Genomic DNA, 57671 nt, shown 5'->3' with positions numbered 1-57671 from the left:
ATCACCGCCTGGCCCAGCGAGCCGAAGGCAGAGATCACGCCCTTCAACTGGCTGTAGGCCCAGTTGGCGATCTTGTCGAAGATGCCCGCGTTGTTGAGCGCGTCTGTCACCAGCGTCGCACCCGGGATGAACTCGACGATCGCGCGAAACACGTTGCCCGGCGAGGCATCGACCGCCGCGTCGTTGATCGGGTTCTTGCCGAGCACGATGGTCAGCATGCGAAAGCCCGGCAGGCCGTTGGCCTTCTCGGCAAAGTAGTTCTTCGCCGTGTCGAAACCCAGGCGCTGCACCTGCAACGGCGCACTTGCCGTCACAGAAGGCGCAGCCTCGCGCTGGACCTCTTCACGTTGAACAGCAGCGCGCTGCTGGATGGTGTGGGTCAGCTCGTGCGCGATCAGCTCGCGCCCGCCGGCACTTTCGGGGCTGTAAGCGCCCTTGGCAAAGAAGATGTCGCGCCCATAGGTGAACGCCGTCGCCGAGAGGCGTGCCGCGAGCCCTGCCGCCCGGTCATCGTTGTGAATGCGCACGCGGCCGAAGTCGGCCTTGAAGCGTGGCTCCATGAAGTCGCGCACCGCTTGCGGCAGCGGCTGCCCACCGCCGAGGCTGGCCTGGATCTCGGTGGCCACCTCTTGCGTGGCGGCGGGGGCGCCCTTGCCTTCGCGCTGCACACCCGCCGCCGGCAGCAGCGCGGAGTGCATGCGCGATGCTCCGCCTGTGCTGCGCAGTGGCGCTTTCGATCTGGCCGGAGGGGCAGATGCAGCCGCAGGCGGCGCCGCCATTCGGGCCACGGCACTGCCCACCGCAACCGCTTCGCGTTCGGCTGGATCGGTGGGCGACGACACACGCATCGCTGTCTGCACCTTCTGCGGCAAGAGCGTGCTCGACTCGCGCGTGAACGAGTCCTGCTTCTTGACGACGCTGATCGCCCGGTTGCGCGTGCTGCTTGCCTTGACCGCCGTCTGCCGCGACTTGGCCTCGGCAGAGGCGCGCAGCGCAGCGGCGGGGGAGACCATGGCTCAGGCCGGTGTCGGTACGCTGCGCCGCGCCACGTCGGCCGGGCGCAGCGGGCAGGTGCCGCCGGTCTTGCGGTACTCGCGCTGCAAGGCGGCGTAGAGGTGCTCGGTGCGCATGCCGCCACCCGCTTGCAGTGCGAGCAAGCGCGCATGCGAGACCACGTTGCGCAGCTGGCCGCCGGTCAGTGCGCAGCGGCAGGCCATCTGCTGCAACCAGTCGTCGTCGATCTCATCCGGCGTTTGCCCCGGCAGGGCTTCGCTGCCCAGGTGCAGCTTCAAGATGTCGTAGCGCCGCCATTCGTCGGGCGGGCGGAAGTTGATCACCACGTCCATGCGGCGCGAGAAGGCTTTGTCGATGCGCTCGGCGGCATTGGTGGTCACCAGCAAAATGCCATCGAAGCACTCGATGCGTTGCAGCAGGAAGTTGGTTTCCAGGTTGGCGTACCGGTCGTTGGAGGAACCCACGTCGGTGCGGCTGGCCATCAGCGCATCACCTTCGTCGAGCAACAGCACGGCGTCCAACTCTTCAGCGGCCGAGAAAGCGTGGTGCAGGTTCTTCTCGGTCTCGCCCAAGTACTTGTTGACGGTGGCCGACAGGTCGACGCGGTAAAGGTCTTTGCCGAGGGTGGATGCGAGCAGGCGCGCCGCCAGCGTCTTGCCGGTGCCGCTGCTGCCGGCCAACAGCGCGCGCACGCCGACGTTGCCCTGCGCCATGCCCGGGCTGCGTGCGGCCAGCTGTTCGCGAAAGCGGCAGCGCGCTGCCAGCGCCTCCAGCTCGTCGCGCGTGGGCGTGTCAACCGCCAGTTCGTGCAGCCCGCCGCGCCCGGGCAGGCGCGTGGCCAGCGTTTCCAGGCGTGCCGACTGCAGCACGCGGCACGCCTGCTGCACATCGGCTGCGCTCAGCGCGTCACGACGAGCCAACGCGGCCAGCCCGGCCGAGGTCTTGGCCACTCGCCGCACGTTGCCGCTGGTCAGCCGCGCCGCAGCGGCCAGTGTCAGCAGCGCTTGCTCGCCCTGCTCGGGCAACACCGACCGCCAGTGCTGCACACGCTGCGCCGGGTCGGGCAAGGGCAACTCAATGGTGAGCATGGCCCGCGCCTCAGCGCTGGACCACGCGCCGTGGCGGCCGGTGGCCACGCACAGCGGAGCGCCGGCAAACGGCAGCGGTGCGAGTTTGCGGGTCTCGCCCGGCGTGAGATCGCAATCGACCACCGGCACGGCATTCAAGAGCACGGCCAGCAACCCCAGCAGCCGCCAGTTCGACTCGTCTTCAAACACCAGCGCTTCGGCCACCAACACCGATTTGCCCAGCGCGTGGGCCACGCCACCGATGAGCGTCTTGCGGCCGTTGTGCAGCGGGCCGCGCACCAGCAGCACATGGTCGGCGTGGGCGCCCAACAAGACCGGCAGCGCGGCGCAGTTTTGTTGCACCTCGGCACTGGCAACATACGCCTCCAACGGGCACAAGGATGCATGCGGGTGGTGCTTCAACCAGCGCAGGGCCGGCGCGTCGCCCCGCAGGCCGTCCCACAGCGAATGCGGCACCGACAGCAGCCACTCGGGGCGAGGCGCGTCCGGGTTCAGCACCTGCAGCAGCCCGGTGCGCAGCAGCTCGAGCAGGCTGTGGCGCACGGCTTCGGCCCGGTCGATGCCATCGTCGCCCAGTCTCCACCACGCGAGCAGCAGACCGAAGCTAGGGCGCCGATGCTCGCGCGCCGAGGGCTCGAAGATCTGGCCGAAGCGCGGGTCTTCTTCGATCAGACCGGCGGCGAGCAGCAGCTCGAGTTCGAGCGGGCCGAGGCCCGCCTTGCGCAGCGCCCGCAGGGGCAGGTGTGCCTCACTGCCATGCTCCCATTGCGCGACCTTGGCTTCCCACTGTTGCCACGGTGGCGCATCACCCTCCAGGTGCGGCGCAATCTCGGCCTGGTAGTCGCCCAGGAACGGGTGGGCCGACAAGGCAGCCGGCGTGCCGCCCGGCGTGCATTGCGCAGTGATGCGCGCGATCACGCCGAAGAGCACCAGGCGGAAGTGCTGGGCTGGCGTGTGCGCCATGTCGGTGAAGTTGCAGCTGCTCATGTGAAGCGGAACATCAAGGAGCGCCCGGCGGCGGGGATCCAGCCTGGGTCACGGTCCAGGCCGGCGAAACGAATGGGCAGCGGCAAGGTGGCCAGCGCCAGGTGCACGTCGACCGCAGCGGTACCGACCTCCACCACCGCGTCATGGCAGCACAGCAACGCCGGCGCTTCGCTCACGCCCGCGCCCAGCGTGTGGTGCAGGCGCGCGTTCAGGTAAGCCAGCCAGTGGTGCAACCAGCGCGCCGCTTCGGCCCGCGGCACACGTGCCATCGGCGCGCGAGCGCGAACGAGAGCGGCCGAGCGCAACAACCCGTGCTGACCACACAGCGCACGCGCTTGTTGCAGCGGGCGCAACACGCGGTCGCGCGGCACGTCGAACACCGCGAAACCCTGCGGATGCAACACGCGCAAACGCTGCGCGCTGGCATGCACCTGCAGGCGATCCACGTGGCCCCAGGGAGCGAGCCAGCTTAAGTCAAGTTCCCAACCCGTGGGAGCGATGAAGCCGCGACCCGGCGGCGTGCGGGGTTGGCGCCCCGACAGCGAGGCCAACAAGGCCCACACCGGGTCTTGCGCAAAGTCATCGCCAAACCAGGCGCGGCCGGTCCAGGCCAGCAGGTCCCAGGGCGACAAGGCCAGGCCGGGTGTGCGCGGCATCGTGAAGTCGCCATACACCCGCAACGCGAGCGCCGCATTGAGCAGGTAGAACACACCACCGTAGCGGGTGCGCAGGGTGCGAGACGACACATTCGAACGAGGCGTGCCGGCAGATGGGCGGCTGCGTGTGGGGGTCGCTGAGCGCGCGGGCATGGTCACGGATGCCGTCGCCGGCAACCCGGCGGATTGCGGCTCGGGTTCGGGCAGGAAGTCTTGTGCTGCCTCGACCGGCGGCGCGTTGGGAGGAGCCGTTGGGTCGTCTTCAAAGGCCGGCGCCGCGCGCAGTGCGGGTGCCTGCGGGGTGGCATCTTCGGCAGCCCGCCGATGCCGCCCGCGCTCTGGCATGGCGAGCGTGCCATCAGCCACGTTCATCGCGACAGGCTCGATCGCTTGGGGTGCCGCTGCAGCGGCGCGTTGTTGCTCCACGAGAGGCGGCGCGGCGGGTGGCGCTTGCACCCCGGCCTCGACACCTGCCGCCGGCAATGCAGCGTGCAGCGCCGTCATCCACTCCGGCGTGCGGGCCCAGGCGGGCGCACGCACCAGCGCCAAGGCCAACGCGAGCAAACGGCGCTGCGCCGGCCGCAGCAGCGGCGAGTTGAGCTCCGGCACCAGCGAGAGCAATCGCCTCGCTGCAAACGCTGGGGCAGCTGAGGGCTCGGCGTGCGCGGTCGACTCAGGCGTTGGTGCCACCACACCTTCGGGCACCGCCCCCATGGGCCCAGCGGGGCCGGCCCACTCGCTCACACCATAAGCACGCTGCACGGAGCGCAGCGCTTGCGCCGCATCAGTGTCTTCGAGCTTGGCCACGCAGGCCACCACCTCACCGCGCTCGGCCAACAGGGCAAACGCGGGCACCAGCCGCTCGCCATGCGCCAGCACCTGCACACGCAGCCAGCGTGTCACTTCAAGGCGACCGATCACGCCGTGCCACCACCAGCGCTGCGCTACAGCGCCTTGCACCCAGTCACGCAACAGGCAGGCCACCAGCTCGGCCTCGTCGGCAAAGCACACCGCCTCGGCCTCGGCCGCATCCTCATGCAGCCAGGGCCGGCGCGCTGAGCGTGCGCGCTCGCGCAGTGCAGCCGACACGCCATGCCCGAAAGAGCCGCCCTCACTGGCGGGTCGCACGCCCCACCGCGCATCGGCCACCAGCCGGCGCACGAACAGCAGCGCCTGCGGAGCGAGGCCGGGTGGCGACCAATCGACATCGGCCAGCGCACGCTCCAGGCGCTGGCGCGCGCGCAGCGGGTCGCCACCGGCGCTGTGCAGCCGCACGCTGCGCAGCGCGGCGCCGTGGCTGTGCAAGAGCGGCATGTGTGCTCTGCTCAGAAGGCGTAGCGTGCCGCGAACAGCAGCGTCGAGTGCATGCTGAGCGGCGAGTTGTTGCTCACCGCGTGAAGCCCGTAGCGGCCTTCCAGCGACCACTGCGGCGTCAGCTGAAACTGCGCACCCACGCCGGCCGACACCCCGAGCCGGGTCGAGCCCGGGTTGAAGGCATACGCGCCCAGGCCTGCGGTCGCGAAGAACCGCGTCGGCTGTGGCGTGAAGTACCACTTGCCGTTGAGGCCCAGCACCGTGGCGTCGATGTCGGGCGCAGCGCCTTTGCCGCGGAAGCGGTGTGTGCCCAAGGTGGCTTCGACCGACAGGCTGCTGGTGATTTCTCGCTCCACGCCGAGGGTGAACGCAGGGCCTTTGTCGTAGGTGTTGGAGAAGCTGCCGTGGGGGATGGCGATGCCCAGGCCGCCCCAGATGGCGTAGCGGCCGCCGCCGCCGGCCACATCGGCCTTGACGGTGTTCACGGGCGTCAGGTCCGCTGGCTGAGCCTGAAAGCTGTCGGGACGGGATATCGGTTGATCCAGGAAGTGGAGCGACACCTGGGGCGGCGTGCTGCCGCTGAACGGGATGCGCGCGGTGTAGCTGCCATCCAGGTTGTCCACCGGCTTGACGGCTGGCCGGCCGGGTGTTGCGAACCAAAAATAGTTGGCCCAGCCCGGCCCCATCTTGCCGCCGCGCAGGTTGCGCGGCGTCGCGATGACCTGCAAGGCCCGCGCGTCGAGTGTGCCGATCACACTGGTGGCGTACTGCGTGGTGCCTCCAGCCGGCATGGAGCGCACGTGCACGGTCCGGATCGCCTGCCTGATGAAGCCGCCGCCCGATTCGGCCCGGCCCTGCACTAGAAACACGAAGTTGTAGTGCCCCTCGAAGTCGGCCGGCACCAGCGCGCTGTAGACCCCGTCGTTGGCTGAGCTGTCGCCGCTGGCGGCGCTGCCGTCGTCGCGCAGCGTGACGATGTCGCTGGCCTTGATCAACGCATTCGGATTGGCCGCCAGGATGGCGGCCAGCTTGCGCTGTGCCTCGTTGCCGGAGTCGGTACCGGCTGGCGCAGGTGCTGCCGCTGTATCGGACAACACATCACCGAGGTTGCTGCCGGGACGCACCACGAACACCTGGACCTGGGCACCCGACTGGCCGTTTAGCCCGAGCAGCTTCTGGTCAAGGTCGTTGATCTGCGCCGTCAGCTTGATCGAGCCACCCACGACCGGTTGTGTGGGTGCAGTGGCGAGAGCCGAGTTGACAGTGGTGTCATCGCCCAGCAACGAGAAGTCGAACGCAACCTCGCCCGCGTCACTGCTCAGGGGCGTGATCGTCACCGTCCACAGGCCGGCGCTCGCGGTCACGCCCTGGCGCGGGAAGGCGAGGTTGCCAACCAGCATGCCGGGCCGGGTGGCGGTCGTGGGCGAAAAGTCGATGGGCGTTCCAGCCGGTGGGGTCAAGCGCACGCGAAGCGGCCCCCGCCGGCCGTTCCAGTTGAGGTTGAACGCAAGGCTGTGCATGCCGCTCCCGACCGGCACTTGCGTGGTGAACGGCGCCGTCGAACGGGTCACGCCCTTGACAACACGTAGCGTTTCCACGGAACTGAACTTGACCGCGTTCTGCAGCACCTGCACGAACAGGTTGGGCAGGATGGAGGCGTCGTCCTCGGTATTGAGGTAGAAGCCGTTGCTTGCGGCAGAGACCTGCTGGTTGATGGTCGGATCGACGGCAACGCCGGCGCCCACCGTCACGCCGTAGATCTGGGTCGGTGGCTGGTTGGGCAGGGACGCCGCAGGCCCGCCGCTTGTGGTCTGGACTTGCGGCCCGGTCACCTGCACCAGCGGGGCGGTGTTCTGGTAGCCGTCGGTCATCAGCAGCACCACCTTTCGGTTGGGTTCCGAGGGCAACGGTGCCAGCGATGGTGCAGCCAGCAGCAGGCCACCCCCGATCGAGGTCGATCCGTTGGGTCCAACGGCCTTGATCTCGGTCTTCTCGTTGGCGAGGTTCAGCGTGCTGAAGTCCTTCAATCCGTCGATCGCCGAAGCGGGCCGCAAGGTCTTGAGCCAGCTGAAGTTGTCATCGAAAAACACGACGCCCAGCCGGTCGACAGGCGCCTGGATGCCGGGCAACGGGCCCTGCGCAGGGCAGTTCACCGCGAAGTTGGTGCATTCGTTCGCACGCAGCGCGGCCCACATGTCGATGAAGGTGTCCGTGGCTTCGCCGAGGCGGGCCATCTTGGTCGGCGCGCCCGGCGCACTGCTCACCGCGCTCGACATGCTGCCGGAGCGGTCGAGCACCATCACCGCATCGACGCCGACGCGGCCGCCCGCCAGGATCTGCGGTTGACCGACGACAGTGGCATGCGGGCCATCGTTGAGCGGGATCGGCCTGAATGAGGTGCCACAAGCCGGGTTCCCCGCGCCGGTGGTGTTCTTGTCCAGGCTTTGCACCGACACGCCAGTGATGCGCGCGGCACCCCCTACCACGCTGACGGTCCAGCTTTCGGGCGCATTCATCGTGGACAGGCATCCGCCCGCTTCGTCGATGTTGGAGCGCAGCCGCAGCAGCAGCACCACCTTGTTGTTGGCCGACGAGGCCGGGTCGGCGCCGGTGTGATTTGGCTTGATCACCGTGACGCGGTCTGCCTGCGCTGCACCGGCCGGCGTGTTGGGCAGGTTGGAGAAACAGACGCTGCCGGCAAAGCAATCGTTGTTGGCATTGGTCAGCACCATCGATTGGGTGGCCAACGTGCCACTCGTCGCCTCGCTGATCTGCAATGCGATGTTGGCCGAGTTGTCGAGCTGAAGCGTGATCTTGAGCGCCGAGATCTGCAGTTGCGGGTTGGTTCGCTGTGGCACGTTGATCTGGAAGCTGGGCACCGGCACGGCGTTCGCGGCGGCGCAGGCCATCACCGCGGCCAGCCCGCAAAGCAGGCGGCACATTACCGTCCGCATCGGATGAAGTCTCTTGTATTGCATGGTTCTCTCCTTGGGATTCTTAAGCCGTGCGCTCGACCGAGACACCGCGGGTTGCTGGCAGATTCGCGCCGGTCACGGTCACCGTGATGGTCGCGGGTCCGGAATCGCCGACAGCGACGCCGTCCGAGTCCTGCATTGCAGGGATGTCGACGACAAGAGTGCACTGCAGCGGCGAAGGCTGGATCAGAGATCCGGCCTTGGCGGTGAGGTTGAAGACCCGCTGGCTCGGCCCCGGATTCAGCGTGAGCACGACCTCATTGCTGGCTGCCGGCGCGACGAAGTTGAGCCCGGTGATGCGAGCCTCACGTTCCGAGCGCAAGGTCGTGAGGTTGGTATTGGTGTCGCGCGCATCGTTGATCGACGGGCTGGGGAGTCCGGGCACTTCCGGCAGCAGCGTGAAGGCGCGCTGGTCAGTGCCCTTGCTGTTGACGATGCGGACTTGCACCGGCCTCGTGGTCGCCGGCGGCACCGAGATCGTGGTGGGCACGGTGACGATCAGCTGCAGGTTGTTGCTGCCGGCCAGGAAAGCGGCTGGAGAGATCGGCACGCTGTCGATCGACAGCGCATTCGTCGCCAGGGGGAAGTCGAAGTTGCCGAAGATCGTGAGGTTGCGCCCCACGTTCTGCTGCAGCTGCGGAGAGAAGCCGGTGATCAGTGTCACGGAGGGCGAACCGCCCCCCCCGCCCGACAGCAACGCATCGTGCTCGTTGAGCAGACCGATGATGCGGTTGAGAAGATCCGACGAGATCACATCGCCGGGCCGAACCGTATCCAAAATTGTTGCCATGTTGGCCTCCTGCTACGAACCGCCGCAGCAGCTCGCGAAGTTGCTGAAATCGAAACGCGCCATGTCGAATCGCGCCTGCGCCATGTCGGGCAGCAGGCCGCCTGCGAACGCCAGCATCGGTTGCACCGATTCACCTTCGCTGGCCGCCCGTACGTTCTGCCAGGGTCGGTACACCCAGATGAACTCACTGCGGGTGAGGTCGACCGGCGCGTGGCCCAACGCCTCCTGTTGCAAGGCGCCGAGCAGGCGCGTATCAATGAAGGGGATGTCCTGGCCCAGACCCGGTGCGGGCCGGTGCACGATGCCTGAAAGAAACCCCGGAGCGTGGAAGCCGCGCAGCGGTGACGCCTGAAGCGGCACGATGCCGAACGGCGGGAGGTAGCGGAAATGCGTCGCCGCCATCACCGCGGTCGGCGATGCGGTCTGGACGAGCAGGTCGCCCAAGTGCTGTTGGAACTGCGCACACATCGCGTGCGCCTCGACCAGCCGCCGAGCGCGCGCCTGGAAGGCAAAGGACGACAGATCGTTGGCATTCAGCTGTGGGCGCTGGAACGCGTAGCCCGACAAGGCATCGGGTGCGAGCAGCATGCGTCGCGCGGCCCACGTGTCCACGAACTGCAGGCCTCCGGCCGTCCAATAGACCAGCGCCAGGGGCACGTCGCAATCTGAGAGGCCAAGGTCACGCAACTCGTCGATGAGCCCATAACGCGGCGGGTCGTTGGTCCACGGGTCGATCGTCGCGGCCTCGCGCGCCACGATGCCAAAACACCGGTACGCAAGCCGGTTGCGAAACTGCGGCGACCCCAAGTCGAGATCGACATAACGCAGCGGGTTGATCGACAGCAGGCGGAACTGCAAACCATCGACCGTCACGTCGGTGTTGCAGCGCACGTTGCCCGGGTCGAGCCCGTTGGTCGGTGCGCGCCCTTCGCCGAGCTGCGCCGGTGCGATGGTCAGCAGGTAGACGCCGGCGCCGGCCACGTAGGTGCCGTCGCCCAGCGGGTTGCAGTTGGCGAACACGCAGTCGCAGGCCGAGCCGCTTGTACCGTCAAAGCGCCGCGTCAGCGCCACGCTGGTGTCCACACTCAGCCGCAGCGTCTGGCCGGCGCGGTTGAGCGCGAGGCCGGCCTTGATGCGCAGCACCGGGGCGGCCGCGGTGTCAAGGTCGGCGTCGCGCGCCGCTTCGAGCCCGAAGGCCACACCCTCGCCGATGGCCTGGCCCAAGCGCGCGTCCCACTCGTGCCGAGCTTGCTGTTCGCGCGACAGGTCTTTGCTGGTCAGCAGCCGGCCATTGAAAAAGTTGACGCTGCGCACGCCGCCTTCCTTCAGCGGCTCCTGCAGTTGTAAAGCCTCTCCACTCATGACGGCCTCCGCGTACCGGTACTGCCACTGCCGTCGCCAACTTCGTACCAGTGGCCAGCGCCATCGGCGATCACGGTGGCCGCGCGCCCTTTGCGCACGTTGATCGCCGCCAGCTCGTCCAGCGTGTCGCCCACCGTCGTGTCGGGCTGAACGCTGAGGGTGGCCACGTTGATGTTCTTGACCACGTAGACGCGGCCTTCGTTGGCCGGCACCGATGGCGGCAAGGTGATGGTCAGTGTGTTGGCATCGCGAGCCAACACGTAGTAGTGGGCGTCGTCCAGCGTCAAGCTGCTGTTGGTGGTGGCGAGCGGCAAACGCATCGGCCCGCGCGCCAGCATCATGGGCATGGGCATGGGCTGGGGCGGAGCGGCAGGCGCCGGCGGCGGCACGGGAGGGCTCGCAACCGCAGCAGCCACCGCGTCGGAGGCGCAATCACAGCCGCACAACATCCACTCCTGCAGCAGCCGCAGGTGGGCCAGCACTGGGCGCGTGCTTTCGTCGACCTCAATGTCCGGCGGGCTGCCAGCGATCTGCCACGCACCGGTGGGCGAGCCCCCGATCCACTGCACCTCGAAGCCGACCCGTGCCAGCAGCACGCAGTCGATGTCGGCTTGTTGCGCGCTGTGGCAACGCATCGCCATCCACAGCGGGCGCAGGCGGGTGACCCAGAAACGGGTGGCCACGCGCAGGAAATCGCAGACGCTGCCTCGGCCGACCTGCAACGGTGCGGCCAAGTCAAACAGGTAGTCGCCCAGGGTGGTAAACGAGGCCGGGGGCGACAGCGGCGGCGAGGCCACCTGCGCATCCAGCCAGGGCTGGGCACCCTCGACCAGCCCGGCCACCCAATCGGCCTCGCTGGTAGGCGGCGGGCTGACGTCAACGATGTCGAGGTTGGCGCGCAGCCAGCGCACGAAATCGCGCACCGCGTCTTCTTCGGTCTGCACCGGGGCGAACTCGCGCAGCTGCAGGCGGAAGTCGTCTGCAATGCGTGAAGGCGCCATCAGCTCGTCTTCGGAGCGGCAGGGTTCGCCGGGGATGGGCACCGGGCGCGTGCGGCAGTCGGCGTAGCACAGCGTGAGGTAGAGCGAGATCGCACCCTGGGTCACGGCCGGCGGCGAGATCGGTGGCGACACAGGCGGTGAGACCGGCGGCGACACCGGGTTGAGCAACCGGTTGACGATGGCGGCGTTCTCGGGCTTGGCCAGCCAGAGGTTGATCACGGCGCATTGATCGGCCGGCACACAAACGTGTTTGCCGCCGGGCACCAGCGCCGAGCCGGCGGTGACGTGCAGGCGTGGGCCCTCGGTGCCGTCGTTCTCGGCAAAGACTCGCAGCCCAGCCACGGTGCCGTAGCCGATGGCGTCGCGCGCCAGCCACTGGTCGCGCTCGGCCAGGTAAGTGAACTCCTGGGTGAAGTCGTCCACACCCAGCACCATGCCGCGCGCGTAGTTGACGTGCTGTGAGGGGTCGGGCGCGGTGCCCGACAGCGTGCTTACCGGTTCATTGCAGCAGCCCATGGCGTGCTCCTCGGTTTGTCGTGAAGGTCATGTCGTACTCGTGTGGCTCTTGTTTGGTTCAGCAGGCGAGCAATCGCCGGTCTGACGCGTTCGGTCGCGGCGGCCCGGCGACAAAACTCGCGCCGATGTAAGCCCGGCCCACCACCGCGTCGGGGATCAATTCGGGGGCGCGGCTGCCCGCGCCTATTTGTGTGTCCATGCCGAGCCGGGCTTCGCCGACGCGGTTGAAGGCCCAATAGAAGCGCACGTCGAACACCGTGTGTGCGGGTTTTTCGAGCTCGACGATTCGGCGCGCCAAACCCAGCCGTTCTTCAAGCTCGTAGGGGTCGGCCGAAACACTGTCGACCGGCAGCAGCACCGAGAAGCGGTGCGCGCTCGTGTGCATGGCCAGCAACTGGCCCTCGAACTGCCACCAGTCGGTTTGTGCGGCCTGCGAGATCGGCAGCGCATCTGGCAGGGCGACCTGATCGAAGCTCGCCCAGGCCGTGCCATGCGCCGCCTTGAGGCGCTCGATGCGGCGGTAGCGGCGGGCCAGAAAGTCTTGCCATCGCGCGCGCGCCCACGCGCCATCGCTGCGTTCGCAGAAGGCGAGCCAGTCGGCGGCCGCCGCTGCGTTGGCGGGCATGTCGGCTGGCAAGGGCACCGCCGCAATGCCGGCATAGGCACTGCCGTGCGCGGCGTTGAGTTGCTCGGTGCTGCCGTGGCGCGCCCAGAGAAAACCTTGCCATCGGCTGCGCTCTTGTGCGCCCGCCGCGGGCACGAATCCGAGCGCGGCCTCGCTGAACGCGGCCCAGGTCTTTTGAGCTTCGGCATCCGATGGCGGCACCAGCGAAAACGGCGTGAGCTGCTCGGTCGGCGTGGCACTGCGGCCCAGCCAGGCCGCATAACGATCGGCCAGCCCGGCGTTGCCTTCGGCGGGCGTCCACCTCGCCTGCGTCACGATGACGCGCGGCCCTTGGCTGGCGGCCAGACCGGGGTCGCCTGCGGCCAGGGCGCCGATCAAACGCGTTTGGTAGGTCTCGACGATGCGGATGCGGCGCGGGCCGCTGTCTTGTACACGCGGGCCGTCGAACATCAGTTCGTCAAAGCACGGGTTGAAGGCCAGCTCGAGCGCCATGCGCAGGCCGTGCACGGTGCCGCGCCAGCGGAAAAAATCCATCGCGTGGCGCACGAACAAGCGGTGCCGGCGTTCGTCCCAGGCCGGGTCGAGCGCCAGGTCGAACCACTCGGCCAACCAGGCGAGCGCTTCGCTGGGCACGCTGCGCGCGTCGAACAGCTGCTGCACGTGAACCACCTTGTCTTCGACCTCGGTCAACGTGCTCTCGAAATTGGCGAGCCAGCGCTCCAGGAAGTTGCCGCCGGCCTCGCCGCTTGTGTCGTCTTCGCGGTAGACCGCGGGCAGAAAGCGCTGCGGGTACGAAAAACGCGGCGACCACACGCGCAGCGCGCGCAGGCGCGGTGTACCGCTGCCGTTGTGGCTGATGAGCTTCAGCTTGAGTTGCAGGAAGCGACCCTGCGCTTGTTGCAGCAGCAGCTCCCAGGTGCCGACGCCGGCCTCGCGCCGTGTGGCGCGCATCGCCTCGTGGCGCAGCCAGGGCAGCTCGGGGCCATTCAAGCGCAGCTGCAAGGCCGGCTCGGCATTCCAGCCGCCCACCAGTTGTGACACCTCGCTCGCGGGCGACGAGAAGCCGTCGTCGCGTTCGTCGCTGGCGCGGCTCCACACCTGCACCTCGGTGCCGGCAGGGAGGGCGGCGTCGAGCAGCAGCTTGTCCCAGGTGGTGCCCAGGTCACCGCTGTCGAACACTTCGGTCACCAGCTCGCCCGTGGGCTCGAAGCGAGTGCGCGGCTGATGCACAAACCGTGTCCACACCGGTTGTGTGAAGCCGCTGTCGTAGCAGCCATCACCTCGCACCGCGATCAGCGCGCGGCCGGCATAACGGCGCAGCGGGTAGAGCTGGGGCACTGCGTGCAGCTCGAAGACGATTGCTTCGTCGATGACATCGAAGGCATGCACCTGGTTGCCGACCTCGGTTGCGACGAAAAGCTGCCGCGCCGGCGCCTCGTCGGCCTGTGGCCAGCGCGGCGCGGCGGCGTGCACGAAGTCGTGCGCCAAAGCGGGCAGCGTGTCGAGCCAGGCCGAGGGGTCGTGGCGCCAGGTGTCGCCGTCGCGGCGCAGGCGCAGCACACGCGAGCGTTGGTTGGGTGCATCTCGGTCGAGCAGCCACACGCTGCCGTCCACACCCGGCTCCACCGCGATCGGGTCGATGACCCACCCGGGGCTGGCCCCGAGGTCCAGGCCGCCGGGGAAGCTGACCGCCGCGTGCACACGCTGCGGGCCCGCATCGGGCTGGAAGTCGTCGAGCACCTCGGGCTGCAGCTCTTGCGAGGGCTGGCCGCTGAGCACCACCGACAGCGTGCAGTCGAGCTCCCACAGGCGCAGGTTGTTGCGGTCCAGCACCCAGACGCCACCCCCCTCGCGGGCAGCCATGTCGAATGGTGCGAACACGATGGCGGCCGGCCACAGGGTTTCCAGCGGCTGGCCACCGGCGATCAGGTCGAAGCTGAGCAGGCCGCGATCGTCACCGCGCTGGAAGGCCACCACCAGGTAGTCGTCGTGTGTCACGGCCATGGCCAGGTAGCCAACTGGCAGCACCACCACCGGCCGAGCGTGAAGCTCGAAGGCCAAACGCTCCTGCGTTCGCTTAAGCGTGCAGTCCGACGGTTCAGCCGGCCAGAAGCTGGTCTCGACACCACTGCCCACCGAGGTGACGCGCAGTGACAGCTTGTCATCGGCAATGCGGTAGACGTTGCCGTGGCGATCGGCCGCGGCGCCGCGGCGCGCCTCCAGCGTGAGCGGCACCTCCGTGGCGGTGGCGGGCAGCTCAATGGCGCGCGGGCGCAGCGTCAGCTCCTTGCGCTGAGCGTCCCACGCCGGCAACCTGGGCGGCAACGGCAGCTGCGGGCTGCCCTGCGGGGCCCACCATGCGGCGAGCGTCAGTGCACCCGCCTCGTCGCTCTCGACGCTGCGGCCCCAGTCTGCTTCGCCGAGCAGCAGGTGGTAGCGGGAGCCGTTGACGTTTTTCATCAGCAGGTCTCCGGCACGATGGGCACCGGCAGCAGGGTCGGTGCGGGTGAGGTACCACCCGTGCTGCCACCGCCGCGCAAGGCGTCGAGCGGCAGCGCTTCACCGGCCACCACCGAGATGCCCAGCACCTGCGGCAGCTCCAACCCGGTCATCTCGATCACGTCGGCGGCGGCGCGCAGCCCTTCGGCCATCAGCACGTCAGACACCGAGGTGACACCGGGCACACGCGCCACCTCGGCCAGCAGCACCCGGCTCGCCACCCCCGTGCGCAAGGGCCAGCCGCGTGCCGGGTCGGTGCGGCGTGGCGTGAAGAGAGGCGTGTCGCGCGGCACATTGCCCTGCGGCCCGACCGGGGCCAGCACCGCGCGCAAGCGGGCTTTCACCGCTTCCACCACCTCGGCGATGGCAAAGCCGGCGGCCGCTTCGATGCCCACTGAAATCCAGATGCCCTTGTAGCTGGCGCCACGCACCACCAGCTCGGTGGTGACGAGGCGGCGCGGGTCGAGATGGCGGCACAGCGCGTTGAGGAACAAGCGGTCGGCACGCGGCGCGTCGGGTTGCCCCGGGTCGAACTGCGGGATCGCCATCAGGGTGACAACACCCGGAGCCGCGCCGGGCTCGTTGGGTACCAGGTCGGGGTGAAAAGCGGGCAGCACTTCGATGCGTCCGATCTGCACCCCCGGTGTGCGCGCTGCGATCGACTCGAAATCGTCGACGCTGACCAGCCGGTCGCGGTGTTGCAAATAGCGGCGCACTTGTTTCTCGCCGGTGGCCACGCTCTCCGCATCGGCGCCGCCCCAGGTCTGCACCGGGTTGAAAACCGCAAAGCCCGAGGGCAACTGCGGCGCGCTGGTGATCGCGCCTTCGGCCACATTGCCTTGTGCGCCCTGGCTGAACTCGTACGACGCGAACACACGCGCGCCCAACGGCAGGCGGCGACCGCGCAAGCCGTCACCGAAGCGCAACTCGCCGGCCTCGGCATCGAGCTCGAAGACCTCGGTCAGGCCGGCGCTGGGGGCCTGCTGCTCCCGCGCGGTGGAGCGCGGGTTGCCCACCGGCACCTCAGGCGCGGCGGCGCCGAGGTCATCGATCTGTTGCCAGCGTTGCACCGTCTCGCTGCCCACGCGCGTGCTGACCACCACGGTGCCGGGCAACACGGGTGCACGCGCCAGGCGCCGCGCCTGGTCGGGTGTGCCATCGCCGTCGGTCAGCGGCTCGGCTTCAATGCGCTCGATCTGGCGCACCGGGGTGGCGTTGATGCCGGCCCAACGGATGCGCGCCTGCGCGGCCCCATCGGCACGCACGCGCAACCAGGTGACGACGCGAGCGCCGAGCGCCGGGTCGTCGAGTGTGGGCGGCATGTCGCCCACACCACCTTCCAGCGGATCGACGTCTTTCCACATCTGCAATTGCGCCGCCCCTGGCAGCGCCAGCTGCACGACGCCGGGCACTGACAGCAGATCGACATCGGTGCGTGGCTCGAGCTGGCGGTAGCTGGGCGCCGGGCGGTCACTCGCATCGCGCGCCACGCGGCCATCGGCCAGCACGTTGGGCAGCTCGAAGCGCAGCAGCTGTCGCGGCTGCGCGCTGCCAGCGGGGGTCAACACGGCCGACTCGGCATCGAGCGCGGGCACCAGGCCGAGCGTGAGCGTGCGGCCGCCGATCCGGTCGCGCAGGGTCTTCCACGGATCGTCACCGATGTCGGGTGTGTCGTTCTTGCGCGCCAACAAGGCGATCCACAGGCTCGCGTCGACGGTCTCGGCATTGAGGTCAACGTTGTCTACCACCTGCGGGTCGAGCGCCACCGTTTCGTACAGCGTCACGTCGTCGGGAAACGGCAGCTGGTATGAGGCGTAGAGCAGGCGGTAGTAGTCCAGCAGCTGGGCCGACTGCGCCGCCACTGAGAGCTTGCGCTTGAAGAACACACGCGACTCCAGCGGCAGCACATCAAGCCCGAGCTGGGTGCGAAACGGAACCGAGCCGGCGCGCAGTTCGAGATCGGACGGCAAGGTCAGCACGGCCGGAATACCCCGCTCGTTGGCGATGGCGACCAGGCCGTTGGCGGCTGAGGCGGCGGCCAGCGGCACACGCAGCATCTGCAAAAACTTGGCGCGGTTGCGCAGCGGTGTGAGGTTGGCGCGGTACAGCAGGTTCTCGGTCAGGAAGGAAAACAGCTGCACCAGCGTGACGCCGGGGTCGCTCTGGTTGAAGTTGGTCCACTCCGGCGTGTGCACGCGGGCGCGCGCCAGCGTGCTGTCGACCAGTTGCGTGAAGCGGCGGTCGTCGAGTGAGGGCGGCGTGATCGGCATCGTGGGCTCTTTAACGTCGAGGCGTCAGTTCGCGGCCAAGGGAATGTTCAGCGTGATGCGCTCGCGCGAGGCGGTCGCGACCAGCTTGTAGGTGATGGTCAGGAGCGCCGTCTCGGCATCGCTCGGGTCGGCCGCCATGTCGAGCGACTCGACGCTCAGGCGTGGCTCCCAGCGCGCGAGGGCGCGCTTCACCGCGTCCATCACGCGCGCATGCGTGGCCGCGTTGTTGGGCTCGAAAAGAAAGCGAGCGAGGCCGGCACCGAAGTCGGGCACGCCCACACGCTCGCCCGGCTCGGTCTTCAGGATCACCGCAATCGACTCGCGGATGTTGGTCTCGCCGGCGCTCCAGACAAAGCGCCCATCCACACCGACCCGCGGCGGGAACGACATGCTTTTGCCAAAGATGCTCATGACCGCCCCCCGTCTGCGGCGCACCGCAGCCGCCCCCCCGAGGGGGCGTCACCCGCCTTGGGGCGGCCCGGCGCCGGGCGCTTCTGAAGAATGCAGAAGCGCTTCATGTCGACTCCTTCTTTCCCTTGAGCTTGGGCACTGGAAAGCACATCACGAAGTACGGCATCCAGCGGAAGATGAAGTCGAGCAGGCTGACGATGATCATCAGCATGATCAGTGCGCACAGCGTGATGATGGGCAGCGACAGCGAGCAGATCATTCCGAGGCTCGCCTGCGGCGAGCTCTGTTGGCACGGCCCCATGCCGCCGACATCGAGGTCCTTGTGCAGAGGCCACGGCAACACCGAGCGCACCAGATCCACAAAGCCCAGCCCCTTGGCGCGCTGCACCTGGCCGCACAACACGTCAGACATCACAAACGCCGCGTTCTTGTTGTGCTTGCGCAGGCCGGCGGGGGTGGTGTCAAACGGCAAGGCAATGCGGATCGGCCGGGCCGGTGCATCGCTGTCGAAGAAGCTCGCCAGCTGGAAGCGGCTGGTCGGTGCGCTGAGCACGGCGGGCCGCAGCGGGCCGCAATCGCAACGCACATAAGCGCAGCGCATCACGAACCAGCCTTCGTCGCCTTGCGTGGTGGCAAAGGCATCACGCAGCCGCGCCGCAAACGGCAGCGGCGGTGCAGGCTGGGCGGGCTGCGTCAGGTCGATGGCGGTGACGACCATCTGCACCAGTTTGTCGATCGCGGAGGCCGCCGCTTCGGCTTGCGCCTGTACCGGCGTCAGGTTGGGCGACAAGGCGTCGAGGTCGAGCACATCGGTGGCCACCGACTTGGCCGCCAGCGAAACCTGCAGCCCATCGGCGTTGTAGACCAGCCCGGTGCCACGCACGCCGGCCAGCAGGTAGCTGAAATTGGGCCAAGCCAGGCCGCTGCCCGGCGGGTCGGGATAGAGCGCGGTGGCGCCCTCCAGAGCGGCGCGCGCGCCGCGTATGCGCTGCAAGGCATCGCGCAAGGTGATGTTTGAGAGTGCCAGCCCGGTCCAGGCCGAACTCGGCCGCGTCTCGTTGCTGTTGAGCCAATCGAACAAGGCCCTGGGCGTGCCGCTGAGCGAGCTGCCGAGTGCTGGTGTCTCGACACAGGCCCACACCTTCGGCAGGTGCGTGGCGAGGTAGTCGGCAAAGTCGAGCAACACCAGCCACGATTGGCCTAGCGCCTGCTGGTTGGCCTGGGTCGCCTGCGTGCTGCGCTGTGCGGTGAGTTCCGCCACGCTGCCGCTGCCGTCGCCCGGATCGACGATGCGCGCACGCGCGTAGATCGCCGAGCGCACGATGTTCTTCCAGGGCTCGCTCACGTCGAGTTTGAACTGCTCCTTGCGCGTGGCCACGGGGCTGGGCGTGGCCGCCACGCCCGCATCAGCGCTGACAGACGTTTGCGCACGGGTGCTCATGTACTCCTCACGCCGCCCCACCGGCACCATGCCGGCGTGCAGGCGCCGCGAGCGGCCGTTCTCGGCGCTGAATCCCATAGAGAACAGCGGCAGCAGCTCCTCACCCGCAACCAACTGGCCCGCCGTATCGCCCACACGTTGCCAGCGCGCGCCGGAGGCGTCTTTCACGAACGCGTGCTCCGCGCGATCGACGCCGGGAATCGCCGGCACCGGCGGCAGCATGCGGCGCAGCACAAAGCCGACCTGCTCGCTTCCGCCGGTGGCGAGCGCGCGATCGGGCAAGCCCGGCAGGGCACACACCAAGTTGGCGGCGACCAGGTAGTAGCGCTGGTGGGCGGCCTGGTACAGCTTGAGCGGCAAGCTGCGCTGGACCTCGTTTTCCTTCACCACGGCGACCGACGCGCTGGGCTCCACCGCCGCACGCGGCGCCTGATCCACCCGCAGGCGGGCCAGCGACTTGGCCATGCGCGGCAGCGGCATGCGCTCGATGAGATCGGCCGGTGACCCGCTCGGCAGGCGCCAGGTTTCAGGGCGGGCGATGCGCTCGCCCAGGCTGGCGGGCTCGCGCTCCAGTGCGGCCAGCATCTGCTCCATGAACTCGTCGCTGTCGAAGCGAAGAATCGCGGGCGTGGCCTGATCAGGCGCCGTGGCGCCGGCGGCCGGCGTGCTGCCGAATCGCGACCACAAAGGCTGCGGCGTTTGCCAGATCACGGGGTGATTCATGACAGCCCCCCGTCTGCAGGGTACCGCAGCCGGTCCCCCGGGGGGACGCAGCCCGGCTTCGGGCGGCCGAGCGCTCGGGCTGCTGGCGACATGGTGAGTTCCCGTCTCATCGCGGGCTCACCAGATGTTGCCCGCACCGGGCAGGTACGAAGCGCTGATGACGGTGTTGGAGATCACGGTGTCGGCCTGCACCGTGCCGGAGAACTTGGACATGCCGGCATCCACCGTGACCATGCCGGCGCTCACCGCCACCATGCTGGCGTTGACGGTGACCTTGGCCGAGGCCGTCACGGTGATGCCCGAGGTTTCAAGCTTCACCGAGTTGCCGTTGCTGTCTTCGATGGTCACCGTGCCCGGGCCATCTTTCAGGGTGATCTTCTGGCCGCCGGGGGTTTCGACCTTGAACGACTCCTGCCCGTCCTGGTCGTCGAGGGTGATCTTCACGCCGTTGCGCGAGCAGATCACTTTCTTGTCGTTGCTGCCAGCGCCGTCCATGGTCTCGGGCGGTGCATCCTGGCCGTTCCACAGGCCGCCCAGCACATAAGGCCGGCGCGGGTCGCCGTGTTCGAACGACACCAGCACCTCGTCGTCGACATCGGGCACGAACCAGCTGCCGCGTTTGTTGCCACCGAACAGGGTAGCCAGCCGCGCCCAGGCTTCGTAGCGCTGGCCGCTCGCGTCGGGCGACCACGGCAAGGTGATCTTCACGCGGCCCTGGTTGTCGGGGTCTGCGATGTCGATCACCAGCGCCGTGCACACGCCGTACCAGCGCCCACCCCACCCGGTGGGGACACGTTCGTTGAGCAGTTGCTCGAAGGGAGGCAGGTCGACGACGCGCATGTTTTGTGTCGCCCTTCAGCTTTGGCCGATGGCAGGCCGATCGCACCAGAACTCGGTGCGCAAGCCCTTCTTCGCATCGAAGCGCACATGCACTTCGGTGACCGTGTAATCGCCCTCGAACAGAGGCCCCACGCCCTTGATCTTCAGCTTGGCGCCCACCCGCAGCTCGGGTTTTGTCGCAGCCACGCCGTGGCCGACGATGAAGCGCCGCGCCATGTGGCGAAAGCTCGCTTCGGCAAAGGCGCGCGCCTCGGCGTCTACGGCCGGCATCGCATGCGCGAAGGTATCAACCCGCGCACCGAATGCCTGTTGCAGGGTTTGTGCGCCGCTGGGCGCACCGTTCAGCTCGGCGCGGATCGCGGCCTCGTCGGCCTCGTGTTTGGCGGCGCGCTTGTCGGCCACGCTCCAGCCCGAGCCGACCAGCTTGGTGCGCTGATGGGCCAGGTCGGCGCAGACATGGAACTCGCGCAGCTCGCCGGCGTATCCCAGCTCCAGCGACGGCGCTTCGCGGCGCGCACGCTGCGCGGCCTTCAGCTTCATGTCGTCGATCCAGATCTGCGCGTCTTCGCGCCGCGCCAGATCGCGAATGAAGGCGAGGTCGCTCTGGTTGACCTGCGCCAGGTGCTTGTAGGTTTCACCGCTGACGTCGATCTGCGTTTGCAGGCCGTGCTCGCCGGCAATGCGGTTCAGTACGTCTGACAGCGTCGCGTCGGCAAAGCTGCGGGTGCGCCGCGTCATGCGCAGGTCCTGCAGGCGGTCTTCCGCGCAGACGCCGATTTGCGGTGGTTTGCCTTCAGGGAACTGCGCCGAGATCGCGCTGATCGCGCCTTTGAACAGCAAGTCAGGCCCCACCTTGATGGCGATCGACTTGCCGAAGTCGAGCAGCTTGCGGTCAAAGAGTTGAAAGCCACCCTTGCTCTCGCCGCCCCAGTTGCCGAAGCTGAGATCGCAACGCGCCAGGCCCTCGCTGGACTCGATGAGGTCCAGCGTCATGAGGCCGGCAGACAGCGTGTCCTCGCGCTTGCCGTCGATCTCGATCGACGGGCGCGACGCTTCGAGCGGTGCAGGGGGCCTGGCAGACATGAGTGCGGCGTCCAGTTCGAGGTGTCAGTGGGCCCACACGCGCAAGGCTTCGGCTTGCAATCGCTGCAGCACGTCTTTCACCTCTTGCGGCTCCAACGGCTCAGGCGTGGCGCTGCTGCCGTTGGCGGCTGTCTGGCCGCCGGCGGCTGCCGGCTGAGCCTCGCGCAACACCTCGAAATCATTGATGACGACGGAACCCATTGAACGCTCCCTTGTGAATGTGTGTGATCAGCCGATGGAGAGCGACGCGCTGGCGCCGCCGAGCGAAGCGTTGAGGCCACCGGAGGCCCCCGCCGAGGCGCCGGCCGATGCCCCGAAAGAGCCGCTGGAAGAACCTCCGAAAGAGCTGCCGAACGACACCCCGCCCGATGCGCCGAACGAAGAGCCGCCGACCGAAAGCGACGCGTTGAGGTTCACCAGTTGCCCCGGCGCCATGCGCAGCGGGTCTTCGATGTCGTTGGCGGCGGCGATGCTTTGCCAATCGCCCTTCTTGTTCTGGCCGGCCATGTTTTGCAGCGAGTCGCCTTGCTTCGCGGCCTTCAGCGGCGCGTGGCCAGGCGGCTTGTGACCGGGGCGCACCTCCACCTTGCCGTCGGTCTTGAACTCGCTGACCAGGATCTTCTGCTGCGTCAGCGTCAGGCTGATGCTCGACCGCAGCGGCTTGCCGTCGGGCGAGAAGTATTCGAGCGACTCCTCCAACGACTCGACCATGCCCTTGAAGATGAAGGTTCCCCACTGGAAGGCCACGCCGGGTGGCGCCTTCTTGGCCGGGTCTTCGGTCGAGTCTTGCGGGGTCATGAAGTACACGACCTTGGAGGTGAGCCGACGCACGTCGTCGACGGCGTCTTTTTCCATCGCGGTCACGTCGAACCACAACTGGATCGCCAGCTTGGTGGTGCCCGCGCCGACAAACTGGCGGCCGCTGGTACCGGCCTTCTGGTCACCGCCTTCGGGTTGCTTGATTTCGTTGGCGAAGGTGACCTTCAGCGTCTCGGGATTGAACTGCACCTCCACCGGCTCGGCACCGGGTTTGTCGGTCTCGAGATCCTGGTCGAGTTCGGTCAGCTTGGCGCGGGTCAGGGCTGCCATGGTGGTCCTCAGGGGTTGATGCCGTTGAAGCGCAGCGTCTCGTAGGCGACCTGCAATTCCTCGATCGCGACCTGGCCGTCGCGCGCACTCAGCGCCGGCGCCTTCAGCTTCACCGGCACACAACGCGAAAGCTGGAAGCTCGCGCACACCGTGGCACCGTCGTTGGCAAACATCACCACCTCGACGTGAGCGCGCAGGCGCGGGTCGGCCACGCTGTCCTGGAACCAGTGCCAGAGGTCGAAGTTGTCGGTCATGCCGCGCTTGAGCGTGAGCTGGCCGAGTGCCACCGGGCCGTTCAGGCGGATCTGCCGGTCGTTGGAGCCGCCCTCGCGGATGGTCTTGACCTCCATGCTCAGCTCCAGGCCGTCGCAATCGGAGAACGCGGCGCTGACCAGTGGCTTGGCCTCTTCGCCGCGGTTGATCTCGACCGCGAAGTTGAACGCGGTGAAGGGGTACTGGGGGCCGCTCATCAATGACCGCCCGGCCGCCCGAAGGGCATTGAGCGCCCCCTCGGGGGGCAGTGAACGACGTGAACGTGGGGGTAGTCCATCTTCAAAGTTCCTCCACCACGCTGAGCCGCTCGCCCGTTTGCGCCAGCCGCACGGCGATGAAGCGCATGGGCAGCGCCGGTGCCACGTGCAGCTCGACGATGAAGCGGCCCGCGTCGCGGTCTTGCGGCGTGTTCAAGGTGTCGTCGGTGACGACACGAAACGACTGCGAGGGCGTGGCCCCGGCAAACGCGCCACGCCGAAACAAATCGGTCATCAAGGCATTGAAACTGCGCTGCACAGAGCGGCGCAGCTCGGCGCCGTTGGGCTCGAACACATAAGCCATGCCACGCCGCAGCGCCAGGCGCCGCAACAAGATCAACAAGCGGCGCACGTTGATCGGGCGCAAATCCACATCGAGCGACAGCGTGTCGGCCGAGAGCGTGAAGAAGCCGCGTGGGTCGGCGCGCAGCAGGTTGATTTGTGCGTCTTGCAGCGCCTGTCGGTCGGCGGCGCGCACCGGGGGTGCCAGGGCCACCACGTCTTTCATGGCTTGGTTGGCTGGGGCGATCCAGGCGCCGCGCAGCGTGGCGCGCGAGGCCAGCACACCCATGGCCACACCATCGGGCGGCACCACGCGCGGCGTGCGCAAGGCGTTGCGGGCGACGGGGTCGCTGTCGGGCAGCACTTCGCGCACGTCAGACTGGGCCCACGGAAAGTACAGCGCGCCGTGTGACAAGGCACGCGCCTCGTCAAAGCCGAACGCACCCGCATCGCCGACGGATGGCGGCTGCAGCACGGCACGCAAACGCGCCGCATAACGCAGTGCCTGCGGCGTGCGGAAGTGGCGTGGCATCGCCAGCGCAACGAACAGATCACCGCTGGCAAGCGCCATGCGCAGCGCAGCGCGCTGCACCGCGAGCCAGCCGTCTTCGCGGTCGAGGGCGGCGGTGTCTTCGTTCGCTTGCACCCACTCGTTCTGGCGCACCCGTACCGTGACGGCGTTGGAGCCCGCACTGCGGTCGTCACCCACCCAGGCGAATACCTGGTAGCGATAGATGCCTTCGCGGTCGGCAAACACCGTGTGCTCGGTGGCGAGGCCACGGTAGACCTCGCGCGCGTCGCTGAAATCTGCCGCCTGGGCTTCGATCAGGCTGTAGGTGGCGCCGGGTTCGCTGTTGGTCCAGCTGAGCCGGTAGGGCCCGGGCGGCACCGGGGCGATCGGGCCCATCAACACGGGCGCAGCCAGGAGTCGCGTGCCGCAGTCAATGAAAACGCCGAAGTCCGGGCCTTCATCGGGTGCGGGCGTCTGTGATGCGCACGGCCCGCGGTGCGTGCCCCAGTGGTCGGGCGCATCGCCTGGCACGGGCTCTGAGGGGTCCATCGGTGGGTCGATGCGCAGCTGCCAACCAAGGTGAATGGCATCGGGGATGGCGAGCAGGCTGGCCTCGTTGAACAGCCCGCCGGCACCGATGCCGAGCACGGCGTGCAAGCCCAACAGCGCGCGCGGGGTGCTGCGAATGAGGCGGATGTCATCGGCGTGGGCAATCAAGGCCGCGGCGCCATCACCCGCGAGCTCGGGGTCGAGGAAGAGGGTTTCATCAAAGCTGGCCAGGCCGTCGCGTTCCAGCGCGCTGGCAGCCTGCGGCAGCGGCGACAGCATGGCGCTGTAAGCCACCTCCACCCCGAGCGGCAGCCAAGCCAGCGGCACCGGCTCGGCCAGTGGCGCGAGCGGAAAACGCGGCAGCTCGGCGGGTGCGGCAGGTGCTTGGTCGTCGCGTTGGCGGTAGAAGTCGGCATCGCGCTGCAGGCTCCAGAAGCTCGTGCGGTGTGCCGGCGTCAGGCCAATGCCGGCCAGGCGAAACGCCTGCTCGCTGCCACCGGCCACACGCAGGTCGAGGTCAAGCTGCCGGGCCTGCGTGATCGCGCCCAGCGCCACTGGCAGGCCAGCACCCAGCTCGCGCCAGGCTGGGCCACTCACGGCGGCGTGGATCAGCGCACTCGACATCGCCGGCGGGCTGCCGATGAAAACGGGGCTGCGCTCGATGCGGTCAATGCGCAGCCAGCCCGTGTCCACGCCGTCGCTGAAACGCGCCCAGTGGCCGATCTCCAGGCTGGAGGGCACCGGGTCGTCAAACTGCAGCAGTTGCGACGGTGGCGCATCGCTGTCGAGCGGGTTCGACGGGTCGTCGCCCAGCCAGGTGGCTGCCAGCGCATCGGCGAAGCCGGTCACGCTGGCCGTGCCCGCGATCGCGCTCGGCGAGGCGAGGCCGTGCAGCCGTTCGAAGGCCGCCACGGTGTGAACTTCAACGTGGTACGGCCCCGCCGCAGTGGGAAGCACCACGACGCTGTCGACGACAGCATAGGCGCACAGCGCTTCGCTGCTGCCCAGTTGCAGCAGGTCGCCGGTGCGCAGCGCGAAGCGGGTGCGGAATGAAAAGCGGTTGGCGCCTGGCAACAAGGAGGCCGCCCAATCACTCAGTGCCAGGCCGCGGCTGGCAAGCGCGCAGCCCACGCGCAAACGATCCGACCACGAGCCCTCGCAGCGTGTGGACGACACGGCCGACTGCATCTGCGCACCCAGCGGCAAGGCCAGCACACCGGGCACTGCGAAGCGGTTGCTGACCGCCACGCTGTTCAGATCGGGCCCCGCGCCGCGCTCACGCTCGATCGGCACCGTGCGCGCCACACGCAGCACCCAGCAGCGCCGCCCGCCGTTGGCAAAGAAGGCTCGCACTGCGGGGCCGAGGTGAGCCCAGACACGCTCGCCACGCTGCTCGTCCCAAGCCAGCGGCGCATCGGCGCCGAACACCGCGGCGTACTGCGCCACGCTTTCCACCGCCACCGGCAGGTGCAGCGGGCCGGTAGAGGCGAAGCCGACGAAGACGGCAACGTCCATGCGTGGCAAGGCCTCGACCGCTGCAGGCGGTGCGACGTCGACACGGATGCCGGGCAGGCGGCGGGCGAGATCAGTGGCCACCCGTTCACTCCATTTCGAGGCGTTCGTAGGCCAGCACCAGTTCTTCCATCGCCACGTCGGTGCCCTTGGCGTTGAACGGCCCGCTGGTGTGCTTGATGATGCGGGCGCGCAGCAGCTTCCAGGTCTGCACGATCTGCGTGTGATCTTCGTTCTGCAGATGGATGACGACCGTGCGCATCGCGTTCTGGTCGCCGTTGCGGATCTGATCGAGCCAGGTGTAGAGGTTGAGCGAACCGATCACGCCCCGCTTCATGGTGACGTCGGTCGACTTGTTCATGCCGGTGATCTTCATCACGCTGTTCTCGCGTGCATTGCCGGTGCGGTACTCCGACACCGTCACTTCCATGCCAATGCCGCTCAGCTCCTGAAACCCGGCTTGCGGGCCTTCGGTGTTGCCGTCCCCCAAGTCGACGAGGAAGTTGAACTGCACATAAGGGCGGTCTCGCAATTCGGCCATGGTCGGCTCCTGTTCAGACTTTGCGGTCGGCCGTCCATTGGCCGATGCGGAAGATGACGAACTCGGCGGGGCGCAGCGGCGCCAGGCCCACGAGGCAGATCAAGCGGCCGTTGTCCAGGTCGTTTTGCGACATGGTCGAGCGGTCGCACTTGACGAAGAAGGCCTTGTCGGGCTTGTCGCCCAGCAGCGCCCCGGTCTGCCATTCGTTGAGCAAGAAGTCTTCGATCGTGCGGCGCACGTTGGCCCACAGCTGCGGGCCGTTGGGCTCGAACACGGCCCACTGCGTGCCCTTGTCGATGGAGCGCTCGACGTAGGCAAAGTAGCGCCGCAGGTTGACGTACTTCCACTCCGGGTCGGAGCTGATGGTGCGCGCGCCCCACAGCCGCATGCCGCGGCCTTCGAAGTAACGAAAGCAGTTGATGCCTTCCGGGTTGAGCACTTCTTGCTGCGACTTGTTGAGGAAGCGCTCGAAGCCGAGCGCCAGGTTGACCACCTCGTTCGCCGGTGCCTTGTAAACAGCGCGGTTGACGTCGTTGCGCGCATAGATGCCGGCCACAAAACCCGAGGGCGGCACATGGATCTCGCGCTGCGTCAGCGGGTCCAGCACGCGTATCCACGGGTAGTAGAGCGCGCCGTAGGTCGAGTCGAGCTGGGCACGCATCGCACGCACCTCGCTGATGGCCTGGTCGTCGCCGCAGTCGATCACCGCGATGCGGTACTTCATGCGCTCGGCGTGGCGGATCAGCCCCCGCACGATGGTGCGCGCGGTGGGGCCGTAGCCGGCGTCTTCGTAGCGGAAGGTCGAGCCCGGTGCGGCCACGATGGAGATGTCTTCCAGGTCTTCGAACGCCACCAACCCGGTCTTGCGGTCGTTGACCGGGTTGACCAGGCCGGCGTACTCGTCAGCCTGCGGTCGGTCGCCGTCATTGCCATCGCTGAGCACGATGGACAGGCTGCGCTCGGTGCCCGAGCTGTCGAGGTTTTCGAGCGCCTGCTGCAAGCCGGCCGGCGGTGAGAGGGCCGCGTTGGGGTCGGCATTGAAGAAGGCCGTCAACAGCTCGACACCGGTGTTGAAGCCGGCAATGTCGGCAGCGCGGAAAACGATGGGCAGCGTGCGCGCACGCGTCAAGCTAGCGGGCTCTTCGGAGAAGTAGTCGAACAGCGAATCGGGGCTGCCCGCGCGTTCGTGTGCCGGGTCGAGCGGCAGCTCGGGCGAGGTGAACGGGCCCACGCTGCCCGCCAGTGGCGCCACGTTGACGACGACGGTGATGATGCGCATCTCATATGCACCCGGCGTCAGCTGGGCCAGCTGCAGCTCGGCGGTGGCGATGTCGTCGCCGGTGAGCGAGAAGGCCCAGGTCTCGTTGACGGCGTCTTGCAGCGCAAGGTAGTAGCCCTCGACAACCGCCGGCGACGGCGGCGGAGAGACGGTGCCGCTGGGGCGGATCCACACCACGTCGCGGTGCATCAGCGAGCGCACGCCAGGCGTGGCGCCGTCGGTGATCAGCACGCTCTGCCCGGCCTTGAAGATGAAGCTGACGCGGGCATCGCCCGCGCGGCCAGGGAAGCGCGCGAACACGGTCAGCGGCGCCGGGCTGCCTGGCAGGCTGCCGCTGGCGTGGCCCGACCAGGCGTCCTCCTCGTCGGTGGGTGTGAAGACGCGGCTCACGTAGAGGCGCTTGCCACCTTCTTCGAAGAACGCGCGCACACCGTGCCACATGTAGTTGTCGATCTCGCCGGCGTCGGCGTAGTCGAGGCGCTCGCGACCCCCATAGGTGCGCTCGAACTCGACCAGGCTGGTGATGATCTCGGGCTCGATGTCGAGCGGCCCGTAGCGTGTGGGGCCGACAAAGCCGGTGGTGGTCGTGCTCACGCCTTCGATCGACTTGGAGCGGAACGACACCTCCTCGACGAAGACTCCCGGGGCTAAGTACTCAGGCATATCGGTTCTCCAGGCGGTTGGGTGCAAAAGGGCTCATGGCATGCCTTCATGCCGCAGACACGGAAAGCCAGGACGCGTCTGCGGGAGCCGCGCCTTGTGTGCGTGCCGTCAGCGGCACGCGGTAAGCCAGGCGGCGAATCGCCGGCGGCGAAAAGACGACGTCGTTGACGGTGCCCGGCGCCTCAAGCTGCGCCAGCAGCAGGGCCAGGTCGGGAATCTCGGGCGGCGGGTCGGTGACTGGCGACGCGGCAGACCAGAACACCTCGAGGTCGAGCGGCCAGCTGAAGTCGCTGCGCGCCTCGGGTGGTGAGGCCAGCGCCTGGCGCGGCGGCTCGGGGTACGGGAACATCACGGCCACGCGTCCCTCTGGGTCGGCCAGGCCGATGCCGCGCCTTTCACCTTCAATGGACACACCGAGAAAAGCCCAGGCCGCCGGGCGTTCGGTGAGTGGCTCCCGCATCTGCGCGTAGACCACGGCCAGCGCATCGGGCAACCCGCGGCTGGGTGAAGAGAACAGCGGTATGCGCTCCAGCATCAACTGAGGCGGCGAGCCCGAGGTGCCGGGCGTCGGAATCGGCTGCGGAGGCGAGAGCCAGGGTGCGTTCCAGGTCAACAGGCTGGGCTGCGGCAGGTCGGCGTCGAAGGCGATCGGCAGAAAACGATCCTGCGGATCGCGCACTTCGATGCGGTAGGCACGCAAGGCTGCTTCAGGCTGGCTCCACAACTCGGGCGGGTCGGTCTCGGAGAACTCGAAATCCCGCAGGCCCGACACGACATGGGCCACGTAGATGTTGCTCGGGTTGGACAACATGGGCTTGCGCGCGCGCGGGTTGAGGCGCGGGAACACCTCGACCGTGAGACCACTGACCGCGGCGCTACCGCGCGCCACGTCCCAAAAGCGCACACCGATGACAGCATGCCGAGCCAGCTCTTCAAGGCGGCGGTTGGCGAGGATCATGTCTGCCCCTCGTCCGATGAGTACGTCGACCGACCTCCCGAGGGGGTCCGGTCCGGCTTGGGAGCGGCCCGGCGCTCGGACCGGCAGCGATCAGTGCTCGCGCATGAGTTCACTTGACCACCTCGCGCACATCGAAGCGGCGGCTTTGCACTGCGGCACCGTCGTCCACCTGGACGTCGGAGTCGATGAAGGCCATGCGCAGCGTGTAGGTGGCCGAGGCCGGCAGCCGCGGCTGCAGGCGGTCCCACAGGGTCAGGTAGTCGGTCAGCGACAGCGGGTCGCAGACCAGATCCAGCGCCTCGTGTGAAGCGAAGGTGTCGGTCTCGGCGATGTAGTGGTTCAGATGCCCAGCGCTCAGCGTGCCGGTGTCCTCCATCATGCGCATCACCCAGCCGAGCATGCGTTGCTGCATCTCGGCGTCTTGAGCCCAGGGCGTGATCATGTATTGCAGATCGAGCGGCAGTGAGGGCCGAAAACGCCGACCGTCGGCGGAGCGCCGAAGCGTCAGGTTGCGCACGGCGCCGTTGACCGAGATGCGGTAAAGGCAGACCGAAAAACCGTCTTGCATCGGCGTTGCGAAATCGCGCATCTGGTACAGCTGTACTTCCAGCCCGGAGCCGAACTCGTCGCGTGGATAGTGGTCACGTATCAGGCCCGCCAAAGCTGTGCTGGCAGCGGCGATCGCGCGGTGGTTGGCCATGAAGGTTCTCAGCCTGGCAAGTGGAGTTCTGCCGACATCACGCGCCACCCGCGGGCGTGATGCCCATGCGCACGATCAATGCACTCAGTTGCTCGACCGTGGCGAGGCGCCGGTAGCGCACATGCCCATCGGCCGCGCGCAACTCTTCGATCGCTTGGTGAACCCGCATCCACGCCAACGCTGCCATCAAGTTGTCCATTGCTACCTCGGTTTCCAACCACCAGTGCTGTATGCCCTCGGCCGAATCGCAAGCGAACGGGTGGGCGCACAGATACAAAGCCAGTGTTCCCACGAGCCAACGCAACGAGATGCTGTCGTCGTCCATGCGCGTCACCTGTGGCCTGATAGAGCGCAAGCTGCGTACCAGGTGGCCCGTCAACGCCAAGCCGTTGATTCACAAGGGAATCGCTTCTTTGGCGCACCACCGAGCCGGGACAAATTTGTCCATGCCTTCGCGCCGATAAATGCTGCAGCGCGGGCGATCACCCGGTGAGTGGCACCAGGCTCTTTTTGTCCGCGTGCTGCGAGCTTTTGTCCTGGTGGACGCACGCACGCATTAACGCGACCAAAGCGGCCGCATCAAACGTGCCACGACCAAAGGTTATAAAAACGCGGGAATGGCAGAGCGTCGGCCAAAGCAGGCCGTAGAGCCAGGGCGCGGCTCAGGCTCAGGCTCAGGCTCAGGCTCAGATGTTGATAGCGCGAAAGCTCTGTGGTGCGAGCTGGTGCTTGCGCATCAACTCGAAGAAGGCGCGTCGATCTTTCTGGGCGGCCTTTGCCGCGTGCGTGACGTTGCCACTGTGGGCTGCGAGCAGCTTCTCCAGATAGCCGCGCTCGAAGTTCTCGATCACCCGGGCCTTGGCTGTGCGAAAGCAGTCTTCCCCCACCGTCTGGGCACTGCCCAGATCGATTTCAATGTCGTCACCGAGCAGCACCGGCCCGCTGCACATCAACACGGCGCGCTCGATCACGTGTTTGAGTTCGCGCACGTTGCCAGGCCAGTCGTGTGCAAACAGCTTGCGCAGCGCGCTGGGCGACAAAGCGGCGACGGCCCGGCTGAATTGGCGAGAGAACTGCTGCATGAAATGCAGCGCCAGCACCGGAATGTCGTCGCTGCGTTCCCGCAGCGGCGGCAAGCTCAGGTTCAACACGTTCAATCGAAAGTACAGGTCCTGCCGAAAGCGGCCCTGCATTGCGAGTGCGTTGAGGCTGCAGTTGCTGGCCGCCAGCACCCGCACGTCGGCCCGCATGACGGTGTTGGATCCGACAGGGCGGTACTCGCCTTCTTGCAAGAAGCGCAAGAGTTTTGCTTGTGCAGCCAAGGGCAGGCAGTCGACGTCATCGAGAAACAGGGTGCCGCCTTCTGCCTCTCGCACCAGGCCGCAGCGGCCGGTGTGTGCGGTGGTGTAAGCGCCCTTCACGTGCCCGAACAATTCGTTTTCAACCAGATCCACCGGGATCGCGCCGCAGTTGACGGCAACCCAAGGCCGCGAACTGCGCGCTGACAGGTAGTGAACGGCTTGCGCGCACACCTCTTTGCCCGTGCCGGTTTCACCGAGGATCAGAACGTTGGCGTCGCACCCGGCGATCGTTGGCAATCTGGCCGCGAGACGCCCAAAGGCCTCGCTGGCGTAGATGAAGTTTCGGATTCGCACACCAGGTGGGCGCTGCGGTGCGGCGAGAGGCTGCGATGGCACGGCGCCCAGGGCACGCAGCACGCGGGCCACCAGTTCTTCAGGCGCAGAAGGAACGGTCACGTAGTCGTAAGCGCCCGCGGCCATCAAGGACATGATGTCATCGGCACTCAGCCCCGCACCTCCCACCAGGATGGCCGCACAGGGACACGCAGCACGCGCATGGGCGATCTGGCCCAGCAGGCACTTCTGCGCGAACCCATGGGCCAGAAAAAAGAAAACGTCGGGTCGGGAACATGCCAGGTCGTCGGTGAACAGTTGCTGGCTCTCGACCGAAATGCCACCCACCAAGCTCAGCGCTTCGCAGACGCGGCGTTCGGCCTCGCTCTTCCCTTCTGCGCTGACGACGATGCACCGAGATCGGTCGACTTCATTTTTCATGATGGGTTCATCCTCGATCCCGGCGTCCCTCACCTTGCGCTTCTGGATTGAAAGCACGAAGCGTCCAAACCAGACCTGCATCGTGTGCGTACGCGCTGGGGTTGGCTATCCCTAGATGTGAAGTCTCACGAGGCTGTTCGCGGATCGAACCTGATTCGCGAACTCACACAATCAACCTATTCCGTTGAAAAACCCGCTGGTAATTCGGAACGCTCCAGGCCCACCGGCGGGCGTCCATTAATCGAAGTTTGATGTTGACTGTCGGGTCGATGGAAGGCGTCATGTTCGAAGCGCGATCTGCCTGCCATGATTTTGATTCCAGTTCAGGTCGTAGACACTGACAAGCCGGGACGCTCGTCGTCCCAAGCCATTGCGCTCATCTTCCAACCGGTGGGTGTAAGGATGAACTGCGTGGAGATCATGCCTTTTGCCTCGAATGCCACGCTCTTCATTGTTCCGGACTTCGCGTAGACGCTGAAGCTGTGCGCCACATAGTGACGATCCGCGTCGGCGATGTGATGCCCGCGCGCTTACGGCGCCTTTGACTACGGGTCGCGGCAGACTGGTCGGGGGTCCGGACATACGAACACATACATTCGAGAGGTGTTGTATGCATTTTGGCCTCCTGAATCGGAAAGCCGAACTTAGATGCGCCTCGAGGAGGTGTTAAGCGTCGCGTCGAAAGTACCGCGAGACGCTGTCCTGAGTAGATCAGGACGCGACCACTTCGTTTCTAACAATGGCATACCGACATGCGGTTCTAGCTCGTGTAGGCCAAGTCGGAAAGGCTGCCGCTCAAGGGCCCGACATCACCAGTTTTCCATGGACGGCGGATCGCTCCAGCAGTTCGTGAGCTCGCTTGACCGTATCCACCGAAAAGGAGCCGACATGGCTGATGCAGGGTGGGCGCAGAAGGCCGTCGTCGAAGAGGTTCGCAAGCTCCGTTAGCATCGATCGGTATCGGCGCCAGTAGGCGCGGTCCGGGGCCAGCGAATAAGCATGTGCGCCGATTGCGTGAAACGACGCGTTCAGTTCGAACAATCGCTCGAAATCTTTGTGGGTCGGCGTTTCAACGACGGAGGCGAGATCGCCCTCCACTGCAAGTATCGCGCAGGCAGCGGAAAGCATCGGCCCGCCCACTAGATCCACCACGGCGTCGAAGGCTCCGCGGTTGATCGCCAGGCTCTCGCCGACAAAGTCGGCGCTACGGTAGTCGACGATCTGATCGCTCTTCAGCCCACATTCTTGAATCAGGTGGGCGCGGCTGCTCGCGCTGCCCGCAGTCGTTACGAGCCGCCTGAGTCCATTGTGCAAGGCGAGGCGAATGGCAAACGTTCCGACGCCGCCAGCACCCCCTGCGACAAAGAGTGATTTGGATGCGTCGATCCGGCACTTCTGCAAAGCGAGCATCGCGGTGATTCCGGCGACCGGTACTGCCGCTGCCTGATCGTGCGTAAGCTGGCGAGGTTTCCTGGCGACCAGTTCGCTCGGTACGCACACGTACTCGGCATAGGTGCCGCTGCTGGCCAGTTTGCAAACATAGCTATAGACATCGTCGCCCACGCTGAATTCGGTCACGTCGTCGTGCACGGCCTCGACGACGCCGCACAAGTCGCGGCCCAGAATGTTCGAGCCGATCGGGCCGTTTGCTGGCAGGTGCTGCCGAACTTGGCAGTCGACCGGATTGAACGCTATCGACTTGACCTTGATGCGCACATCGCCGCGCCGAAGCGCTGGTGTGGGCACATCGACGAGCCGAAACTGGTCAGTACCTCCGGCTGCGAGAAGGACAATTGCTTTCATGGGGCTGACCTTCAGTCAGGATTGAGTCGGTGGGCCAAATCCGTGCGTCCGCGCTGGCTACGGCGGCTCTGATTCGCAATGGATGATGCGACCACACCAATCATAGAGTCGCAAACTCCTGGATTGCGTGGATGACGGACGCGTAGTCGGCGCAAAATCAAAAGTGATCGACTCCCTCCTATAGACGCCACACTGAGCCGGAGATGTGTTGCGCGAGATGCTTGCCGACGTCGAAGCGTATTGCCCAATAGCCGCACCGAGTTTTCGTACCTACGGGAGCCCTTCATCGGGGTCTTCTCGCAATGCCAGTGGTGTCTTTTTCTTAAAGGAACCAAAAGCACTGCGCGTTTCTAGCGATCTACTTTGGTTTGCGCGTGACCGGCTTGGCGCGTGTCCGCGGCGCAGCCCTCAGAGCTTTCGCGAGGCCCGGCCGGGACACGCTGCCCTGAGCGCAAATTTTGGAATCCGCCCAAGCTGCAAGCACCGGCTCAGCATCGCTGGCCGAGGCAGCGTCGTTGAAATCAGCGACCGTCTGCCAAGCCGCTCGCAACAGCGTCTCGCTCTTGCCAACGTAATGCCCCAGCGTCACGTCCTCGCCAGCGGCGTGACTCAGCATCTTCTTCAGCGCACCACCCGATGGTCAGGATGATGCGATCACGGCCGGCGCTGTCACGGCCCAATGGGTTGTCGGGAACGACGACGCCATGCCAACGAAACACCGCACGCACCATCAAGCATCGCCAGATAGTCGGTACGCGTGCGGGCCTTCAACGGCAGGCCGTCCTTCGCTCTGCGCTTCCAGGAGCGTGCGCGCGCCATCAGGGGCGATGCGCAGCTGCAAACCGCGGTCCAGCGTGAGCTTGTAAGGCTCCGCCTTCGGCTTGTGAGCGTCGATGGCTCTGACGGTCAAAAGAGGCATCTGGCAGTTTCCGTGTCCGAACACGTGTCCGAAAAATACTGAAATCGGATGCTTTCGGCGGAAATCGCCTGGAACAAACTTTTTCCGTAACCTGCTGATTTACATGAACTTTATGGCATCCCAAGAAATTCCAGAACATCCCATGAACCCCGCAAAGCACGACTGTCAATCCGTAGGTCCCTGGTTCGAGCCCAGGTCGAGAAGCCATCCATAAAAAAAGGCCTGCATAAAAGTGCAGGCCTTTTCTCTTGCAGCAACTCTCACACCTCAAGACGGCAAGAAGTCCACCGGATAAGTTGCCACCATCGGCTCGACCGCCTTGGAGCCGAAGTCGAACTGCTTGATGCGAGCCAAGAGCTTGCGTTCCAGCTCTGGCGACTTGAGTTCACTCGACTCAATGCGCACGTCGGTCACCTCGCCCGAGGGCGCGATGGTGAGCTTGAGCACGATCTTGCCTTGCAGAGCCGGGTCGTCGCGCAGTGCGCGGTTGTAGATGGCGTAGATCGAGCCCTTGTTGCGCTCGAAGACGAGGCGTATGTCTTCGATCGAGCGTGAGGCCTTGCCACCTGCAGCGCGTTGCAGCGTGCCGCCCTTGCCACCGCCACCACCCTGACCCGAGCCGGCGCCTGTGCCGCCCGCACCGCCGCCGCCTGCACCCCCGCCGCCGCCGCCGCCGGCTACGCCTTCGACCAAGGTGGTCGCACGGCCGGCCAAGCCACCGCCACCGGTGTTACGGCTGTAGGCCGCGGTGTTGAGGCCGCCGCTGCCACCGGCCGCGTTGGACGTGATCATTGCGCGGTCGGGTGTGCCTTGGTCGGTGCCTGCGCCGACGCCCACACCCACGCCAGCCCCGACACCAGGGCCTTGCTTGACGGGGGCCAGCTGCACTGCCGTGGGGGCGCCACGCATCTCGGCCAAGGTGTCCTTCATGGCGAGCAGGCCTACACCAGCCGCCTTGCGTCTGGCGCCTTCGATTTCGCCCGGCGGCTTGTTCGGCTGCGGCACGCGCGCCTCGGGAACCGCGGCAGCTTTCTTCGGCGGCTCGGGCTTGATGGGCTCCGGCGTGCCAGGCCGCTTGGTGTCTTCTTCCTTGGCCACGTCAGGCTTCTTGGCCACGGGCTTGGGTGGTGGTGGGGGCTCGCGTTCGAGCATGAGCTTTGCCAGGCGGGGCGGAAGCTCTGCCGGCTTGGCCCGATCGATCTGGGGCGTGGGCATCAGCAGCAGGATCAGGCACAACACGGCCACCACAATCAGCACCGTGTTGAGGATGCGTCGGTAGCGCTTGTCGTCTTCGGGCACGCCGGCCCAGGCCAGCACGGAAGGGCGGAACGAGATGGCGAGGGCAGCAGCCATGGTCAGGTCTTCCTCTGCACGGCAAACGCGATCTCGACGAAGTTCGCGCGCGCGCTGGTGTACATCACCTTGCGCAACAGGCTGTAGGGAATGCTCTTGTCACCCAGGATGGTCACGGCCTTGCTGCTGCCGTCTTTGTCTTCGCCCAGCACCTGGCGGCTCGCCAGCAGGTCGAGCTCTGCTTTGAGGCCTGCAATCAGGTCGCCTTGCTGCGCGTTGACTTCAGCCACGCCGGCCACCCTGCGGCCGTCGACCATGATGTCGGTGTCAGTCACCGCCACCACGATGGTCTGGCGCGGCGCTTTTTCGGCGGTCGATTGCGGCAGCTTGACCGCTGCCGCGTTGGTCAGTGTCTCGATGCCGGTGCTCGACATCAGGAAGAAGATCAGGATGGTGAAGATGTCGATCAAGGCCACGAGGTTCATGTCGAGGCCCGACTGATTGCGCGCCATGCGTGCGGAGCGCTTTTGGAGCGGCGTCAGTTTCATAAGAGGCCCTTCCCTATTTCTTGGGTGCGCTGATCGGCGCATCGCCGATCGAGATGTCAGGGAACAGCTCGACGTTTGGCGTCTTGGCCGTGGCACCTGCTGGCTTGGCCTCACGCACGGCGTCCATCACTTGCACCAACACGTCGTATGAGGTGTTGGGCTGTGCGAGCACGCTGGCGGCCTTGGTGTCGGGGAACTTGGCCTTGATCTGCTGCATGAGGGCTGAGAGCGCGGCCAAGTCGTAGCCTTGCGGCGTGGTGGCAATGCGCTGGATCAAGCCACCGATGCGGTCGCCAACGTCGAGGCCATCGGGCCGGATCACGACCTCAAGCTTGAGGTCGTTGACCTTGAGTTGCTCGACGCCCGAGTTCTGCGCTGGCAACGAAAGCTCCAACACCGCCAGGTGCGAGAACACCGCGGTCGACAACAAGAACGGCACCAGCACCACGATCACGTTGATGAACGCGGTGACCTCCAGGTGCACCGCGTGTTTGCGCGGGCGGCGGACAGGCATGGTCAGTCCTTCCGTTGCAGATGAGTTTCAGAGCGACGGCACATGCTCAGCGCGCACCGGCTTGCTGTTCAGCTTTCAAGCGCCCGGTCACGTTGAGGAAGCTGATCTTCGCGGCTTCAAGGCCATCAACGATCTCGCTGGTGCGCGCTTGCAAGAAAGCATGGATCAGCAGGAACGGAATGGCCACTGACAAAGCGAAAGCGGTGTTGTTCATTGCGATCGAGATCGAACCCGACAGCAGCGCGGCCTTCTCGGCCGGGTTGACAGCGGCCACGGCGGTGAAGCCCTTGATCAAGCCGATGATGGTGCCGAGCAAGCCGACCAGGGTGATCACGTTGGCGAGCGTGGCGATGTAGTGAGTGCGCTTTTCAAGGCGCGGCACGATTTCCATCATGCCCTCTTCCATCGCAGCGTCGATCTCTTCGCGACGTGCGGGGCTCTGCATACGTTCAAGCCCGTTGGCGACGATCTTGCCGATGGCAGCGTCAGAGCCTGAGGCTGCGCTGTGCACTTCCTTGAACCTGCCGCTCTGAAGCATGGGCAGCACCTTGGCCCACAGCTTGCGGTTCTCGCTGCGTGCGCGTCGCAGGAAGACGAATCGCTCGATGGCGATTGCCAGCCCGACGGCCATGATGGCGATGCTGAAGTAGATGGCAACGCCGCTGTCTTGGAAGAACTTGACGGCAAAATCGAGAGTACTCATGGGGCTTCTCCTGTAACGACGGGTGCTAAGGTTATTTGGGGTTCAGCGGCGCGGGCTGGGCTGCTGCAGGTGGAACGGGGGCGGTCTGGGATGCGGTCAGTTGGGCGTCGTACGACACCTGGCGGCGAAACACATCGCGGTCTATGGGCGCCAGCGCCTCGTCGAGCACGCTGGCCACCGGCCGGCCCGACAACTCGCTGGGCACAGGTTTCTTCCAGGGCACGATGTAGAGCACCTTGGGCAACTCGCGGTTGCCGATGATCTTGGTGCCGTCGATGTTGGCGCGGTCTTGCGCCATGGCGGGAGAGCACAACGCGGCAGCGCACACCATGCTGGCGAGCAGGCCGGGAATGAGTCGCTTCATTCTTTCTCCTTGCGGGCGGGTGCCGGTGCAGCTGCGGCTGGCTGTGCAGGCTTGCGGTTCTTCAGGTCGGCCACCCACTTGGTGACGGTGGCATCGCCGCCCGGCGTCAGCGCCAGGTAGCGATCGTATAGCTCCAGCGCACGCTTGCCGTCCCAAAAATACAGGTCACTCAGGATGCCCAGGTTCAACGTAGCGGCGGCGTAGTTGGCGTCGATTTCGATGGCACGCTCGTAGGCCTCGCGTGCCTTGGCGAACTGGCCCTGCAGGCGGTAGGTGATGCCCAGCTGGTTGAAGTAAACCGGCTGGCGCGGGCTGGCTTTCACGGCCAGCTCGAGCTCAGCCACGGCTTCTGGCAGCTTGCCGGCCTGGCGGTAAAGCACACCCAGATTGGCGTGCGGGCCACCGAGCTCGGGGTGAAACTGCACCACGCTCTTGAAACCGCGCTCGGCTTCTTCCGCACGGCCGGCTCGCATGGCGCGGCGAGCATCGTCGAAAGCGCGCTGCGCGGCCAGCGGCACGGCCACTTCGGGCTCGACAGGTTTCGGTGCGGCAACAGCGGTAGAGGCCGAAGGCTTGGGCGCACTCGCAGCCTTGGTCGACGGTTCAGCCGCAGGCTGCGCCTCTGCCGCAGCGCCCGGCATCAGCGAGCAACCCATCATGCCGACACAGCACAGGGCAATCAGCAGCGACGAAGAGACATCAGCGTATCGCATCGACCACCGCCTCCCCGCGCTCTGCCTTGCCATAGCGCACAGGCCTCATTTCCTTCAGTGCCGTGAAGCTGCTCTTGACCCACTGGTCGTAGATGCCTTCAGAGGCGCGCTTGGCATTCACCTCGTGCAGCTCCATCGACTTTTCTTCAAACGGATAGGCCTGCTCTTCCAGCATCACGTTGTACTGCTCAAGTTCCAGCTTCGACAGCTTCTTGGGCCGCTGCGAGGCCATCAAGGCCTTGCCGAAGTCTTGGTAAACCACCGCGATGTGGTAAGTGGCGGCCGTGGTCACATCGGCCACGCCATAGTTGGCGGCCACGCTGTAGGCCTTGAGCACGTCTTCCATCTTGGCTTTCTTGAGCTTGAGGTTTTTGGCCAGCGGCTCCACCAGGGCCACCTTGCGGTAGGCCTCGTAAGTGGGCTCGGCCATTACCAGCGCGCCCATGGCACCGAGATAACGCGTGCGGTTGGTGCGCGCGCCGCCGCCATTCTGGTCGGCGACGAAGATCTCTTTCATGAGCGTTGCTTCGCGGGCTGCGTTGCCGTCTTTCTTGGCGATCTGCGCCAGGCGGTAGCGTGCTTCGAGGTTGGTCTCTAACGGGTCGGGGTACAGCTTGAGGTAGCGCTCGTAGGTCTTGGCGGCCGGCGCGCGCGCGCCGCCCTTTTCATGCAGCTCGGCGGCTTGCCACAGCGCGGCGCGCGCCACCTTGGGGTCGCTGCTGGATGCAGCCGCGCGTTCGAACTCGCCAGCAGCCTGGCTCCAGTTGCCCTTTTCCATGTAGGCCACGGCGAGCTTGCCGCCCACCTCGGCCTGTAGCGGGTGCTTGGGGTAGCGCGTGCGGAAGTCTTCCAGCGTGCGTGCTGCACCGTCCCAGTCTTTCAGCGCGATGAGCGCGGCCGCGGCGTCGAACTGCGCCGTGGCGCGCACGGCCGACAGCGGCGCCACCGTTGCAACGCGATTGAAGTGGCCCACAGCCTCGCGCAACTGTCCGGCCGCACGGGCTTTCTCGCCTTGCTTGTAAACAGAGGCAGCCACGCGCTCGACCAGATCGGGGCGCCCGGCTTCTTTCTCGGGCGTGAGGGCCAGCACTTCGACATAGGCACGCTCGGCACGGTCAAAAGCACCGGCTTCGAACGCGGTATGCGCCACCACCGTCCAGGCCACGCGACGCTGCGCGGGTGGTGCAGGCGGCTCCAGCGCCAGCACCTGCTGCGCCACACCGGCCGCGCGCTCGTCGCGCAGAGCGAAGAGCTTCTCGGCGGTGTTGGTCAGCACCGTGGGTGTGCGCGTGTCGGCAGGGAAAGCCTTGCCAAAACGCAGTGCGCTGTCGACCGATGTGCGCTGCAACGCGGGCACTTCAGCGGGCGCCGCGCTCTTCTCCATGGCCGCATAGCTCAGCAGCGCGGAGTAGCCGGCATCGGCGCTCTTGGGGTGTTGCGGGTACTGGTAGGCGGCCTTTTCATACTCGACCGAGGCCTCGTTGAAGCGCTTGTCTTCATACAGCAACTCGGCCAGCAGGAAGTTGTTTTGCGCAGCCTCGGGGTCACCAGGGAAGGATGAAAGGTAGGCGCGGTACCACTTGACCGCTTCCTGGTAGTCGGCGCTGGCCTTGCTCTTTTGCGCCAGCGCGTGGTAGTGGCGCGCCAGCTCGGCCATGTGCATCTTGACCAGCGGCTGCGCAGACGCCCAGCCTTCAGGGTTGGCCTTGCGGAACTCGCTGTCGGCTCCGTAGCGCGAGACATAGTCTTTCTTGGCATCGAGTGCCAAGGTGGCAAAGCCTGCGCTCTGGTAAATGTCGATCACGCGGGCTTGCAGCTGCGGTGCCTGTGCATGCAGAGGTGCCTTCTTTGCAAATGCACCCAAGGCATCGGCCGCGTCTTTCGTGCGCTCTTGCCTGATGTAGAGCTCGCCCAGCTGCTGGTACACGCGGAACTCGTAAGAGCGGCGCGTGTCGGTCGTCATGTAGGTGGGGATCGACTCGGCGCCTTGCAGGTTGGCAAGCGAGAGACTGGTCACGCGGAAGGTGTCTTCCACCAACTCGCGGTCTGCGCGTGTCAGGCCTTCAAGGCTGTCCAGCTCAGCGCCACCCGCGCGGTTGGCAACCTTGACGTCGAGCACGCCGAAGAAGGAACCCAAAGCCTCTTCCACCTTGCCCTGCTTGAACAACGACCAGCCCTGCATATAGAGCGCCCGATCTTGGAAGGCACCTTGCGCATCACCCTTGAGCACGGTGGCGTAGGCCTGCTCGGCCTTCGCATAGTCGCGCGTGGTAAACAGCAGCTCGCCGCGGCGGAACTGTGCCTCGGCAAGGTAAGAAGTTTTCGGGTACTTCAGCACCAGCTCGTCCAACGTCTTGAGGGCCGACTCGAGGTCGCCACCCTGCTCGTAGGCGCGTGCGATCTGGTAGTACACCCGGTCGTTGCCGGGGTCGTTGGGGAAGGCCTTCAAATAGTCTTGGTAGCGCGCGATCGCCGCCTTGTAGTCCGGCGTGCTCGACGCGTCACCGGCGGCGAACTTGTTGTCGGCGGTGTCCATTTCCAGGTCACCCAGGCGGCGCATAGCCTCGGAGCGCTGCGGCGCATTCGGCGCGATCTCAAGAAACTTGCGGTAGGCCGCGATGGCCTTCTCTTCATTGCCGACTGCGGCCACGCCCTGGTCGGCTTGCACCTCGATCTGGCGGCCGGCAAGGCTCTTGAGCGTGGGCGGCTCGGGTGGGTTGCCGCTGCGCTTGCTCGCGCAGGCGCACAGCCCGCACGCGAGCAGCAGAAGTGCAGCTGCGTTACTTGGGCGCATCGTCCGCATCCTTGGGCTTGTTGGCGCGGTCATAGAGCTGCGCCACGGCAAAGCGGGCTTGCGTGGTGTAAGCCACGAGGCGGTCTTTCTGGCTCACGAGCTGGGCCACGGCCAGCTCTTGCACGGCCTCTTGCTGTTCTTTGCTGAGTGCCGCCACGAGTGGGATCAGCGCCTGAATGCGCTTGTCGAGCTCGGCAATGCGCTCGGCAAAGCGGTCGAACTTTGCGGGCTCGTCGCGCTGCGCCTGCGCGAGTGCGGCCTCGTGCTGCCGGGCTTCGATCACACCGGCTTCAAGTGTCTGCAGTGCGCGCCTGGCTTCATAGAGCCGTACGCTGTACGACTGCGACAGGCGCCAGGTCAAGGCACCTGCCGCCAGGCGGTGCCTGTCGCGCGCGGCAGCGGTCTCGGGGTTGTCGCCCAAGGCTTGCAGATTGGCCTGCACGTCTTCGAGCCGGTCTCGCCAGCCGCGCTCTTGGGCGTCGGCAAAGGCGCTGCCGTCGGCCTGCTCCTCGGCCTGGGCCAGCTCGCCACTCAGCGTGACGCTGCGCTGGGCAAGATCGACCAGACCGCTGTCGCGCGCCTTGGCCAGGATCACGGGCAGGCGCTCGGCATAAGCCTTGCGGCGGTTGTCGAGCATGTCACCAAACACGCCCAAGCTGTCTTTCCACTGCTGCAGGTTGCGCGTGAGAAATTGCAGGTCGCGGTAGTTCTTGAAGGCTTCTTGAAACTCATGCTGTGCCAGCACCGAGGTCAGGTGGCCGGCGTGCGGCATTTGCGGCAGCTCGTTGATGCTCCAGAACCAGCCCATTTCTTCGCCGGGGTTGCGCTCGAGCAGGCCTTCGACCAGCTTGCCCGCGCGAATGGCGGCAATAGACTCGTCGAGCCCAGTGTTCTCACGCTCGAAGACGGTGATGGCTGCGTTGTAGCGCTCCAGCGCCTGGCCATAGGCGCCAAGCTGGCCAAATGCGTAAGGCAGCGCGATGCTGGCTTCGAGCACGGCCGAGTCGCTAGCCTCGCGCTGGCTCAGCTCGGTCCAGGGCACCAGGGCTTGCTTGTAGTTCTTCGTCGAGGCCGAGGCCCAGCCGAAACCGAGCAAGGCCTTGTTGGACTGCACGCCATTCAGGCGCACGCGCTCCAGGTAAGGGCCGGCCGCTTCGGGGTGGTTGTCTTGCAGCGCTGCGAAGCCCAGGGCCACGTTGGCCTTGTCGCGCAAGCTGCGGAACTCTTCGGTGGCCTGCGGTGGCGTGGGCGCCTTGCCGATCTGGTCGAGCAGGGCGCTGCCGCGTGCAGGGTCGCCACTGCGCACCAGGGCCACGCCGAGGTTGTAGCGGGCATAGAGGCTGCCGCTGGTGCTGCCCTTGGATATCTCTTTCGCCATGTCAGGCATGGCGTTGAGCACGGTGGCGGCGCCAGCGTAGTCACCACGCGCCATCAGCACGTTGGCCTTGAGCAGTACGCGCTCTTCTTCCAGGTCGGGCGGCAGGTTCTTCTCGATGCGCCCGAGCGCATCGTCGGCCTCGGCATAAAAGCCGCGCTGGTAGCGAATCTTGGCCAGAAAGAACCAGGCCCGGTCACGCACGGGTGGCGGTGCGCCCTTCTCGATCAACTGGGCAAAGATTTCACCCGCCTCGCGGTGCATGCCGTAAGACAGCAGCAAACCGCCTCGCAGCACCTCGGCCTCGTCGGCATGATTGGCGACACGGTTGAAATGCTGCGACACCATCAGGCTCGTGACCGACGAGAAGTATTGCTCTTGGTAGAAGTGGAACAAGGTGTCGCCGTAGTGCGGGTCCTTGATCGTGTGCTCGATCTTGTCTGCCGCACCCGCAGCGGCGGCCCACGCGAGCGCCGCAGCCAAGCCCAGCCCCCGCAGCACAAACGCCGATGACATGCGCAAGCCCATGGACGCGTTTACTGCCAGACCTTGACTTGGAACTCGGGCTGCAGCTTGCCGGTGGAATCTTTGATCTGCAGCTCGATGTACTTGGGCTCGGTGCCCTTGTCGAACTTGATGTTGGCGCCTCGCTTGTAGTCGCGAAAGTGCGGCCCGCCGCCTGTGAACAAAGCCACCAGCTCATGCGAGCCCGCTCGCAGGTTGCCGAGGTACATGCGCTGCACGCCACCGCGGTGCAGGGCCTTCACCTCTGAGGGTGTGTAGAGATAGTTGGCCACAACCTTGTCATCGAGCTTGACCTGCACCGAGCCCAACTCGAAGAGCTTGCCCACGTCCATCGACAAGAACACCGCCACTTGCGTGTTGGCCGGGAAGAGCAGCTCTTCTTCAAGCACCAGCAGGTCGCGGTTGAGGCGGATCACATCGCCTTTCGCGTCTTGGATGCGAGTGTCGAGGCCGGTGGCAGAAGCAGCGGCTGCGGGGGCGCTGGCCGAGGTTGCAGCTGCACTCGCCGCATCTGGCGCAGTGGCAGCAACAGCTGGGACAGGCATGGTGACCGCAGGCGACGGAGCAGGTGCACTGGCTGCTGTGGCCGGCGCGTCGGCGCTCCAAGCGGCGGAGGCCGCGAGCAGCAGGCCGGCAAGCGTGCAGCTGCATCGCTGAATGATGTTCATACGGCGGGCCTTCTCAAAATGTAGCGGTCAAGAACAACTGCAGCACATGGGCGTCATGCTCATACGGCTTGCCACTGCGGATGTCGGTGAAATCGGCGAACTTGAAGCGGATCAGTTCATAGGCCGCGTTGAGCCTGATCTCGTAGGCACCCGGCACGCGCTTGGCGGTGTACGACATCTTGGCCCCCAGGCCCATGGTCTTGTAGGTGCTCAACTGGCGGTTGCGCGAGACATAGGTGGTCTCGGCGGTGGCGTCGTCGTAATAAAACAGCGCCTTGGTCTGCGAGTAGTAGCGGCCATACCAGTCGACCAGCCACAGGTCACCGAACTGGCGGCTGTAGCCGAGCTCGGTGGTGTGGGCCTTGATCTCCCAGTTGTCTGAGAAGTAGCGGTATTCGGCGTGCACCGCGTTGCCCGGCGTTACTTCGCCCAGCAGACGCAGCTTGATGGCGCGGCTGCTGCGGGTGCGTGGGTTGCGCTCGGGCACCGTGGTGCCGAAAACGCGTGCCGCGCGGTAAGGGCTGCCCAGGTAGCCGTCGTCTGAGATGGCCTCGCTGTTGATGCTCATCAGCCAGGTCGGCGTGAGGATCTGCGTGATGCCCAGCCGGTAACGCCAGTGCGTGGCGTCGTCGAAGAAGCCTTCATAGCCGCTGCGGCCCACCTTGTCGTGCGAGCGGGTGTAGCCCAGGCTCAGCGTGGTCATGCCACCGAACACCTCTTGCGCGATGTCGACGCTCGTGCCCGCGGCGATGTAGTCGGGCTCCTTGCTGTTGGAGGTACTGACGCTGATGGTCGCGTCGCGCACGATGTAGTCGACGCCGAGGTTGTACTCGTTGCGCGTTTCCTTGTAAGGGCTGGCCGTGGTGACCACGTCGATAGAGGCGTTGCTCACCATGTCAACGTAGTACGAGCCGGTGAGCGACACGCTGTCGCCCAGCTTCTTGCGTACCAGCAGTGCGGGCCCATAGGCCTTGAGGCCACCGCCGTCGTAGACGTGGTACATCACGTCGGCGCGGTCTTCGGGCAGGTTGGGCGCCGCATGGACCGCACCGCTCGCACCCACCATCGCACCGCCCAGCAGCCCGGCGGCGCGCACGCCGCGCGAGCGATGGCGGCGCAGCACCCTCAGCAGGCGCAGCAGCCCGCGCCATACCTGCACCGCAGGGCGCCGCAGACTAGTTGCAGCCACAGCCGCCCCCCTGCACGCCCGTGGCGCCACGCGCGCCTTCGCGCACTTCGCGCACGTGTTCGTGGTGCTTGTCGGCCAGGCCGTCACGAGAGAACTGCATCAGCGGCGAGGCCAGGCGCTCGCGCTCATAGGGCTTGACCCAGGGCTCGATGGAGCTGCAGCCACAAAGCAATGCGGCCGCGCCCATCAGTGCCGCAATGCGAACCCGGGCCGAGACAAGGTGCTGCATGTTCATTCCTTCAACAAGTCTCGGATCTGCTTGTCGTAGAGGTCTTCGTAGCCATCTTGATAGCCACGGTGCAGGTAGCGCACACGCCCCGCGCGGTCGATCACCAGGGTGGACGGCATGCTGTTGAGGTCATACAGGCGGCTGACTTTCTTGTCGGTGTCGAGCAGCACCGGGAACTTCACGCCCAGCTTGCCCGCCACGTCTGACGCGTTCTGCACATCGTCATCAACATTCACGCCCAGCAGCACCAGGCCCGAGGCGCGGTATTTGTCGGCGATGCGGTTCAGGTGCGGCATTTCCTTGCGGCAGGGGCCGCACCAGGTGGCCCAGAAGTTCACCAGCACGACGTGGCCGCGTTGCTCTTGCAGGCGCAGGTTAGGGCCGTTCAGGGTGCGCAAGGTGAAGTCGGGAGCGGTTACGCCCACGGCCGGTGCTGCAGACACCAGGCCGGCAAAAGCAGTGAGGCAGGCGCCAAGGCAAGCGGCCAAAAGCGAGCGAACGGATTTCACGATGGCGGGTTTCGGTGAGGTCGTCATGACAATAGATACCTGTCAGAAGAAGAAGGTCGCGCCAATGGTCATCTCGAGGTTCTGCGTGCTCTGACGCTTGCCCAGCAGGTCAAGCGTGAAGATGTGGTCTCGCACATCGACTTGCAGCGCCGCCCAGCTGGCGAAGAACACCCGGGCGCCGAACCCCACATTGAAGGTCTGCTTGCGCTGGCGGTTGAAGTCGGTGTTGCCGATGCCACCGATGAAGTACAGGGCCGAGGCCTTGGCCCAGTTGCGGCCGAAGAACACCTCGCCGGGCAGCACGTTGATGCCGGCCGAAAGGTTGTAGTACTTGAGCTTCTCTTCCTGCGAAATGAAGACACCGCCTGGCAATATCTGGCGGAAGGCTTCGTCGCTCACCTTCGTGATGCCATACACGCCCTCCACGAAGAAGTCTTCGGTGATGTGATAGCCCAGGCGCACACCGCTGACCGAATTGGAGCCGAAGTTCTGCGTGGCATAGGTGCCGGTGAAGAGCCCCATCTCGAAATCGTTCGACGGAATCTTGGGCACCTTCACGTCACGCCGGTCGACCTGGGGCACGATGACCTGCTCGTTGGCCGGCTTCTGGTCTTTCGTGTCTTTCTCGTCTGCGGCGCTGGCTGCCATGGCAACTGCCAGCAGCAAAGGGGCCAGCAGAAGATGGGCAAATGGCTTGGTGTGCATGGAAGTGTCGACCCCGTGTAGCCGTTAGAAGAAGAACGAAAGCCCAGCCGTGAGCGCACGGTACTCGCCGGCGCGCGTGTCGCCAAGAAACGCGGTGTAGAAGGTGTAGTCGAGGCGGGCCACGAAGCGATCGCTGATGTGATAGCGCAAGCCAAGCACGGCATTCGACATGTTGACGCTGGTCGTCTGCGCGCTCACCAGGCTGGCGTTGGGAATGTTCTTGAACTTGCCCAGGCCGACGCCGAAGAATGGCGACAGGCGGCGGTGCGACCAGGGCTCGGAGTTGACGTTGAGGCTCCAGAAGTCGGTGCCCGAGAACACGCCCTGCACCTGGCCGATGGTGCCTTCGAGCGACAAGGTGTCAGAGACACGGTAGCCCGTCCACACCTTGAGCATCGGCTCTTTCTTGAAGCGGCCCCAGGCAGCACCCATTTCCAGGCGCCGCGCCAGGTAGTCGTCGAGCAAGACGTCGCGGAAAGTCTTCTGGCTGCCGGCTTCGGTGAGGGTGCTCTCTAGCTGCTTGCGGATCACCCAACCCTCTTTACCCTCGGCGCTGCGCACCTTGAACCAGTCGGTGTGGCGCGATTCGATCTCGATCCACTGCTCGCGCTCAACCACGAAGAACACCGGGTAGCCGCGGCCGGGGCCGGTGCGCATCTCCAGGTAGGGGTCGATGACCTTCAGGCGCTCGGGCGGCGCGTCGGCCGCCTGCACGGTACCCGCCAGGGGCAGCACGCCAAAAATGAGTGCCAGCAGGCCCCTGCCGCAACAGGCCAGCAGCCTCGAAACGAGGCTGCTCATGAAATGGTGCACGTCCCGTTGCCTGGATCGGTGGCGAATTCGTCCTGGCCCGTAGGGGCCGGATGGGTCATCCAGAATTGGATCAATCGGACTTTCGGGTCGGTGTCGGTCTCAAAGATCAGGCCACCGCCGTGCAGCACGCCTTGCACCCGCGGTTTGGCGAGCAGGCGGCTCTGCGCAATCGCGCTGAGCACCACCTCGCCTTGAGATGAGTAGAAGTTCTTGTACATGTCGCTCGCCCGAATGGAGTCGGGCGCAGCGGGCAAGGTCACGACTGCCGCCGACGGGATGATGCGGAATGCACCACCGGTGCCTGTCGAGTTGTCATGGCACCCCGAACCGGCGCAAGTATTGCTCAAACCGGTGCCCACGATGGGCAACTGCTCCAGAAAAATCGGGTTGATGCAGCGTTGGAAGAATGCGAAGGAGAGCTTTTGCCCCCCCACGCCACCTTCGTTGTTGATGGTGTCACCACCACACCCGCTGACCAACCCCAGCACCGCGGCGCACACGCTCGCCCATTGAATGGGCGTTCGGGTACGTCGCGTCGTGAAATGCGTTCTCTTCATCGACATCCAGTTTGAATCCACGCCGCGATCGTGTTGTATGACGCGCCGCCCAGCGGCAGTACCGCCGTCGTGCCAGCCGTGGGGTGAGGCACCGTCGACGGCCTGCTCAGCAGGTAGTTGGTCGCGGGGTTGCAGGTATCGGAAATCATCGACAGCGTAACCCCGAAGTCACCCTCAGCGCTACCCGTCAACACAAAGCGGTTCTGGCGGAACGAGGCACCTGCCGGCGTGGTCAGGTCACTGCCGATGGCCTGGTGGCAGCTGGCAGCACAGGTCGAGCGCAGGATCGGCATGACCTGCGTGTTGAACACCGTTTCGCTCAGGCCATCAACCGCGCGCACACCACCAGCCGGGTCGAACGGGTCGTTGTAATACTGGCCACCCAGGTCCATCCACTCGGTCAGCACGCGCTTTTCGCCTGCATTGAGCATCAAGGAGTGGTCGGGCGCGCCGGCCGGCGGGTTGGGGTGGGCGGCAAGGGCGCCGGCACCTGCAAGCAGGGTTTCTCCGAACATGATTTCGGTCAGGCGGCTCTTACGGGACTGGCCGGCCGAGTTCATGGCGCTGGAGCTGTTTTCCACCAGTGCTGCACCACGCACGACCATGGGCACCCCGTCTTCAATGCGGAACTGCGGCAGACCAGTGGTCGCGTCGATCACTGGGTCGCCCAGCATCAACTCTTCATACGACGTGACACGGCCCGTGCCCGAGATGGTGTCGCGCAGGTCGAGCACGGCGGCATTCGAGTGGCAGGTCACACAGGTGTTGTCGACGCCGCCACTGGTGACGCGGCTGCGCGTCCACAGGGGAGCGACGTGCTCGCGGTAGTTGATGATGCCGCGCTTGACGCCGGTCGTGGCGGGTGCAGGCGTCACCATGTCATCAGCACTGTTGGAGTTGCCGGTATAGCGCACCAGGATCGGGGCACGTGCCTGGCTCGGCGAAGTCACCCATGCGTCGGTGAAGTTCATGTCGGGCTGCAGGACCAGCAGGGCGGGGTTCTGGCGGGTGCGCGTGGCTGCCATCGTCTCACCCGACTGGTGATCGCTTGCCAGCGAGGCCAACAGGGCGGCCGGCATGGTGTTGACGACCACACCCGAGTTCAGCGAACCCCCGCGGCGCGGGCTGTGGCAGCCGTCACAGGTACGGCGTTCACCCGGGCGAACCTGGATCCAGTTGGTATGCGTCTGGATGGAACGGCCCTTGTTGTCGATGATCGACAAGGCAATGGGAGTGTCAGCCGGCACGTGCAGCTTGAACGAGCCGTCGGGCTCGACCGGTGCATAACCCAGGATCTGCTGTTGCTCGAATTCGGTTTCGCCGATCGAACTGCGCAGGCCAGTCATGCCGGCCGGTGGGGCCACGGCACGTATGGCACGCACGAAGCGAACCGGCGAGCACTTGTAGGCCGCGTCGGCGGGGTCTTTCATGCGCGCCAGGTCAGCAACGGATGAGCGCGTTTCGGTGGGCTCGTTGGGCGGGGTGGTCATCGCAATGCCGGTAGCGCAGCCCGCCGGGCGGTCAACGGCTCTCAACATGCTTTCGCTCATGCGGCCCAGGCCGTCGGTGTCGTACACGCTACGCACTTCAATCAGGGCCATGTTGGCAGCAGCCAGCGTGGCGTCGATGGGGCTCGGCTGGGTGGCATTCGGCTCCGTGCGGGCCTGCAGCGGGATCGGGTCGGTGTACATGAACCCAGGCGGCGGCGCGGCCACGTTCAACCAGGTCTGGTCTGTCGGGTTGAACATGTAGATGGCGTAGGTCGGGCGGTTGTTGAGCTGGAAGCGGTTGAGGGCGGCTTCCGTCGCCAGAACGTTGGTCATGTCGCCCACCTTGGCGAACTCGACCGGGTCGAGGGCCTTGGCCACCGCGCAGGGCCTCAGGGCGCCTGCCTCCTGGGTGTCGATCACATCGCAGGGCGTGTAGCCCACCAGAATGCGGTTGGTTCCGTCCCACAGCGGGTAGGGGCTGGTAATGCGGCCGAACTCGGACACACCACCACCTTGGCTCAGGGCCCGCGCGGTGATCGAGGTCTGGCCGCCTTGGGTGGGCACGGTCTTGTTGGCCGGCGTGTTGTTCTCGGAGTAATCGGCAGCGTTGACGATCATCATCGCGCCGCCTTCGTGGGTGCGCGACAGCGGCATCAGCGAGCTGGCCAGGTAGCCCTTGTAGGGGCCACTCGGGTCCATGTCGCGTGGGTGCAGGAAGCTGTTACCCGGGCTTTGTGCCCCGTACAGCACGAACATGTCGGTGCCATCGGGCTTGGCGCGGAACACAGCGAAGCGGTTGCGGTCGCCCACGTGTTCCCAGCGCGAGAACATGATGTCGCCGTTCGGGCGCACCACCGGGTTGCGGTCGTGGCTCTGGTTGAACGAGATCTGCTTGATGTTGCCGCCATCGGCATCCATGGTGTGCAGGTTCATCACTTCTTCGCGCTCGTACTCGTCGAGTGACTTGTAGTTCTGGCCCAAGGCCTGAGTGGTGCGTGACTTGACCTGGCGGTTGGACGAGAACACAAAGCCAGCGCCTGCCGGCAGATAGGCCGGGTCAGCGTCGTCGTCGGAGTTGGTGCTGGTGATGCGGCGCAGTGTGCCGCCGGTCATGCCGCCCGCGGTCATGTCGTATTCCCAGATGTTCCAGCGGCCCGTGCAATTCGCTGCGGCGCCGGCGACGTTATTGGACGTCGGGCACTTCAAGGCAAACACAATCTTCTTGCCGTCGTAGGAAACCTCGGGGTCGGACGCATCGCCCACACCCTTGGTGATCGATGCCGTGATGTTGTGCTCTGGCGCACTGGGCGACGACTTCTCGCGAATCATCAGGTCACCCCCGGGTGCGCTGGGTGCGCCGTCGGTCGGGTTCATGTTGAGCGCGGTCGAGCGCTTCACATAAGCCAGGGGCACGTCGCCTTGCACGGTGACCGTGCTGTTTGCCTCGCCGCTGCTGCCGCTTCCGCAGCCTGCGAGCATCGCGCTCGCCGCCGCCGAGACACACGCCAGTACGCACATTCTTGTCAGGACTTTCTTCATATTCGCCTCCAAACGAGTCCGATCAATCACAAAACGACATGCAGGTCATTGACGAGGCTGCTGCGCAGCTCCGTTCAACAGACCAGACGAGTAGTGCAAGACACCGGACGCGTCTACCACTACCGCATCAACACCAGGCTGTGACTCGATGAGCCGCATGCCCTTCTCCAAACCCATCACGAACAAGCACTTCGACAGACCTTCGGTCGTGAGCCCGTCATCCGCGAGGATGGTCACGCTGCGCACGCCGCTCGGCGACTTGCCGGTCTGCGGGTCGATCACGTGGTGGCAACGCACACCGTCTTGCTCGAAGAAGCGTTCGTAGTCACCAGAAGTCGAAATCGCGGTGTCTTCCAGCGGCAGCACCGCCACCACCTCGCCTGCGCGGCGCGGGTCGCGGATGCCGATGGTCCAGGGGCGGCCACCGCGGTCGCCCATCACGTGGCTGTCACCGCCCGCTGCCACCGTGGCGCTGACGATGCCGTGGCGCTTCAAGATGGCCACGCTGTTGTCCACCGCGTGGCCCTTGGCGAAACCGCCCAGGTCGATGCGCATGCCTTCACGGGCAAAGCGCAGCGTGCAGGCCTTGCGGTCAAGAATGAGGTTTCGATAGCCGACGGTGGCACAGGCCTGGGCCAGCACCTCGTCGCTGGGCTTGATGCCCAGGCGGTAGTCGTACAGCTGGCCCACACCCGCGTAGGTGATGTCGAAGGCACCGCCCGACAGCTCTGAAAATTCGATCGCGCGCGCCACCAGCCGCACCATCTCGTCGCTCAAGTGCACGGCATGGTGTGCGGCTTCGCGGTTGATGACTGACAGCTCGGAGTCAGCCTTGTGCGGGCTCATCGTGCGATCGATGCGGTGCATCTCTTGCATCACGGCGTCGATTGCAGCCTCGCCTGCAGCGCGCTTGTCGCTCCACAGCTCGACGCGGATCGCCGTGCCCATGATTGCTTCTTCGCGGCTGAGCCAAGCCCCTTGCGCCAAGGCACGGCCCTGCCCACGGTCGTGATCGACCGCTCGCAGGGTGGGCTTGGTGGCGCCGAACAGCATGGCTTACTCCAGGCTCTCCGACCGCGTGCAAGAAGGGTTCAAAGCTCTCTCCGTGTTTGTTGTTCGTGGGCTCGTGGCGCGTTGCACGCACCTCGGGCCCTGTTGGCTCCGGCCGAATCATCAGGCCTCACGACCCGAAAAATAACGTCAATAGTTGGCAAACGGCGACGACCTTACATACGGTCGCAGAAGATACGGAGAGCACTGTTCTGGTACGAGGGCAGGTGCTACAAGTACGGAACTCGCAGACCCATGCGGGTGGCATACGGGGTGCACCGATAATCCGGCGGTTGACGGGCAAACACTCGCCCTTCGGCCCAACAGTTCACGAACCAACGAGAGCCCCCGCTCACATGTCCAGCATCAGCCTGCCTGGCCCTGCCCAGGCTCATCAGCCATGAAGCCTCGCCACAAACGCATTGCGCTCATCGTGGGGGCTCTGGCCGGCCTGGGTGTTGCCGTCGGGTTGGTGCTCAACGCCTTGCAAAGCAACGTCGCCTTCTTCTTCACGCCCACCCAGGTGACCAGCGGCGAAGCGCCCAAGAACCGTGCCTTTCGCGTCGGCGGCATGGTGCGGCAAGGCAGCTTGAAGCGAGACCAGATGACGGTGCACTTTGTCATCACCGACACCGCCAAAGACGTGGCCGTCAGCTACACCGGCATCCTTCCCGACCTCTTCAAGGAAGGCAAAGGCGCCGTGGTGCAAGGCAAGCTCGGGTCGGGCGGCGAGTTCGTCGCGACTGAAGTGCTCGCCAAGCACGACGAAAACTACATGCCCCCCGAGGCCAAGCATGCCGTCGACCAAGCGGCAAAGATGGGAAAGACACTCAAATGACACCCGAGCTCGGCCACCTCGCCCTCATCCTCGCCTTGCTGGTTTCGATCACCCAAGGCGTGCTGCCGCTCATCGGCGCGCACCGCGGCCACGCGGGCTGGATCGCGCTCGCACGGCCCGCTGCGCAAACCCAGTTCGTGCTGGTGGCGTTTGCGTTCGCCTGCCTGATGCAGGCCTTCCTGGCGAACGACTTTTCGGTGCTCTACGTGGCCGAGCACTCCAACTCCAAGCTGCCCACGGCCTTCCGCGCTGCCGCCGTCTGGGGCGGGCACGAAGGCTCGCTGCTGCTTTGGCTGCTGATGCTCACCGGCTGGGCGTTTGCGGTCAGCTTGCTGTCGCGCCAGTTGCCGCAGGCCATGGTGGCGCGTGTGCTCGGCGTGCTGGGCCTGGTGGGCATGGGCTTCCTGCTGTTCATGCTGCTCACTTCCAACCCCTTCGAGCGCCTGCTGCCCGCCGCGCCCGATGGCCGCGACCTCAACCCGCTGCTGCAAGACATCGGCCTCGTGGTGCACCCCCCCATGCTCTACATGGGCTACGTGGGCTTCTCGGTGGCGTTCGCATTTGCCATTGCGGCGCTGCTGGCCGGCCGGCTCGACGCCGCCTGGGCTCGCTGGTCGCGCCCCTGGACCAACGTGGCGTGGGTCTTCCTCACCATCGGCATCGCGCTCGGCTCGTACTGGGCCTACTACGAGCTGGGCTGGGGCGGTTGGTGGTTTTGGGACCCGGTGGAAAACGCCTCGTTCATGCCCTGGTTGGTGGGCACCGCACTCATCCACTCGCTGGCCGTGACCGAAAAGCGCGGCGGCTTCAAAAACTGGACGGTGCTGCTGGCCATCTCGGCTTTCTCACTATCGCTGCTCGGCACCTTCCTCGTGCGCTCGGGTGTGCTGACCTCGGTGCATGCCTTTGCCACCGACCCCAAGCGCGGCATCTTCATCCTGGCCTTCCTCACCGTGGTGATCGGTGGCTCGCTCACGCTGTTTGCGTGGCGCGCATCCAAAGTCAGCACGGGCGGCGCCTTCGCCCTCTTCTCGCGCGAGACCCTGCTGTTGATCAACAACGTGCTGCTGGTCGTGGCCTGCGGCTCGGTGCTGCTGGGCACGCTGTACCCGCTGCTCATTGACGGGCTGGGCATGGGCAAGCTCTCGGTCGGGCCGCCCTACTTCAATTCGGTGTTTGTGCCCATCATGGTGCCGCTCTTGTTCCTGATCGCCGTGGGCCCGCTGGCCAAGTGGAAGCACGCTGACCCGCGTGACATGGCACAGCGCCTGCGCCTGGCCGCGGTGCTGGCCGTGCTGGGCGGCGCAGGCCTGCCCTTTCTCGTCGGCACATGGTCGCCGTTTGTGGCGCTGGGCATGCTGCTGGCCGTGTGGATCGTCGCCAGCACCGCGTTTCAGATACGCGAGCGGCTCAGGTCAGGCTGGCCGCCGCGCTCGTTCTGGGGCATGCACATGGCGCACGTGGGCATGGCCGTGTTCGTGATCGGCGTCACCATGGTCAAGGGGTATGAGGTCGAGAGAGACGTGCGCATGGCCATAGGTGACACCGTCGAGCTCGGTGGCTACACCGTGCGCCTGCGCGGCGTGGCACAGGTGCCCGGCCCCAACTACACGGCCCAGCGCGGTGACATCGAGCTCTCGAAGGACGGCCAGGTGCTGCGCATGCTCAACCCCGAGAAGCGCAATTACTTCTCGTCGCAAATGCCCATGACCGAGACCGCCATCGACACCGGTTTCACCCGCGACATCTACGTTTCGCTGGGCGAGCCGCTCGACGCGCAGGGCTCGGCCTGGAGCGTGCGTGTCTACTACAAACCCTTCGTCATGTGGATCTGGAGCGGCTGCCTGCTGATGGCCCTGGGCGGTGGCATTGCTGCCAGCGACCGCCGTTACCGGCTGAAGTCGCGCAGCACCGTCGTGCAAGGGGCGCCGGCATGAAGCGTTTCCTGATTCCGCTGGCGCTCTTCGTGGTGCTGGCGGTTTTTCTGGGCATAGGCCTCAACCGCGACCCTTCTGTCGTGCCCTCCCCTTTGGTCGGCAAGGCGGCGCCTGATTTTTCGCTGCCGCAGCTAGAGGTGCAGACCCCGTTCAGCCCCAAAGAGATGGCCGGCAAGGTGTGGTTGTTCAATGTGTGGGCCACGTGGTGCGGGCCCTGCAGGCAAGAACACCCGGTACTCGTGGAGTTTGCCAATGCTCATCTCGCGCCGCTGATCGGGCTCAACTACAAAGACCAGCGCAGCGCCGCCACCGAGTGGCTCAACCGCTATGGCAACCCCTATGCCGTGACGGCCGTCGACGCCGATGGCCGCGTGGGCATCGACTACGGTGTCTATGGCGTGCCCGAGACCTACGTAATCGACAAGGCCGGCATCATCCGCTTCAAGCAAATCGGCCCCGTCACGCGCGAAGTGCTGCAAAACAAAATCGTGCCCCTGATCAAAGAGCTGCAGAAATGAAAATGCTGAGGGTCTTGATGCTGGTGCTGGCCATGGGCACCGCACATGCCAACCCAGCGGCTCCGCTGGCCGACGACCCGGCCGTGGAGCAGCGCCTGGTCAACATCGCCGAAGAGCTGCGCTGCCTGGTGTGCCAAAACGAGTCGCTCGCCGGCTCCCGCTCTGACCTGGCCATGGACCTGCGGCGCGAGATCCGTGGCCTGATCAAGCAAGGCAAGAGCGACCAAGAAGTGCGCGACTTCCTGGTCAGCCGCTATGGCGATTTCGTGCTCTACCGCCCGCCCGTGAAACCCACCACCTGGCTGCTGTGGGGTGGGCCTTTCGTGCTGCTGGCAGGCGGGTTGGCAGGCTTGCTCACCTTTCTGCGCAAGCGCAAGCCCAGCGACGCTCCCCTGTCGCCCGAAGACCAACGCAAGGCTGAAGCCTTGCTCAACGGAGAGTCGTGATGCCTGGATTCTTGCTGGCCGCGGCGGCGCTCGTCGCGGTCACCTTGTTGCTGCTGCTGCGCCCATGGCGCCGCGCTGCCCGGGCCGATGGAGCCACCACCCGCGAGATCAATGCCGGCGTTTACCGCGACCAGCTTCGAGAGCTGGACCGCGACCTCGCCGCCGGCACGATCTCGGCCCCCGACCATGCTCAGGCCCGCGCTGAGTTGCAGCGCCGCCTGCTCGACGATGCAGGCACTGCCGCAGATGCCACGGCCGCAGCGCCGTTCAGCATGCGCGGCACCACGATCGTGCTGGCGCTGGTGCTGCCGCTGGCCACCGCCGGCCTTTACACATGGCTCGGTTCGCCGGCGGCCCTCAATCCAGTGGCCACCAAGGCGCCCACCCAGCAAGATGTCGAAAGCATGGTGGCCAAGCTGGAGGCCCGCATGCAGAAGAACCCCTCTGACACCAAGGGCTGGGTCGTTTTGGCACGCAGCTACCGAGCCATGGGCCGCCTGCCGCAAGCCGAAGAAGCGTTCAACAAGCTCGGCGACGTGCTCTACCAAGACGCCACCTTGCTGGCCGAGTACGGCGACGTGCTGGCCACGCGCGCCATGGGCAACTTCGACGGCAAGCCGATGGAGGTCGTCAACAAGGCGCTCAAGCTCGACCCCGAGAACCCGATGGCGATCTCGCTGGCGGCCACCGCCGCCTACAACCGCAATGATTTCGCGCAGGCCGTGACCCACTGGGAACACCTCATCAAGCTGGTGCCCGGGGATTCAGACGACGCCAAGTGGTTGATGGAAGCGGTGGCCAAGACGCGTGCCCAGATGGCGGGGCCAGGTGCTCCCCCACCGGTGGCCATGGCCGCTGAGAAGAAAGCAGCCCCCGTCGCGGCCACGGGCGGCCAAACCATCACCGGCCGGCTGACCCTCGCGCCCGCGCTGGCTGCGCAGGTGCAGCCCACCGACACGGTGTTCGTCTTCGCCCGCGCGCCACAAGGCTCACGCATGCCGCTTGCGGTGCAGCGGGTGCGCGCGGCTGATCTGCCACTTGAATTCAAGCTCGACGACTCGATGGCCATGAGCCCCGAGTTCAAGATTTCGAGCGCGAGCGAAGTGCGCATCGAAGCGCGCATTTCCAGGAGCGGCAGCGCCACACCGGCGTCAGGTGACCTGATCGGTGTGGGCCCTGTGGTCAGGCCGGGCGCGAGCAAGGTCGCGGTGCAGATCGACCAGGTTCGGCCTTAGGGCGACGCTGAATAAGTCCCCGCGAGGCGGCGCGCCTCGGTTTGGGATGGACTGCAAGGCGCAAAGCGCAGCGATACCCGCAGGTATCGCGAGCATTTGCAACGCCGCAGGAC

At 66.0% G+C, this 57671-nt stretch carries 47 protein-coding genes (1 of these 47 running past the window's edge); 6 read left to right on the top strand and 41 right to left on the bottom strand.

Translation table 11 applies throughout. The features are described 5' to 3' along the window. From AC30QB_RS16295 to AC30QB_RS16185, 23 genes are all read right to left on the bottom strand, one after another. On the bottom strand, nucleotides 1–1013 hold the beginning of the coding sequence (locus AC30QB_RS16295; RefSeq protein ID WP_489547298.1) for an eCIS core domain-containing protein. Its footprint begins 2221 nt before the window's first position; only the first 1013 of its 3234 coding nucleotides appear in the window; it begins with the start codon at nucleotides 1011–1013; the stop codon falls past the left edge of the window. A gap of 3 nt (nucleotides 1014–1016) precedes the next feature. Beyond that, nucleotides 1017–3089, bottom strand: a complete 2073-nt coding sequence (locus AC30QB_RS16290; RefSeq protein ID WP_489547297.1) for an ATP-binding protein — start codon at nucleotides 3087–3089, stop codon at nucleotides 1017–1019. Beyond that, nucleotides 3086–5059: a hypothetical protein gene (locus AC30QB_RS16285; RefSeq protein ID WP_489547296.1), complete on the bottom strand. Its 1974-nt coding sequence runs from the start codon at nucleotides 5057–5059 to the stop codon at nucleotides 3086–3088. The genes AC30QB_RS16290 and AC30QB_RS16285 overlap by 4 nt, the downstream gene beginning before the upstream one ends. An 11-nt stretch (nucleotides 5060–5070) precedes the next feature. Then, nucleotides 5071–8037, bottom strand: a complete 2967-nt coding sequence (locus tag AC30QB_RS16280) for an outer membrane beta-barrel protein (RefSeq protein WP_489547295.1) — start codon at nucleotides 8035–8037, stop codon at nucleotides 5071–5073. A gap of 19 nt (nucleotides 8038–8056) precedes the next feature. Beyond that, entirely contained in the window at nucleotides 8057–8824 is a 768-nt protein-coding gene (locus tag AC30QB_RS16275) for a hypothetical protein (protein WP_489547294.1), read from the bottom strand. Between the two features lie 12 nt (nucleotides 8825–8836). Continuing rightward, a complete protein-coding gene (locus tag AC30QB_RS16270) occupies nucleotides 8837–10186 on the bottom strand; it encodes a hypothetical protein (protein ID WP_489547293.1) in 1350 nt (449 codons plus the stop codon). Next, complete coding sequence (locus tag AC30QB_RS16265) at nucleotides 10183–11703, bottom strand: hypothetical protein (protein WP_489547292.1); 1521 nt, start codon at nucleotides 11701–11703, stop codon at nucleotides 10183–10185. The genes AC30QB_RS16270 and AC30QB_RS16265 overlap by 4 nt, the downstream gene beginning before the upstream one ends. A 58-nt stretch (nucleotides 11704–11761) precedes the next feature. Then, a complete protein-coding gene (locus tag AC30QB_RS16260; RefSeq protein ID WP_489547291.1) occupies nucleotides 11762–14788 on the bottom strand; it encodes a phage tail protein in 3027 nt (1008 codons plus the stop codon). Continuing rightward, nucleotides 14788–17097, bottom strand: a complete 2310-nt coding sequence (locus AC30QB_RS16255) for a baseplate J/gp47 family protein (protein ID WP_489547290.1) — start codon at nucleotides 17095–17097, stop codon at nucleotides 14788–14790. The genes AC30QB_RS16260 and AC30QB_RS16255 overlap by 1 nt, the downstream gene beginning before the upstream one ends. A 24-nt stretch (nucleotides 17098–17121) precedes the next feature. Beyond that, the gene (locus tag AC30QB_RS16250) at nucleotides 17122–17508 is read right to left on the bottom strand and encodes a GPW/gp25 family protein (protein ID WP_489547289.1); all 387 of its coding nucleotides are present in this window, start codon (nucleotides 17506–17508) and stop codon (nucleotides 17122–17124) included. 103 nt (nucleotides 17509–17611) lie between these two features. Continuing rightward, nucleotides 17612–19672: a hypothetical protein gene (locus AC30QB_RS16245; protein WP_489547288.1), complete on the bottom strand. Its 2061-nt coding sequence runs from the start codon at nucleotides 19670–19672 to the stop codon at nucleotides 17612–17614. 117 nt (nucleotides 19673–19789) lie between these two features. Continuing rightward, a complete protein-coding gene (locus AC30QB_RS16240; RefSeq protein WP_489547287.1) occupies nucleotides 19790–20512 on the bottom strand; it encodes a phage baseplate assembly protein V in 723 nt (240 codons plus the stop codon). A 15-nt stretch (nucleotides 20513–20527) separates the two neighbouring features. Further along, complete coding sequence (locus AC30QB_RS16235; protein WP_489547286.1) at nucleotides 20528–21595, bottom strand: phage late control D family protein; 1068 nt, start codon at nucleotides 21593–21595, stop codon at nucleotides 20528–20530. A gap of 24 nt (nucleotides 21596–21619) precedes the next feature. Further along, nucleotides 21620–21796, bottom strand: a complete 177-nt coding sequence (locus AC30QB_RS16230) for a hypothetical protein (RefSeq protein ID WP_489547285.1) — start codon at nucleotides 21794–21796, stop codon at nucleotides 21620–21622. 27 nt (nucleotides 21797–21823) lie between these two features. After that, nucleotides 21824–22684, bottom strand: coding sequence for a CIS tube protein (locus AC30QB_RS16225; protein ID WP_489547284.1), 861 nt, complete (start codon nucleotides 22682–22684; stop codon nucleotides 21824–21826). A gap of 8 nt (nucleotides 22685–22692) precedes the next feature. Further along, nucleotides 22693–23154, bottom strand: coding sequence for a phage tail protein (locus AC30QB_RS16220; RefSeq protein ID WP_489547283.1), 462 nt, complete (start codon nucleotides 23152–23154; stop codon nucleotides 22693–22695). 82 nt (nucleotides 23155–23236) lie between these two features. Further along, the gene (locus tag AC30QB_RS16215; RefSeq protein ID WP_489547282.1) at nucleotides 23237–26152 is read right to left on the bottom strand and encodes a phage tail sheath C-terminal domain-containing protein; all 2916 of its coding nucleotides are present in this window, start codon (nucleotides 26150–26152) and stop codon (nucleotides 23237–23239) included. Nucleotides 26153–26156: 4 nt separating this feature from the next. Beyond that, the gene (locus AC30QB_RS16210; protein ID WP_489547281.1) at nucleotides 26157–26609 is read right to left on the bottom strand and encodes a phage tail protein; all 453 of its coding nucleotides are present in this window, start codon (nucleotides 26607–26609) and stop codon (nucleotides 26157–26159) included. 13 nt (nucleotides 26610–26622) lie between these two features. Then, the gene (locus AC30QB_RS16205) at nucleotides 26623–28551 is read right to left on the bottom strand and encodes a phage tail sheath subtilisin-like domain-containing protein (protein ID WP_489547280.1); all 1929 of its coding nucleotides are present in this window, start codon (nucleotides 28549–28551) and stop codon (nucleotides 26623–26625) included. Nucleotides 28552–28597: 46 nt separating this feature from the next. Beyond that, nucleotides 28598–29509 carry a hypothetical protein gene (locus AC30QB_RS16200; RefSeq protein WP_489547279.1) on the bottom strand — a complete coding sequence of 304 codons (912 nt, stop codon included), beginning with the start codon at nucleotides 29507–29509 and terminating at the stop codon, nucleotides 28598–28600. Nucleotides 29510–29618: 109 nt separating this feature from the next. After that, nucleotides 29619–30209 carry a Pvc16 family protein gene (locus tag AC30QB_RS16195; RefSeq protein ID WP_489547278.1) on the bottom strand — a complete coding sequence of 197 codons (591 nt, stop codon included), beginning with the start codon at nucleotides 30207–30209 and terminating at the stop codon, nucleotides 29619–29621. Between the two features lie 37 nt (nucleotides 30210–30246). Beyond that, entirely contained in the window at nucleotides 30247–30534 is a 288-nt protein-coding gene (locus AC30QB_RS16190) for a hypothetical protein (protein ID WP_489547277.1), read from the bottom strand. 361 nt (nucleotides 30535–30895) lie between these two features. Beyond that, entirely contained in the window at nucleotides 30896–31999 is a 1104-nt protein-coding gene (locus AC30QB_RS16185; protein WP_489547276.1) for a sigma-54 interaction domain-containing protein, read from the bottom strand. A gap of 66 nt (nucleotides 32000–32065) precedes the next feature. On the opposite strand from AC30QB_RS16185, the gene AC30QB_RS16180 reads away from it, so the two are divergent. Next, complete coding sequence (locus AC30QB_RS16180; RefSeq protein ID WP_489547275.1) at nucleotides 32066–32335, top strand: hypothetical protein; 270 nt, start codon at nucleotides 32066–32068, stop codon at nucleotides 32333–32335. 744 nt (nucleotides 32336–33079) lie between these two features. On the opposite strand, the gene AC30QB_RS16175 is transcribed toward AC30QB_RS16180, so the two are convergent. The 18 genes from AC30QB_RS16175 to AC30QB_RS16090 all read right to left on the bottom strand — a co-directional run bounded on the left by AC30QB_RS16175 (nucleotide 33080) and on the right by AC30QB_RS16090 (nucleotide 52587). Continuing rightward, the gene (locus AC30QB_RS16175; protein WP_489547274.1) at nucleotides 33080–34087 is read right to left on the bottom strand and encodes a quinone oxidoreductase family protein; all 1008 of its coding nucleotides are present in this window, start codon (nucleotides 34085–34087) and stop codon (nucleotides 33080–33082) included. Between the two features lie 1186 nt (nucleotides 34088–35273). Further along, nucleotides 35274–36359: a TonB family protein gene (locus AC30QB_RS16170; protein ID WP_489547273.1), complete on the bottom strand. Its 1086-nt coding sequence runs from the start codon at nucleotides 36357–36359 to the stop codon at nucleotides 35274–35276. 2 nt (nucleotides 36360–36361) lie between these two features. Further along, nucleotides 36362–36847 (bottom strand): ExbD/TolR family protein, encoded by a 486-nt coding sequence (locus AC30QB_RS16165; RefSeq protein WP_489547272.1) that lies wholly within the window; start codon nucleotides 36845–36847, stop codon nucleotides 36362–36364. A gap of 13 nt (nucleotides 36848–36860) precedes the next feature. Then, nucleotides 36861–37361: an ExbD/TolR family protein gene (locus AC30QB_RS16160; RefSeq protein WP_489547271.1), complete on the bottom strand. Its 501-nt coding sequence runs from the start codon at nucleotides 37359–37361 to the stop codon at nucleotides 36861–36863. 46 nt (nucleotides 37362–37407) lie between these two features. Next, the gene (locus AC30QB_RS16155) at nucleotides 37408–38064 is read right to left on the bottom strand and encodes a MotA/TolQ/ExbB proton channel family protein (RefSeq protein ID WP_489547270.1); all 657 of its coding nucleotides are present in this window, start codon (nucleotides 38062–38064) and stop codon (nucleotides 37408–37410) included. Nucleotides 38065–38095: 31 nt separating this feature from the next. Then, entirely contained in the window at nucleotides 38096–38428 is a 333-nt protein-coding gene (locus AC30QB_RS16150) for a hypothetical protein (protein WP_489547269.1), read from the bottom strand. Beyond that, entirely contained in the window at nucleotides 38425–39141 is a 717-nt protein-coding gene (locus AC30QB_RS16145) for a tetratricopeptide repeat protein (protein ID WP_489547268.1), read from the bottom strand. Before AC30QB_RS16145 ends, AC30QB_RS16150 begins: the two co-directional genes overlap by 4 nt. Then, nucleotides 39128–41935, bottom strand: a complete 2808-nt coding sequence (locus AC30QB_RS16140) for a tetratricopeptide repeat protein (RefSeq protein WP_489547267.1) — start codon at nucleotides 41933–41935, stop codon at nucleotides 39128–39130. Before AC30QB_RS16140 ends, AC30QB_RS16145 begins: the two co-directional genes overlap by 14 nt. Next, nucleotides 41922–43838, bottom strand: a complete 1917-nt coding sequence (locus tag AC30QB_RS16135) for a tetratricopeptide repeat protein (RefSeq protein ID WP_489547266.1) — start codon at nucleotides 43836–43838, stop codon at nucleotides 41922–41924. The genes AC30QB_RS16140 and AC30QB_RS16135 overlap by 14 nt, the downstream gene beginning before the upstream one ends. Before the next feature lie 8 nt (nucleotides 43839–43846). Beyond that, nucleotides 43847–44503, bottom strand: a complete 657-nt coding sequence (locus AC30QB_RS16130) for an AraC family transcriptional regulator (protein WP_489547265.1) — start codon at nucleotides 44501–44503, stop codon at nucleotides 43847–43849. A 13-nt stretch (nucleotides 44504–44516) separates the two neighbouring features. Beyond that, nucleotides 44517–45692 (bottom strand): DUF3570 domain-containing protein, encoded by a 1176-nt coding sequence (locus AC30QB_RS16125; protein WP_489547264.1) that lies wholly within the window; start codon nucleotides 45690–45692, stop codon nucleotides 44517–44519. Continuing rightward, entirely contained in the window at nucleotides 45679–45921 is a 243-nt protein-coding gene (locus tag AC30QB_RS16120) for a DUF4266 domain-containing protein (protein ID WP_489547263.1), read from the bottom strand. The genes AC30QB_RS16125 and AC30QB_RS16120 overlap by 14 nt, the downstream gene beginning before the upstream one ends. Nucleotides 45922–45923: 2 nt before the next feature. Next, nucleotides 45924–46457: a TlpA family protein disulfide reductase gene (locus AC30QB_RS16115; protein WP_489547262.1), complete on the bottom strand. Its 534-nt coding sequence runs from the start codon at nucleotides 46455–46457 to the stop codon at nucleotides 45924–45926. Nucleotides 46458–46472: 15 nt separating this feature from the next. Then, complete coding sequence (locus AC30QB_RS16110; RefSeq protein WP_489547261.1) at nucleotides 46473–47135, bottom strand: outer membrane beta-barrel domain-containing protein; 663 nt, start codon at nucleotides 47133–47135, stop codon at nucleotides 46473–46475. A 24-nt stretch (nucleotides 47136–47159) separates the two neighbouring features. Further along, entirely contained in the window at nucleotides 47160–47936 is a 777-nt protein-coding gene (locus AC30QB_RS16105) for an SH3 domain-containing protein (RefSeq protein ID WP_489547260.1), read from the bottom strand. Next, complete coding sequence (locus AC30QB_RS16100) at nucleotides 47933–48505, bottom strand: hypothetical protein (RefSeq protein ID WP_489547259.1); 573 nt, start codon at nucleotides 48503–48505, stop codon at nucleotides 47933–47935. The genes AC30QB_RS16105 and AC30QB_RS16100 overlap by 4 nt, the downstream gene beginning before the upstream one ends. Next, nucleotides 48502–51534, bottom strand: coding sequence for an HzsA-related protein (locus AC30QB_RS16095; protein WP_489547258.1), 3033 nt, complete (start codon nucleotides 51532–51534; stop codon nucleotides 48502–48504). Before AC30QB_RS16095 ends, AC30QB_RS16100 begins: the two co-directional genes overlap by 4 nt. A 45-nt stretch (nucleotides 51535–51579) precedes the next feature. Beyond that, nucleotides 51580–52587: an FAD:protein FMN transferase gene (locus AC30QB_RS16090; RefSeq protein ID WP_489547257.1), complete on the bottom strand. Its 1008-nt coding sequence runs from the start codon at nucleotides 52585–52587 to the stop codon at nucleotides 51580–51582. A gap of 397 nt (nucleotides 52588–52984) precedes the next feature. On the opposite strand from AC30QB_RS16090, the gene ccmE reads away from it, so the two are divergent. Genes ccmE through ccmI form a run of 5 tightly spaced genes read left to right on the top strand, consistent with a single transcriptional unit; the run spans nucleotide 52985 to nucleotide 57558 of the window. Next, complete coding sequence (gene ccmE / locus AC30QB_RS16085; protein WP_489547256.1) at nucleotides 52985–53422, top strand: cytochrome c maturation protein CcmE; 438 nt, start codon at nucleotides 52985–52987, stop codon at nucleotides 53420–53422. Then, nucleotides 53419–55359 (top strand): heme lyase CcmF/NrfE family subunit, encoded by a 1941-nt coding sequence (locus AC30QB_RS16080; RefSeq protein ID WP_489547255.1) that lies wholly within the window; start codon nucleotides 53419–53421, stop codon nucleotides 55357–55359. Before ccmE ends, AC30QB_RS16080 begins: the two co-directional genes overlap by 4 nt. Next, entirely contained in the window at nucleotides 55356–55877 is a 522-nt protein-coding gene (locus AC30QB_RS16075) for a DsbE family thiol:disulfide interchange protein (RefSeq protein WP_489547254.1), read from the top strand. Before AC30QB_RS16080 ends, AC30QB_RS16075 begins: the two co-directional genes overlap by 4 nt. Continuing rightward, nucleotides 55874–56323: a cytochrome c-type biogenesis protein gene (locus AC30QB_RS16070; protein WP_489547253.1), complete on the top strand. Its 450-nt coding sequence runs from the start codon at nucleotides 55874–55876 to the stop codon at nucleotides 56321–56323. Before AC30QB_RS16075 ends, AC30QB_RS16070 begins: the two co-directional genes overlap by 4 nt. Continuing rightward, nucleotides 56323–57558, top strand: a complete 1236-nt coding sequence (gene ccmI / locus AC30QB_RS16065; protein WP_489547252.1) for a c-type cytochrome biogenesis protein CcmI — start codon at nucleotides 56323–56325, stop codon at nucleotides 57556–57558. The genes AC30QB_RS16070 and ccmI overlap by 1 nt, the downstream gene beginning before the upstream one ends. Nucleotides 57559–57671 lie beyond the last annotated feature (113 nt).

Source organism: Rhizobacter sp. (assembly GCF_046595475.1).
Taxonomy (GTDB): Bacteria; Pseudomonadota; Gammaproteobacteria; order Burkholderiales; family Burkholderiaceae_C; genus Rhizobacter.
The sequence above is the reverse complement of the archived record's forward strand: the minus strand, read 5'-3'. Positions and strand labels throughout refer to the sequence as shown.

Coding starts and splice junctions, on each gene's coding strand:
- AC30QB_RS16290 (WP_489547297.1), bottom strand. CDS start 3,089: ATGAGCAGCTGCAACTTCACCGACATGGCGCACACGCCAGCCCAGCAC.
- AC30QB_RS16285 (WP_489547296.1), bottom strand. CDS start 5,059: ATGCCGCTCTTGCACAGCCACGGCGCCGCGCTGCGCAGCGTGCGGCTG.
- AC30QB_RS16280 (WP_489547295.1), bottom strand. CDS start 8,037: ATGCAATACAAGAGACTTCATCCGATGCGGACGGTAATGTGCCGCCTG.
- AC30QB_RS16275 (WP_489547294.1), bottom strand. CDS start 8,824: ATGGCAACAATTTTGGATACGGTTCGGCCCGGCGATGTGATCTCGTCG.
- AC30QB_RS16270 (WP_489547293.1), bottom strand. CDS start 10,186: ATGAGTGGAGAGGCTTTACAACTGCAGGAGCCGCTGAAGGAAGGCGGC.
- AC30QB_RS16265 (WP_489547292.1), bottom strand. CDS start 11,703: ATGGGCTGCTGCAATGAACCGGTAAGCACGCTGTCGGGCACCGCGCCC.
- AC30QB_RS16260 (WP_489547291.1), bottom strand. CDS start 14,788: ATGAAAAACGTCAACGGCTCCCGCTACCACCTGCTGCTCGGCGAAGCA.
- AC30QB_RS16255 (WP_489547290.1), bottom strand. CDS start 17,097: ATGCCGATCACGCCGCCCTCACTCGACGACCGCCGCTTCACGCAACTG.
- AC30QB_RS16250 (WP_489547289.1), bottom strand. CDS start 17,508: ATGAGCATCTTTGGCAAAAGCATGTCGTTCCCGCCGCGGGTCGGTGTG.
- AC30QB_RS16245 (WP_489547288.1), bottom strand. CDS start 19,672: ATGAATCACCCCGTGATCTGGCAAACGCCGCAGCCTTTGTGGTCGCGA.
- AC30QB_RS16240 (WP_489547287.1), bottom strand. CDS start 20,512: ATGCGCGTCGTCGACCTGCCTCCCTTCGAGCAACTGCTCAACGAACGT.
- AC30QB_RS16235 (WP_489547286.1), bottom strand. CDS start 21,595: ATGTCTGCCAGGCCCCCTGCACCGCTCGAAGCGTCGCGCCCGTCGATC.
- AC30QB_RS16230 (WP_489547285.1), bottom strand. CDS start 21,796: ATGGGTTCCGTCGTCATCAATGATTTCGAGGTGTTGCGCGAGGCTCAG.
- AC30QB_RS16225 (WP_489547284.1), bottom strand. CDS start 22,684: ATGGCAGCCCTGACCCGCGCCAAGCTGACCGAACTCGACCAGGATCTC.
- AC30QB_RS16220 (WP_489547283.1), bottom strand. CDS start 23,154: ATGAGCGGCCCCCAGTACCCCTTCACCGCGTTCAACTTCGCGGTCGAG.
- AC30QB_RS16210 (WP_489547281.1), bottom strand. CDS start 26,609: ATGGCCGAATTGCGAGACCGCCCTTATGTGCAGTTCAACTTCCTCGTC.
- AC30QB_RS16205 (WP_489547280.1), bottom strand. CDS start 28,551: ATGCCTGAGTACTTAGCCCCGGGAGTCTTCGTCGAGGAGGTGTCGTTC.
- AC30QB_RS16200 (WP_489547279.1), bottom strand. CDS start 29,509: ATGATCCTCGCCAACCGCCGCCTTGAAGAGCTGGCTCGGCATGCTGTC.
- AC30QB_RS16195 (WP_489547278.1), bottom strand. CDS start 30,209: ATGGCCAACCACCGCGCGATCGCCGCTGCCAGCACAGCTTTGGCGGGC.
- AC30QB_RS16190 (WP_489547277.1), bottom strand. CDS start 30,534: ATGGACGACGACAGCATCTCGTTGCGTTGGCTCGTGGGAACACTGGCT.
- AC30QB_RS16185 (WP_489547276.1), bottom strand. CDS start 31,999: ATGTCCTTGATGGCCGCGGGCGCTTACGACTACGTGACCGTTCCTTCT.
- AC30QB_RS16180 (WP_489547275.1), top strand. CDS start 32,066: ATGGGCGATCTGGCCCAGCAGGCACTTCTGCGCGAACCCATGGGCCAG.
- AC30QB_RS16175 (WP_489547274.1), bottom strand. CDS start 34,087: ATGAAAGCAATTGTCCTTCTCGCAGCCGGAGGTACTGACCAGTTTCGG.
- AC30QB_RS16170 (WP_489547273.1), bottom strand. CDS start 36,359: ATGGCTGCTGCCCTCGCCATCTCGTTCCGCCCTTCCGTGCTGGCCTGG.
- AC30QB_RS16165 (WP_489547272.1), bottom strand. CDS start 36,847: ATGAAACTGACGCCGCTCCAAAAGCGCTCCGCACGCATGGCGCGCAAT.
- AC30QB_RS16160 (WP_489547271.1), bottom strand. CDS start 37,361: ATGCCTGTCCGCCGCCCGCGCAAACACGCGGTGCACCTGGAGGTCACC.
- AC30QB_RS16155 (WP_489547270.1), bottom strand. CDS start 38,064: ATGAGTACTCTCGATTTTGCCGTCAAGTTCTTCCAAGACAGCGGCGTT.
- AC30QB_RS16150 (WP_489547269.1), bottom strand. CDS start 38,428: ATGAAGCGACTCATTCCCGGCCTGCTCGCCAGCATGGTGTGCGCTGCC.
- AC30QB_RS16145 (WP_489547268.1), bottom strand. CDS start 39,141: ATGCGATACGCTGATGTCTCTTCGTCGCTGCTGATTGCCCTGTGCTGT.
- AC30QB_RS16140 (WP_489547267.1), bottom strand. CDS start 41,935: ATGCGCCCAAGTAACGCAGCTGCACTTCTGCTGCTCGCGTGCGGGCTG.
- AC30QB_RS16135 (WP_489547266.1), bottom strand. CDS start 43,838: ATGGGCTTGCGCATGTCATCGGCGTTTGTGCTGCGGGGGCTGGGCTTG.
- AC30QB_RS16130 (WP_489547265.1), bottom strand. CDS start 44,503: ATGAACATCATTCAGCGATGCAGCTGCACGCTTGCCGGCCTGCTGCTC.
- AC30QB_RS16120 (WP_489547263.1), bottom strand. CDS start 45,921: ATGCAGCACCTTGTCTCGGCCCGGGTTCGCATTGCGGCACTGATGGGC.
- AC30QB_RS16115 (WP_489547262.1), bottom strand. CDS start 46,457: ATGACGACCTCACCGAAACCCGCCATCGTGAAATCCGTTCGCTCGCTT.
- AC30QB_RS16110 (WP_489547261.1), bottom strand. CDS start 47,135: ATGCACACCAAGCCATTTGCCCATCTTCTGCTGGCCCCTTTGCTGCTG.
- AC30QB_RS16105 (WP_489547260.1), bottom strand. CDS start 47,936: ATGAGCAGCCTCGTTTCGAGGCTGCTGGCCTGTTGCGGCAGGGGCCTG.
- AC30QB_RS16100 (WP_489547259.1), bottom strand. CDS start 48,505: ATGAAGAGAACGCATTTCACGACGCGACGTACCCGAACGCCCATTCAA.
- AC30QB_RS16095 (WP_489547258.1), bottom strand. CDS start 51,534: ATGAAGAAAGTCCTGACAAGAATGTGCGTACTGGCGTGTGTCTCGGCG.
- AC30QB_RS16090 (WP_489547257.1), bottom strand. CDS start 52,587: ATGCTGTTCGGCGCCACCAAGCCCACCCTGCGAGCGGTCGATCACGAC.
- ccmE (WP_489547256.1), top strand. CDS start 52,985: ATGAAGCCTCGCCACAAACGCATTGCGCTCATCGTGGGGGCTCTGGCC.
- AC30QB_RS16080 (WP_489547255.1), top strand. CDS start 53,419: ATGACACCCGAGCTCGGCCACCTCGCCCTCATCCTCGCCTTGCTGGTT.
- AC30QB_RS16075 (WP_489547254.1), top strand. CDS start 55,356: ATGAAGCGTTTCCTGATTCCGCTGGCGCTCTTCGTGGTGCTGGCGGTT.
- AC30QB_RS16070 (WP_489547253.1), top strand. CDS start 55,874: ATGAAAATGCTGAGGGTCTTGATGCTGGTGCTGGCCATGGGCACCGCA.
- ccmI (WP_489547252.1), top strand. CDS start 56,323: ATGCCTGGATTCTTGCTGGCCGCGGCGGCGCTCGTCGCGGTCACCTTG.